Here is a 45,371-nt window from a genome sequence, read left to right as displayed (position 1 = left end):
AGATTCCGCCTATTTACTCGAAAAATTCGAAAAGGGAAGATTTTTCTTTGCATAGCCGGAAAACCTCCGCTTATATACCCCGAAACAAGCACCATTTTGCATTTTACCGGAAAATCTCCGCTTATTTTACATTTACTGGTTACTCGACTAAGGACAAGATATCTCAAAACGGAACCCTATATAAAAATAAAAGCCCTCTTTTCAAAAAAGAGAGCCTGAGTTACTTTAGTTTTCCAATCGCTTTGTCAATTAATCCATTTAGTTCACGAAAAGTTTCTTCGTACATTGCTAGGCTTCCACCGTAAGGGTCGACCACATCTGAACCTGAGCCTTCATCGCTGTATTCCTTTAAAGTAAATACTTTTTGCCCCATCTGCGGGTATTGCTGCAGAATGGCCATCTTATGTGAGAATGTCATCGTGAGGATGACGTCGGCCCATTCGACCTCGGCACGGGTTAACAAGCTGGAGCGGTGATTGTGTGCAATCCCATTGTCCTCCAACACCTTTTTCGCATGAGTGGAAGCCTCACTGCCGTTCGCAGCATAGATTCCTGCTGACCGCACCTCGACCCTGTCAATTTGTTTATTTTTCAAAATTGCTTCGGCCATAGGACTCCTACATGTATTTCCTGTACATACAAATAAAATGCGCTGCAATGTGTTTGCCTCCTTACTCAAGATCTTATGTAATTTATTTTATCATATTTAAGTTTGGGATTCGAAAGGGTTAGCCTATCCGCCTGTTACCAGAAGGGGACAAGCAGTTTTAAGCCGAAGGCTAGTAAAATTGCACCGCCAATAGCCTCGCTGTAAGACCCGACCCAGCCCTGCATCTTGCGGCCAAGCAGCAGTCCAGCCCAGGTTTGCACGGTTGCCATGATTCCAAAGCACAAAATAACCATAATTGTCTTGGCCCCGTATATCCCTAAGGTAAGTCCCACGGAAAAACTATCAAGACTTACGCTCAAGGCAAACAGCAGCAAGCCGAAACCAATCGGAGAAATGACTTTCTCCTCACCCTTTTTCAGGGTCGACCACACCATTTGCACCCCCAGCAGAACCAGCAGAAAGCCACCAATAAAGGTCGCAAAGGTACCAAACTTCTCAGATAAAAATTTTCCCGCAACTAAGCCAAGCAGCGGCATCCATACGTGGAATAAGCCAATCGTGATGCCAATATTAAAAATTTTCCGAAGCCGAAGTTTGTACATTCCCATGCCAAGTCCGACTGAAAATGCATCCATCCCTAGTGCAAACGCCATTAATATTAGAGTAACTATTTCGCCAACCATTTCAGACATGCTGCCCCCGCCTCCTTGGACTAACTACCCTAGCATATGCAAGTCCTAATAAAATTAGAAGTCTGGTTGGGGAACTGAAAATTTGATTACTTACGTCTATTATAGCGCGCAAATCGTCTAGGAGTTTCCAAAATTTGTTACATAATAGTGCCTGACACCACAATAATTCGGGTTTAACCACAACTTCAAATTTGGTGCCTGACACCAATAATTTCGCCCCCGCCAAGTTGATGCCAAACACCGATATTTTCGTCCCTACCAAGTTGGTGCCTGACACCAAAAAAACACCAGGTCCCCTTGGCGGAGAACCTGGTGTTATTCAGCAATCAACTTATTTCCAGCCGCCTTTTGCAGGCGGTTCATAATTGCATTTCCGACACCTTCGTTCGGAAATACCTCACTGAAAATGATATCAACCTGTTCCAAATTAAATTTTCGCAGCGTATCATAAAGCGCCGTGGCGACCGTTTCCAGTTCCGCCCGCTTCCCGCAGGCAAGCACCACATCTGCCTCCAATACATCAACCTGCTCTTCCGTTGTCAGCACCCCGACCCGCAAACCCTCCATTCGCTTTTCTTCTACTAAACTCTGGAGAAATTGCGTGGTGCCTGACACCATAAATAACGGTGCATTCGGGGCATAGTGTTGGTATTTCATGCCCGGGGCTTTTGGCCGGGCCGCCTCATCGGTTAATGCGGCATCGACACGAACTTCTCCGATTACGCCCTCGAGCTGCTCCTTTGTTACCCCGCCTGGTCGGAGGATCACTGGAATGGCTTCCGTGCAATCGATGACTGTTGATTCAACGCCAATCCCTGTCGCGCCTCCGTCAATCACGCCGGCAATTCTTCCATTTAAATCGTCCAAGACATGCTGGGCATTGGTTGGACTCGGCTTGCCTGAGCTGTTGGCACTCGGGGCGGCAATCGGCAGTCCACAGCTTTTCAACAATGCCAGTGCGACCGGGTGGTCCGGCATCCTCACTGCGACCGTCTCCAGCCCAGCCGTGGCCGACTCCGCTAGCACGCCTTCTTTCTTTTTAAAAATAATCGTCAGCGGGCCCGGCCAAAACGCCTCCATTAAAACTTCAGCCTTGTCGGGAACCTCTGCCACAAATGTGCTCAACTGTTTTTTTTCCGCAATGTGGATAATTAGTGGATTATCACTCGGCCTGCCTTTGGCTACAAAAATCTTTGCTACCGCCACATCGCTTGTAGCGTTGCCTCCAAGACCATAAACCGTCTCAGTGGGGAGGGCAACCACTTCATTATCCCGTAAAAAATTAGCTGCATCCACAACTTGTGGATTATTTTCAAGATTATCCACATACTTATCCACTTTCCAAACTTTTGTGTTCATAGTTATCCACCTTTATCACAAATGAGTCTTTTAGCGAAATTTGGCGAATTTAGTCACTTAGACTCATATTTTTAACTCAATACGTTTGAAAGTATAAAAGAAGGTGGGTATAAAAACAAGTGTTATCCACAAATTGTGTACAACTTTCCTTAAAAAGTGGATAACTTTGTGGATATATCCACAATTATAGTGAAAATTTTAAAAATAAAGAGTTATCCACATTTAAAACGTGTCGAATGTGTTCAGATTGATAAAATTCACCGGGTATTTCCGCCCGATCAATTCTCTGGAAGCCCATTATTTCAAAAAACGGCAAGGCTACGCTCTTATTCGTTGCCAAAAACAAACCTTTTATCCCTTTTTCTTTTGCTAATTGCATCATTTGATCAAAAAGAATGAAGATTTCCTTTTCCGCTTGTCCAGGTGAAACCACGAGCGAACGCAAGAGGCCAAATTCAGTGAAGGCCTCCATCCCAAGCGAACCCTTTATTGTGCCATGCTCATTTTCAAGCAACAAAAAATAATCAATCGTTTCTTCTGTCAGTCCATCCGTCCCAAGTTTGGCTCTAGATAAAAACTCTCGTAAACCGTCCAAATCTTGTTTAGTTGCTCTACGTATTAATGCCTGCATCCCATCCACCTCTTTTTTAAGATTCTACTCTATGAATATGGATGAGATAGAAAAAATAGAACTGCTAGATTGCAGGAATCTAGTAAAATTTCATAAAGCAAACAATCGCCGTTTATCACGTGAAAAAACCAGCCCCTGGTTGGAACTGGTCTAATTAAACATCTTTTCCCACATCTCTACGACGAAAAACTTCACTTCAACCGGCTTCTCATCTTCTGAGGCATACACAGGCGCTGCCTTTTCAGCTACCTTTACCGTCTCTTCCGCATCTTCAATCACGATTTCATTGAACACGGGCGCATTTTTTTCAATCAGCCGCTCCGGTTTCTTCATCTCTACTTCGGCATCAGTTGCCGCTTTTTTAGCCTTTACCACAACTGCCTTCGGTTCCTCTGTTACCACCTTAACTTCTTTCGATCCACCCGTACTTGTTTCCTCTTTCTCAACCTCTTTTGTTTCACTCGAACTTACTTCCACTTTTTCAGTCGTAATCTTTTTCGGTTTCTCACTAGAGCTTGCTTCCTTTTTTACTTTTTCAACTCGCTTATCAGGACTGCCAGCTTTTGCATGAGCCTTTTTCTCCTCCTCAAAGCCATCACTCACCGCGACGCCATTTGAAAAATCAAGGAAGCATAAGGGCGGATAAAGCACACACCACCAGTTCGCGCCTTCCCCGCTCCCGAGCGTAATCAATATCGCTTGATACTCACCAGCAGGATATAAAAATTGACCATATAATTTCGTCGGAAACTGAACCTTGCCAAACTTGACGTTCACCGATTGATTGGACCCTTGCTCCCGGACCACCTGTTCCGAAATCGCTTGAATCTCAGGAAGCTTCGCCTTGATGACCGTTCTTGCTTTTTCCATCGACGTTAAATCCTGCACCCACAGTGTAATCTGCGCGTTCACCGCATCGCGCACCTTCCGCTTAATGGCCTGGTCCTCTTCAAAATCACTATTTGCAAGAATCCTGAGCCGAATCGCTTCACCCGGAATCACAATCGATTCCTTCGCAGCTGCTTCCGTCTTCGGCATATATAAACTCAACATTGTCCCTAAAGACAACACGATTAGATAACTCCAAACCACTATTTTACTTCTCATTCTAGCACCGTCCCTTCGATATCTTCATTTTGGACAAAATGCCAGAATCTTAAACTATTAAATTTTGATATTTTCCATAAAGCAATGAGAATTCCTCCAGAAGTTTCCCTTCCTAAAAAAGCCCCGGGACTTTAAGCCCCGAAGCCGATTTCTGCAAACACCATGCGATCCTTGCCATTCAAATCATTTACTACCTCTACCTTTGCATCCTCAAAAGCTTTTTGCAAAAGCTCCGCTACCGCTTCGCCCTGGCCCGCTCCAATTTCGAAACCAACCAACGCTTGCTGCTCCAGCACCTGCGGCAGCTCAATCATAAAGCGGCGGTAAAAATCCAAGCCATCCGTCCCTGCAAACAAGGCCCGGTGCGGCTCATGCTCCGTCACAACCTCCGACATCGTTATCATGTCACCAAGCGGAATATACGGCGGATTTGAGAGGATCACATCAAACCTGGCCCCGCTCTCAATAAACGGACCCAGTAAATCGCCCTGAACAAACTCCACATCCGCCCCAAGCCGCAACGCATTCTCCCGCGCCACAGAGAGTGACGTCTCCGCAATATCAGTGCCTGACACCATTAACACTAGCCCGGCAGTGCTTTCGGTGCCTGACACCATTTCTACTTGCCCTGAGTTACTTTCGGTGCCTGACACCACCCGCAGTTCGGTTTCTTCGAGCTTCATGGTAATGGCGATGGCGCCGCTTCCTGTCCCGATATCTGCCAACCGGATAACCTGCTTACCGCCAAAAAGCTGCTTGATCCGTTGGAGTGCGCCGTAGACGAGTTCTTCCGTTTCCGGTCTCGGGATTAGCACCTCTTCATTGACGATAAACGGCCGTCCATAAAACTCCTCGGACCCGATAATATACTGCACCGGCGTACCCTTCACATGTTCAAACACTGCTTTTTCAAACTCGGCCCACACACCCGGCGCCAACTCATCCCGCACATTCGCAAACAACTGCGCCCGCGACATCCCTGTGAAATGGCGGAGCAACAGCTCGCCCGCATTCTCATCACGACTGGCAGAAACTAAAAAAGAAGAAGCCCATTGAAGAGCTTCATAGACTTTTTTACTCATTAGAGGCACTTTCCAGCCTGCGCGCTTGGTCATCCATAATCAGCGCATCGATGACATCATCGAGCTTACCTTCTAAAATTTGATCGAGCTTTTGAATCGTTAAACCGATGCGGTGATCCGTCACCCGGTTTTGCGGGAAGTTGTAGGTCCGAATCCGCTCCGAACGGTCACCCGTACCAACCGCTGATTTCCGAACAGAGTCATACTCCGCCTGTGCTTCCTGCTGATACTTATCATAAATCCGCGCTCGTAATACCTTCATCGCTTTATCTTTATTCTTATGCTGCGATTTCTCATCCTGAATCGAAACGACAATCCCAGTTGGAATATGCGTTAACCGAACCGCAGACATCGTTGTGTTAACTGACTGTCCACCGGCGCCACTCGATGCAAACGCATCAAAACGGATATCTTTATCGTTGATGTCCACTTCTAATTCTTCCGCTTCTGGCAAACAAACAACCGTCGCTGTCGACGTATGAATCCGGCCACTTGATTCCGTTTCTGGAACACGCTGCACACGGTGTGCCCCGTTCTCATACTTCAATTTCGAATAGGCACCCTGGCCGTTGATCATAAAGCTAATTTCCTTATAACCACCAAGACCCGTTGGATTCGCATCAATAAGGTCCGTCTTCCAGCCCTGCGCTTCCGCATAACGGCTGTACATGCGATACAAATTCCCAGCAAACAAGGCTGCTTCATCCCCGCCTGCAGCCCCGCGGATTTCAAAGATAACGTTCTTGTCATCATTCGGATCCTTCGGAATCAGGAGAAGCTTCATCTTCGCTTCTAACTCCACGATTTGTGCTTCCAGCTCATTAACTTCTTCCTTCACCATTTCACGCATATCCGCATCCAGCTTCTCATCAAGCATCGCCTTAGCATCCTGAAGCTGCGCGCGTACCTCTTTATATTCACGATAAGTTTGCACAGTTTCCTGTATATCAGATTGTTCTTTTGAATATTCACGAAGTTTTTTTGAATCATTAATAATTTGTGGGTCGCTTAAAAGTTCATTCAACTTATCATAACGATCTTCCACCGATTGAAGACGATCAAACACGGCCTATTCACCTCAATTTTTTGTCCATAACATTCTAATTATAGTATAGGTGAAAACAACCGTCAAAACCAAATTCTAGTGGGATATTTTTTCGCAAGAGATTTTTCGATCAAAATAGAAAAGAGCTGGCTCACCGTCGTCACGATAAGCCAGCTTGAAAGAACATTTCACTCAAAATTTATTTATTGAATGGCTGCAGGCTTCATTTGTTTGTTCCCTTGCTGTTCCAACTGTCTAACCACTTCTTCACTTGTATCCACACGTTTAACGAATACGGCTAATACGAGTGCGACAATATTAATGGCAAGTGCGACATAAAATGAATATTGAATACCTGCTAATAAAGCTTGCTTGGTTAATAGTGCAGTAGAAGCTTCTGTCAGAGTTGTCGGATCGACACCGGCCATTAGGCTTGTAGCTTCTGTTTTTGTTACTGAATTCATGATCGTAATAAGAATAGCGGTACCAATCGAACCAGATACTTGCTGCGCTGTATTATTGATTGCTGTACCATGTGGATTTAGGCGTGTTGGTAATTGATTTAGCCCGTTTGTCATGATTGGCATCATCACCATTGACATACCAAACATCCTTAGTGTGTAAACAAGAACAATATAGGTATAACTGGAATCGATTTGTAAGTTCGCTAGCATGTAAGTTGAAATCGCTGTAACCACAAGTCCGACTACCGCTAGAATACGAGGACCAAACTTATCAAATAATTTACCCGTAATTGGCATCATAATCCCCATCACAATCGCACCAGGCAGCATCATTAAACCAGAGTCAAGTGGTGAAATCCCCCGGACATTTTGTACATAAGCCGGTGTTAAAATCATACCGGAGAACATAGCAACTGCGTTCACGATCGCAATAATCGATCCAAGCGCAAACATTGGGTACTTGTAAACACGTAAATCCAATAATGGTTCTTTCATTTTTAATTGACGAACAATGAAGGCAATGAGCGCAATACCACCCACGATTAACGTTGTTAAGACGATTCCATCTGTCCAACCATCTGAACTCGCTGAACTAAAGCCGTATAGCAATCCCCCAAATCCAAGACTAGATAATACAACAGAAAAATAATCAAGTTTTGCACTTTTGTTTTGTTCCATTACATTTTCAAGTTTCCAAACAGCTAATAATAAACTAATTGCAGCTAACGGTAAAATCATTTCGAAAAGTACGCGCCAGTCATAGTACTCTACAATGTAACCTGATAAGGTAGGGCCAATTGCTGGGGCTGTGATCATAACTAATCCAAAAATACCCATCGCCGTCCCACGCTGTTCACGTGGAAAACTTACTAACATGATATTCATTAATAAAGGTCCCATGACCGAAGAACCGGCTGCCTGAATCATTCGCCCGGTGAGTAACAGTCCAAAGCTTGGAGCAAAGGCCGCAACTGCAGTCCCTAAGGTGAAAATCGCCATCGATGTAATAAATAAATGGCGATTTGAAAAGCGTGTTAATAAAAAGGCTGATGCAGGAATTAATATCCCGCTGACCAGCATATAGCCTGTCGATAACCACTGAACCGTTGAATAATCTTTTATATTTAAATCAACCATGATCGATGGCAGTGCTACATTTAATAGCGAGTTATTGAGAAAAGAAACCATTGCTCCTATAAATAAGATTGCAATCATTAAATATGGCGGTTTTCTTTGTTGTAATGCTGAATCCATCTTACCTATCCCCTTATCCTTTATTTAAACTCTTCTTTATAAAATCCTCTTTTTAGCAGGTCGATTTGCACACTATAATTCCTAAGCGCTTCTTCATCCGTCCATTCCTTTACAATCATTTGGATCAAATTTTGAAAGGTTACAGCACCCATAATTTTTAAAATATGGTATAGCTCTTGATCACTTTCGATATTTAAATGTTCTCTATTGATGAGGCTGATCGTATTTACAAACTGAGTTTTTTGATTTTGCTCATAAACATGATCGGCGAATGTTTTCTCCACTTTATAATTCATATTTAAAAAAGCATGTTTAAAAAAGTTTTGGTGTTCTTGATTTCTATTGAACGTTATCAAAAATTGAAATGACTCAATAAACGTCTCAAATAAATCCCCATTCTTTTCTTTAAGAAGACCAATAAATCGTTCATTATTTTTTTGAGCAAGTTGATTTAACAAGAAATAATATATATCCTCTTTATCCTCAAAATATTGATAAAAGCTCCCCCTTGGGATTCCCGCACTTTTGATGATATTTGCTATGGATGCTTCATGTAAAGGGACTCTGGAAAATTCCCCTTTAGCAGCATCAATTAATTTGTCCTGCTTATCTTTCGGCAAGTGAAAATAGGTTTGTTTTGGCATTATTTCTCTCCTATACGTATGTGACATCATGTCATAAACATATTATATATGACACCCTGTCATACGTCAATAAAAAAGTGACATCCCGTCATATAACTAAAAAAACATGCCCTGAAATTCAGAGCATGCTACCTACGATCTTCTTTTACACGCACCTCAACTTTATAGCGAGGCAACGCCTGAATCAGCTTGCGATGAAGCCTAGCTTCCGCATTAATTTTCCCCTGCTCAGATTGCATTCCCTTTTTATAAACAGAGACCCACATCCGGTCGCCATTAATCCAAATGGAATCTGCCGTAAACTCATCCGAATCTGCGATGACTTGTTTGGCCTTTTGAATATCATTGCCCTGATTGGTGGCACCAGCCTCCGACCCGCTTCCCGTCCGCTTTAGGTCAAGGAAGTTCGGATTTTGGTTGGTGATATCATCTTCAACCATATGCTGTTTGTTTTTGCCCCGGTTGGACATATTCGCAGGCGTATTGCCGTCGTTATCACGGTTGCGGTTGGAAATATAATTCGGTTTGGACTTGTCACTCTGTAAGTCATACGCCTCTTCTTTTCCATGATTCCCACCCTGATTCCCATTACAGCCGCCGACTAAAAATAACATCGTTAATGAGAGAAACAGCACAAATTTTTGCATCTTACACCTCCCATTACTATCATGCCCGGACTCCACTTAACAGAACGAGTGAAATCTTTCCAAGTTCCTGGGCATGATTCCGCCGAATCTGAAAAGAATTCCGCCAACTTCGTTATTTATTCCGCCAAACCTCACTGGAATTCCGCCATATCCATAAATGATTCCGCCAAACTATCCAACGATTCCGCCAACCGCTCAAATATCTCCTAAACAAACAAAAAAACTGCCCGAGAATCTTCTTCTCAGACAGTTTTCATATTGGTGTCAGGCACTAGTTATGTAAACTAAACCCACCCTGACGTTAGTTCGTTGCTTCTTGTTCGATTTTGGAGCGGTAGACGGCCGTTTTTGGTACTTCGTGGTGGTGACGGCAGCGAGGCTCGTACGCTTCTGAGGCACCAACTAAGATAACGGGATCATGATAGGATGCTGGATGTCCATCAATCAGACGCTGCGTCCGGCTCGAAGGCGAACCACACACTGAACAAACTGCCTGCAGCTTCGTCACTGATTCAGCAATCGCCATTAACGCCGGCATCTGCCCAAACGGCTCGCCGCGGAAATCCATATCCAGACCCGCACAAACGACGCGATGGCCGCTGTCAGCCAGTTGCTGAACCACCCGGAGAATCCCCTCATCAAAAAACTGAACCTCATCAATCGCAATAATATCGATATCCGCTTCAACGTGATGAAGAATCTCAATCGAATGAACAATTGGCTTCGCATCAAAAGAAGATCCATTATGGGAAACAACCGATTGATCGTGATAACGATTATCAATTTTCGGCTTAAATACAGCTATCTTTTGTTTGGCGAACTGAGCACGTCTCACGCGGCGAATCAATTCCTCCGATTTTCCAGAAAACATACTGCCACAGATAACCTCAACCCATCCGCTTTGCTTCATTAAATACATAAAAACGGCGTCTCCTTCCTAGCAAATCCATAAAATCTATTTCAAAAAGTAATTTATTTAAATAAAAAACAGGCAAGTAAATTGCTTCTTGCCTGTACTTTTTACAATTATTGTTGTGGTTGCTCAGTTTTGATGCCGTATTTTTTGTTGAAACGGTCAACACGTCCACCAGCTTCAGCGAATTTTTGACGACCAGTATAGAATGGATGACATTCTGAACAAGTTTCAACGCGAATTTCTTTCTTCACTGAACCAGTTTCAAAAGAGTTTCCGCATGCACAAGTCACCTGTACCATTTTATAATTTGGATGAATTCCTGCTTTCATTCTTTTCATCTCCTTCCGCCCTGAATCATTCGAAACAGAGTTATATTGAAGCGCTTGTCTAAACAGCACTTAATTACTAAAAACACACTGTTGTCATTATATCAAGTGCATCCCCATTTGGCAAGTTGGGATTTGTTGGTTTTTATTTTAAAATAATGAACCTATAAGTCCCTTAACTAGGGTTGTCTGATACCAAATTTACTAGGAACGTCTTGATTTCAACTCTTCTCCCAATTGGGCAAAGAACTCTTCATTCGACTTCGTTTGTCTTAACTTTTTCAAGAAGCGCTCAGCAAAATCTGGTGAATCTGACATTGATTTTCTGATTGCCCATAATTTATCCAAATGGTCTTTCGGAATCAGCAATTCTTCTTTACGCGTTCCCGAACGACGGATATCAAGCGCAGGGAAAATACGGCGCTCTGCCAGCTGACGATCCAGATGCAGCTCCATATTACCTGTCCCTTTAAATTCCTCATAAATGACGTCATCCATCCGCGAACCGGTATCGACTAAAGCCGTCGCAAGAATCGTCAAACTGCCGCCCTCTTCGATATTACGAGCTGCCCCGAAGAAACGCTTCGGACGGTGGAAGGCTGCAGGGTCAATACCACCGGAAAGTGTCCGGCCGCTTGGCGGAATGACAAGGTTGTAGGCACGAGCCAGACGGGTAATACTATCCATCAGGATGACCACATCGCGTTTGTGCTCGACTAAACGCATCGCACGGTCAAGAACCAATTCTGCGACTTTAATATGGTTTTCAGGTACTTCATCAAATGTCGAACTAACGACGTCACCGGCAACTGAACGCTCGATGTCGGTCACTTCTTCCGGACGTTCGTCGATTAACAGCATGATTAATTCTACATCCGGATGGTTCGTGGTGATGCTGTTGGCAATTTCTTTTAACAGCATCGTTTTACCAGCCTTTGGCGGTGCGACTATAAGTCCGCGCTGCCCAAAACCAACCGGTGCGACAACATCCATAATCCTCGTTGAAAGATGTTTTTGCTCGGTCTCGAGATTCATCATTCTGTTTGGATATAATGGTGTGAGGCCAGGAAAATAAACCCGTTCTTTCGCGGATTCCGGATCTTCACCGTTGACTGCTTCGACGTGCAATAGTCCATAATAACGCTCATTCTCTTTTGGAGGTCGTACCTTACCGGAAACTTTATCCCCATTACGAAGGTCGAAGCGGCGGATTTGCGAAGCAGAAATGTAAATATCCTCTGAGCTTGGCGAGTAATTAATTGGCCGTAAGAATCCAAATCCTTCTGATTGGATGATTTCTAGGACGCCTTCCATGAAAAAATAGCCCTGCTGTTCCGCACGGGATTTCAGGATGGCAAAAATTAATTCTTTTTTTGTTAATTTGCTGTAATAGGTCACTTTATATTCGCGAGCAAGCTCATAAAGTTCCTTCAGCTTCATACCTTCTAAACTTGATATTGTTAAGTCCATTTGTGCACCACACTTTTATTTTTTTCAATCAGATATTAATTAAGAGAGTTGAGGATTTGTGATAGAAGTAGACAAGAAATGAATAGAATTGCAGAAATAATGCATAAAACAATTACTATTTTACCCTCTATGCAAAAAATTAATCAACTTATTTTTCTATTTTCATTCATTGGGAATTTTTTCTGAGAAGGAGTTCGTTCAAAATTCCTAACCTGAGTTATAGGAGTTTTTTAATTTAAGAGACTAGACTGTGCGAATCTGCACACCCTAGTCTTATATCGGTGCCTGACACCAGCACCCGTTTGTTGCTGTATCTATTTAATCACTAAATGAGGTTTTTTCTTTAAGCTGTGACGACCTTCGACAAAGCGAACAGTGCCTGATTTGGCACGCATAACGATTGAGTGGGTCGAACCGTAGGATCCTTTAAATTGGACACCGCGCAGCAATTCTCCGTCGGTAATCCCTGTTGCAGCAAAAATGGCGTCATCCCCTTTGACAAGGTCCTCCATCCGTAGAACACGATTGACATCGAGTCCCATTTTGATGCAGCGCTCAAGCTCGGCATCATTTTGCGGCAATAGTTTACCGATGATTTCGCCGCCAAGACATTTTAAGGCAACGGCAGACAGAACACCTTCAGGAGCTCCGCCGGAACCAAAGAGAATATCAACACCGGTGTTATCAAATGCGGTATTAATCGCACCTGCCACGTCCCCGTCATTAATCAACTTGATTCTTGCTCCGGCTTCACGAAGCTGGGCAATGATATGCGCATGGCGCTCACGATTTAAGACCGTCGCCACGACATCCTCGATATCCTTATTCTTCGCTTTAGCGACAGCCTTTAGGTTGTCTAAAACAGAGGCATTGATATCAATATGTCCAACAGCTTCAGGACCCACCGCAATTTTTTCCATGTACATATCAGGAGCATGAAGAAGGTTGCCATGGTCGGCAATCGCAAGCACAGCCAAAGCGTTCCAGCCGCCTGATGCTAAAATATTGGTGCCTTCAAGCGGGTCAACGGCCACGTCTACACGCGGACCATAGCCTGTCCCCAATTTTTCGCCAATATAAAGCATCGGTGCCTCATCCATTTCCCCTTCACCAATGACAACAGTTCCCTTCATTGGCACGGTGTCAAACACATCGCGCATAGCCGAAGTAGCTGCACCGTCGGCTTCATCCTTTTTCCCGCGTCCCATCCAACGGGCTGAAGCTAGTGCTGCAGCTTCTGTGACACGGACAAGTTCCATCGTTAAACTTCTTTCCATCGGTCTCCCTCTCCCCTATGTCTATTGTTTATCTCCCGAACCTTGCTTTCTATCTAGCTCAACGCCGCAAAACCAAGGCGCTTCCGCTTTTCTATGTGTCTAGCTCCAGCGCCCCAGCGGCTAGTGTCCTTCGCTCTTTTCCCTTCGATAAGTCAAGCACGAATGCGCTACGCTCTTCGTGTTTCCTTTATCTTAGTCAAAGCGCTCCAGGCCATACGCCGCTGACCGGGGCGCTTTCGCTTTTCTATGTGTTTTTCATTTGCTCGACTTCTTCTTGTGTTAATGCTTCGCGCCAAATGGTCGCGCCGAGTCCGTTTAATTTTCCGACGAGGTCACTGTAGCCGCGGTCAATGTGCTCGAGGCCGGTTACTTCGGTAATTCCTTCGGCAATTAAACCAGCAATCACCAGCGCTGCGCCAGCCCGGAGGTCGCTTGCTTTTACTTTGGCACCTTGAAGTTGAATAGGGCCGTTAATAATCGCTGAGCGCCCTTCCACTTTAATATTGGCATTCATTCTTCTTAGTTCATCGATATGTTTAAAACGGGCACCATAAATGGTATCGGTCACGACACTTGAGCCCGCTGCTTTTGTTAGAAGGGATGTAAACGGTTGCTGCAGGTCGGTTGGAAAACCCGGATAAACGAGCGTTTTGATGTCGACAGCCTTTAGTTTCGTTGACCCATCGACAAACACTTGATCATCGCCCGACTCGACACGGACACCCATTTCGCGCAGTTTAGCAATTAATGATTCTAAATGCTGCGGGATGACATTGTCGATTAACACGCCTTCACCAACGGCAGCTCCTAAAATCATATAGGTACCAGCCTCGATTCGGTCTGGAATAATCGTGTGGCGGCAGCCATGGAGTGAATCGACCCCATCAATACGGATGACGTCGGTCCCTGCCCCTTTAATTTTTGCACCCATACTCGTTAACAGCGTTGCGACGTCAATGATTTCAGGTTCTTTCGCCGCATTTTCAATCACCGTCCGGCCTTTGGCCCGAACCGCTGCCAGCATAATATTAATCGTTGCTCCTACGCTGACCACGTCGAGATAAATACGGGCGCCGCGGAGCTCGTCCGCCCGCAGGTAAATCGCACCTTGTTCATTAGTGATTTGGGCCCCCAGCGCTTCGAAGCCTTTGATATGCTGATCAATCGGTCTTGGACCTAAATGACAGCCGCCAGGTAAGCCAATAACTGCCTTTTTGAACCGGCCGAGCATCGCACCCATTAAGTAATAAGAAGCACGGAGCTTTTTTACTTTCCCGTTTGGCAGGGGCATGGAAATCATCGTTGATGGGTCGACCGTCATATCGTTATCAGAGAGCTGGACTTTTCCGCCGATTTCTTCAAGGAGATCCTTCAAGATCGCAACGTCTGAAATGTCCGGCAATCCCTCAATTGTCACTGGTGATTCCGCTAAAATTGTTGCAGGAATTAACGCGACTGCACTATTTTTCGCACCGCTAATCCGAACGGTTCCCTTTAACGGATAGCCACCCGCAATTTTAAGTTTTTCCATTTCCGACTCCCTTCTAAGCCCTTCCTTATTACTAAATGAGGCTCTAGGTATATTTTTCCAACATGAATGGTCAAAATCCGACAGTTTGTCTATCCTTTAGTTTACACCAAAATTCTATTTTCAAGTATGGCAATTCAAATTTTTTTACACAAAATTGGAAAATTATTCCCATTTACAGGAATTCTACTCCTTCAAGAAGCCTTCAATCCCTTTTTGAAATTTGTTTTTCTCCTGTATTTTCGACAAAATTTTCAATTTTCTTTTTACAGACGGAAACCGCCCTTTTACCTAAGGACGGTTTCATTTTATCATAATTGGGACAAAGATGGAATGTAGTTAGACATTCGACATCTTTCCCGTATTTTAAGCTTTGCCTGCAGAACCGAATTCGCGGATTTTACCAATAACGGTCTCTTTGATTGCTTCGCGAGCAGGTCCTAAATATTTACGTGGATCATATTCTTCTGGCTTTGCAGCTAAAGCTTCACGAACAGCTTTTGCAGATGTGATTTGGTTTTCTGTGTTAACATTGATTTTCGCTGTTCCAAGTGAAACAGATTTTTGGATATCCTTTGTTGGGATTCCAGTTCCACCGTGAAGGACTAATGGAAGACCAGTAATGTTGCCGATTTCCTCCATTTCCTTGAAACCAAGGTTTGGTTCGCCTTTGTAAGGACCGTGAACAGAACCTAACGCAGGTGCAAGGCAGTCAATACCTGTGCGTTTTACAAGTTCTTCACATTCTTTTGGATCTGCGTAAATGACGCCTTCAGCGACAACATCGTCTTCTTGGCCGCCAACAGTTCCTAATTCTGCTTCAACAGAAACACCTTTTGAATGAGCATACTCAACTACTTTAGAAGTAATTTCGATATTTTCTTCAAATGAGTGGTGTGAAGCATCGATCATAACAGATGTGAAACCTGCATCAATCGCTTCTTTACACTTTTCAAAGCTTGAACCATGGTCAAGGTGAATTGCTACTGGAACAGTAACTTTCAAGTCTTCCATTAAGCCTTCAACCATTTTTACAACGGTTTTGAAGCCGGACATATAACGGGCAGCACCTTCAGATACTCCAAGGATCACTGGTGAGTTTTCAGCTTGGGCAGCTTGAAGAATTGCTTGTGTAAACTCCAGGTTATTTAAGTTGAATTGCCCAACCGCATAGCCCTCTGCTTTTGCTTTGATGAGCATCTCTTTCATTGAAACTAATGGCATTTCTCTTCCTCCTTAGTTTAGGTCGCTATCTTTTCAAAAAAAGGCCTTCCATATTAAGGTTTTCCCTCAATTTTACGGATTATGTATCACTTGAAAAAGATAAGCCGCCAGTAAAAAGTTCATATGTATCATATCAAACCGAGATTCGAAATGCCATTAATAAACCACAGTTTTATAAACTGTCATAATGAAAGCGCGCCCAATTATCTATTTTCACAGTTCTTATGTTTTTTATAAAAAAATAACGTTAATTCATCTTTTGAGGGATGTGTTTTCGAACGGCTGCCCGAATATCATCAATGTCAAACGGCTTGGCAAAATGAGTAATCGCGCCTAGGTCTTTTGCTTCTTGGATCATATCTAACTCGCCGTACGCTGTCATAATAATGACACGGATGTCCGGATCAATTACCTTCATTCGTTTTAAAATTTCAATTCCGTCCATTCCGGGTATTTTCATATCCAATAGGACAAGGTCAGGGTCATGTTTGGTGACAATTTCAAGTGCCTGAATGCCATTGGCAGCCTGGAAAGTCTGATACCCCTCTTTTTGAAATACCTCATTTAATAAAATTCGAATGCCGAACTGATCGTCAACGATTAAAATCTTTTCTTTCATAACTCCACCTCTTCCTTGTTTATTATTGCTAAATTTTTATCCAACTATCTATCACTTGTTATATTTCCCGATGGAAGCGACATTCTCCTGCAGATATTTTGATATTTTTCTTTTATTTTTGCAATATCGAAAAAATGCTTATAATAAGAAGTTGTAGAGGAGGGTTTTTATGTTAAAAATGTTTACGACTCAGGTAACCGGCCTGTTGAAGCGGATTGAGGAAAAAGAAGAATATGCCTTTGAGGATGGGGCTCGCTTGCTTGCTCAAGGGCCGATATATATTTTTGCCACAAAGGAAATGAAGGCGGTCGAGTATGAAGCCTTGGAAGGTGCAGAACCATTTAAGGATGTAAAGATTTTCAACGGGACTAAGGAATTAACGGAGGCTGACCGCGTGCTGATATTCACCCGTTATTCCACGGATGAGACTGCGCTTGAGGTGGCGAGGCAACTTCAGGAAAAGGCGATTCCGTTTGTGGCGGTGACTACCTCGGTTCCAGAGGGTGAGGAGTTGCTTGAATTAGCAGAGGTTGTGATTGATTTGCGGTTGACGAAAGGCTTGCTTCCGGATGATGAAGGAAATCGCTATGGATACCCGTCGTCGATGGCGGCGTTATTTGTTTATTACGGCTTGAAATTTACCATTGAGGAGATTTTAGCTGAATATGAAGAGTAAAACAGGGTGACGTGCCCTGTTTTTTTATTGCCCTGGATTATTTTTTAGGATAAAAAAACAGGACCAGCCAATTAAACTGGTCCTGCACACGAACTTATTTTTGTAAAGATGCTTTAATAAAGTCACGGAACAATGGCTGCGGGCGCGTTGGTCTTGAGACAAATTCCGGGTGGAACTGTGATGCCACGAACCACGGGTGATCGGCTAGCTCGACAATCTCCACTAAACGGCCGTCTGGACTTGTTCCGGAGAAAATAAACCCGGCTTCTTCCATTTCTTGGCGGAAGTGATTGTTAAACTCATAGCGATGACGATGACGCTCATAAACCACTTCATCCTGATACGCTTCAAACGCCTTCGTACCCTCTACCAGACGGGCTGGATAAAGACCTAAACGCAGCGTACCGCCCAAATCCTCCACATCCTTCTGCTCAGGCAGCAAATCAATAATTGGATAAGTGGTGTCCGCGTCAAACTCAGCGGAATGCGCCCCTTTTAATCCAAGCACATTGCGGGCAAATTCAATCGTTGCCAGCTGCATTCCTAAACAAATACCAAAGAACGGCTTCTTTTGCTCACGAGCATAGCGGGTTGCTTCAATTTTCCCTTCAATTCCGCGGTCACCGAAGCCACCTGGGACAAGGATTCCGTCAACATCATTCAGAAGCTCCGCTACATTTTCACGAGTAACCTCTTCCGAATTGATCCATTTGATTTCAACATCCGCATCAAATGCATAGCCGGCATGTTTCAGCGCCTCAACCACAGAAATATAGGCATCTTGAAGTTCTACGTATTTTCCGACTAGACCAATGCGTGTCTTGCTAGAAAGGTTAATCACGCGGTCAACCAGTGCTTTCCACTCGGTCATATCCGCTTTCTTCGTCACCAATTTCAAATGATCACAGACAATTTGATCCATATTTTGCTCTTGAAGCGCAAGTGGAATTGAATAAAGCGTATCCGCATCCATACATTCAATAACCGCTTTTGCATCAATGTCACAGAACAAGGCAATTTTATCCTTCATGTCCTGGGATACCGGCATTTCGGTACGAACCACAATAATATTTGGCTGAATCCCAAGGCTGCGCAGCTCTTTTACACTGTGCTGGGTCGGCTTGGTCTTCATTTCACCCGCTGCTTTAATATATGGAATCAGCGTACAGTGAATGTACATCACGTTTTCAGAACCGATATCACTCTTGATTTGGCGAATCGCTTCAAGGAATGGCAGGGATTCAATATCGCCAACCGTTCCGCCGATTTCCGTAATCACGACATCGGCATTCGTTTCTTTCCCGGCGCGGAAGCAGCGCTCTTTAATTTCATTGGTGATATGTGGAATAACCTGTACAGTTGCACCTAAATAATCGCCGCGGCGCTCTTTACGTAACACCGTCGAATAAATTTTTCCAGTGGTTACGTTGGAGTACTTGTTTAAGTTGATGTCGATGAAACGCTCATAGTGGCCTAAGTCCAAATCTGTTTCAGCGCCATCACCTGTAACGTATACTTCACCGTGCTGGTAAGGACTCATTGTTCCCGGGTCGACGTTAATGTATGGGTCAAATTTTTGAATGGTCACACTCACGCCCCGATTTTTCAATAAGCGTCCTAACGATGCTGCGGTAATTCCTTTTCCCAGTGATGAAACGACACCACCAGTTACAAAAATATATTTTGTCATAAATATTTCCCCCTCTTATACAGTTTGTACATTATTCAGTTGGTTTAAGGGTTTTTGTAAAAAAATATTTTCCTTACGCTCGAATAAAATTTTGAACAATAAAAAACGCCCGCCTACTTTTGGTAGGGAGCGTATTGTAAGTAAATAACGTATCGTCCTTTTTAAGGAGCCCAAAAAAGATTCTACAAGGGCACAATAAAAAAGTCAAGTCGATTAGTCTTTTTCTACTTCTTTCTCATCATCAAACACTTCTTCTTCTTCAAGGTCCTCATCGAGATCCTCATCTTCTTCATCTAACTCAATTTCAAGCTCATCCTCAATGACGTCATCATCATCGTCATCGTCAAACTCATCCACTTCGTCGATGTCGAGATCCTCTTCATCGTCCAGCAGATCATCCTCATCGTCAAAGTCATCAAAGTCATCCTCAATCTCATCCACTTCATCGAAGTCTTCAAGATCTTCTTCATCGACAACCTTCTTCGCCTTTTTCTTCTTAGGCTTCACAACTGTGACAACTTCTTCCTCAGCTGTATCGACTGGATACCAAACACGTAGTCCCCAGCGATTGCTTCCTAATGAAAGGAAACGGCCATCTACATTGATGTCGGTATAAAACTGTGCAAGTCTCGATTTAATCTCTTGCTCAGAAATCCCAGCTGCCTTCTTAATTTCCTTTATTAAATCACCAAAGGCAATCGGTTGTTTACTATTTTTCAAAAATTCAAAAGCCATTTCCATGAGGGAAAACTCTTGTAATTCCTCTTTTGAGTATTGTGCTAAACTCAATTTGGGCACTTCCTTTCTCTATTTAACACTCTTAAATGAGTGATTAACGGACAGATCAAAACCGTTGAATTAATATAAACGTGAGAATTGTCCAGCTCCAGCGCCAGTGTATGCGGCTGCTTGCTTTACCTGTAAAAATACATATTCTTCATTATAAACAAATTCTTCCGGTTTATGCTAGTGCTATCCGTTGTTTCACTTGAATTTTTGCGGATGAGTCTTTTTACTATCATTTTTCTCGGCCTGCTTCAGCTTTTTCATCTCCTTAATAGATATCACTAGAAAAAAGATTGCTAGCAGCAGGAACGAGATTGCACCTAACTGACGTTGATAGAGATAATTTAATGGCCAGGCACAAACAATTAAAACCAACAAAATATGAGTTAACTTCATTTGCTCACCTGCCCAAATCCCTCGTAATATGTACGCTAAATCATTATATAAGATTCACGCAAAATTTAATATCTCATAAAAAAAGATTTATTACAAAAATTGGTGTCAGGCACCATGTGAAATATTCACATGGTGCCTGACACCGTATTTTACATATTCCGTCTGTATTGTCCGCCCACTTCATAGAGTGCCCTCGTTATTTGTCCGAGGCTGGCGACCTTTACAGTTTCCATTAATTCTCCAAAAACATTGCCATTGTTAACAGCTGCCGCTTTCAAGCGATTCAATGCTTCTCCGGAAGCTGCTGCATGACTTTCTTGGAAGGCCTGTAAATTATGAATTTGCAATTCCTTCTCTTCGTAGGATGCACGAGCAATCTCCATATTATTGACATCTTCCGCGGACGGAGGATTCGGGTTCAAATACGTATTCACGCCAATAATCGGTAATTCACCGGTATGCTTTTTCATTTCATAATACATCGATTCATCTTGAATTTTACCGCGCTGGTACTGCGTTTCCATCGAACCAAGCACACCGCCGCGATCATTCAGACGCTCAAACTCTTGTAAAACTGCTTCCTCAACCAAGTCTGTTAACTCCTCGACAATAAACGAACCTTGGAGCGGATTTTCATTTTTTGATAAGCCATGCTCTTTGGTAATAATCATCTGAATCGCCATCGCCCGACGGACTGATTCTTCGGTTGGCGTCGTAATTGCTTCATCATAGGCATTTGTATGGAGTGAATTACAGTTATCTTGCAGGGCCATCAACGCCTGCAGTGTCGTCCGGATATCATTAAAATCAATTTCCTGAGCATGGAGCGAACGGCCCGACGTCTGAACATGATACTTCAATTTTTGGCTGCGCTCATTGGCACCATATTTATTGCGCATCACCGTTGCCCAAATCCTTCGTGCAACACGACCGATGACCGTATATTCAGGATCCAAGCCATTCGAGAAGAAGAACGACAGGTTCGGCGCAAAATCATCAATGTTCATCCCGCGGCTTAAATAATACTCTACAAACGTAAAGCCATTCGACAATGTAAACGCCAGCTGCGAAATTGGATTCGCGCCTGCTTCGGCAATATGATAACCGCTGATCGATACGGAATAGTAATTGCGCACTTGATGGTCAATGAAATATTGCTGAATATCGCCCATCATCCTTAAAGCAAATTCGGTTGAAAAAATACATGTATTTTGACCTTGATCTTCTTTTAAAATATCGGCTTGGACCGTACCGCGCACCGTCCGTAACGTATAAGCGCGAACTTCAGCAAATTCCTCAACCGTTAACATACGGCCAAGCTCCGCTTCCTTCTGTTGCACCTGCTGGTCAATCGCCGTATTCATAAACATCGCTAAAATAATTGGAGCCGGTCCATTAATCGTCATTGAAACGGATGTTGACGGATGGCAGAGGTCAAAGCCGTCATATAGCTTTTTCATATCATCCAACGTACAAACGTTAACGCCGCTTTCGCCGACTTTCCCGAAAATATCGGGGCGGTAATCGGGATCTGCCCCGTACAATGTTACCGAGTCAAACGCCGTACTTAACCGTTTCGCGGAATCATCCTTCGATAAATAATGGAAGCGGCGGTTCGTCCTCTCAGGTGTCCCCTCCCCGGCAAACTGCCGTTTCGGATCTTCACCCTCACGCTTAAACGGGAATACCCCTGCCGTATACGGGAACGAACCTGGCACATTTTCCTGGTAGACCCAGCGGAGAATTTCCCCGTAATCCTTATACTTTGGCAGCACCACTTTCGGAATATCAAGGCCAGATAAACTTTTCGATCGTAGTACCGTGATAATCTCTTTATCACGGATTCTTGTCACGAACTTGTCACCCGAATACGCTTCTCGTGTTTTAGACCACCCATCGAGAATCTTCCGTGATTCAGGTGTCAGTCGTGCTTCGGCTTCTTGCTTGACCGCTTCTAAAGCAGCAATCACTTCCGGCTGCTCCTTAACTGCTTCAATCGCCCCTTCTAACTGGAATAATTTCCGGGCAATATCCGCCTGTTCTTCCGCCTTCTTATGATAACTGCGCACCGTGTCGGATATCTCCCGTAAATAATAACGGCGGTCCGTTGGAATAATCACGTTCTGCTTTTCAACCAGGGTATTTTTACTAAAAGAAGTCACCAAGCTCGTGCCCATTTTATCATTTACTTTTTCAACAAGTGCCGCAAATAACGCATTCGTGCCCGGGTCATTAAACTGGCTCGCAATTGTCCCATAGACCGGCATCTCTTCAATCTCTTTTTCAAACAGCATATGACTGCGTTGGTACTGCTTTTGCACCTGACGCTTCGCATCCTCTGAGCCCTTACGCTCAAACTTATTGATGACAATCAAGTCGGCAAAATCAATCATATCAATCTTTTCAAGCTGTGACGGCGCCCCAAATTCACTCGTCATTACATACAAGGACACATCACAAATCTCAGTGATTTCCGCATCGCCCTGGCCAATCCCGCTTGTCTCAACAATCACGAGGTCAAAACCAGCGGCTTTCGTGACGGCAACTGCATCACTGATTGCCAGCGATAATTCACTTTTCGAATGCCGAGTCGCCAGAGAGCGCATGTACACATTCGGTGAAAAAATTGCATTCATGCGAATCCGGTCCCCGAGCAAGGCACCGCCCGTCTTTTGCTTCGTCGGGTCGACCGACAGAATCGCCACTTTTTTATCGGGCAATTCGTTAATAAAACGGCGGATCAATTCATCCGTTAATGAACTTTTCCCGGCACCGCCTGTTCCTGTAATTCCAATGACCGGAATCCTCTTCTCCAGTGATTTCACTTGGTCGAGTACCTGCTCAACCGTGGCCGCTGCCTCGTTCCGTTTATCGACATGAAGCTCAGCCAAAGTAATCAACTTCGCGACTGCATTGACATCACCCGACGGCAGCTTCTCCATTTGCTCCGCCACATCCGGCGGCACCGTCGCAAAATCGCACTCCTCCATCATCCGGTCAATCATCCCTTGCAGCCCCAGCCTGCGGCCATCCTCAGGTGAGAAAATCCACGAAATCCCGTACTCATGGAGCTCATCAATTTCCCGCGGGATGATGACGCCGCCGCCGCCGCCAAAAATGCGGATGTTCGGCGCACCTTTTTCTTTTAGCAAATCATACATATATTTAAAGTACTCAACATGACCGCCTTGATACGAAGAAATCGCAATCCCTTGGACGTCCTCCTGAATCGCCGCGTTGACAACCTCCTCGACCGAGCGATTATGACCAAGGTGAATAACCTCCGCCCCGCTCGCCTGCAGAATCCGCCTCATAATATTGATCGAAGCATCATGCCCGTCAAACAAACTTGAAGCTGTGACAAAGCGAATATGATGTTTAGGCTGATAATTCCCCATCGTTCTCCCCCTTTTTATAAAATTGAACTCGAACTCCATTCACGGTTCGCACTTTGCGTGGCCCGACGATTGAATGCCGTGAAACAATTGCTCGGTTTGCAGTTCAATATATTCATCCAGTGTATATAATTTTTGCAATGCCCAGCGCCGAAAGGCCCACATTTGTCCCTTAACAATAATGTTATGGGAAATCAATTCAATCTGTTTTTCTGATAGCTGCAGCTCGCCATTTTCCACACAGCGGACAATCAGGCTCTCAAACATCGCCGCCATTTCGAATTCCTTTTTTAAAACATAGGGAAGGGCATCCTTTGTCAGTGATTTAGCCTCCTGATACATGACAAGCACTTCATCCTGCATCTCATCCACGACACGGAAATAATGCCCCACCCCTAGTTTCAGACTTGAAAGGGTGCCGATATTCTGCTCAAGGTCCTCCTCGAGGCGTTCGCGAACATGATCGTAGATACTGTCACAGACGAGGTAAAGGACGTCTTCCTTAGAGCGGATATATTCGTAAAGGGTCCCGATGCTAAAACCGGCCGCTTTAGCGATTTCCCTTGTCGTTGTCCGGTGGAATCCCTTTTCCTTAAAAAGGGTGACCGCCCCTTTGATCATCTGATCACGCCTTTTCTGAACCAGGCGTTCATCCTTTACAGAAGCCAGTACTTCCCGTTTTTTCATCATCCTCTAACCGCCTTATTTCGTGATCATCCGTGAGATAACAAGACGTTGAATTTCTTGCGTGCCCTCGTAGATTTGCGTGATTTTTGCATCGCGCATAAAGCGCTCGACTGGATAATCCTTCGTATAGCCGTAACCGCCAAAGACTTGAACCGCTTCGGTTGTCACCTTCATCGCCGTATCGCCGGCAAACAATTTCGACATCGCCGACTCTTTGCCGTACGGCAGACCTTGTGACTCCAGCCATGCCGCTTGATAGGTTAATAATCTGGCCGCCTCAATCCCTGTTGCCATATCGGCAAGCTTAAAGCCAATACCTTGATTGGCTACAATTGGTTTGCCAAATTGATGGCGTTCCTTCGCATAATCCGCAGCCGCGTCAAGCGCACCTTGGGCAATTCCGACGGCTTGAGCAGCGATGCCGTTACGGCCGCCGTCAAGGGTCATCATCGCAACTTTAAAGCCTTCACCTTCTTCGCCGAGTCGGTTCGCAACGGGAACCTTGCAATCTTCAAAAATAATTTCTGTGGTTGGTGAGGAACGAATGCCGAGTTTCTTTTCTTTTTTTCCAACCGAAAAGCCCGGGAAGTCGCTCTCGACGATAAAAGCGGTCGTTCCTTTTTGTTTACTTGTTGGATCTGTTAACGCAAACACGACATAAATGTCAGCCACACCGCCATTTGTTATGAATATTTTTGAACCATTTAGGACATAGTGATCCCCTTCTAAACGGGCAGTTGTTCTCATCCCGCCTGCATCGGAACCGCTGCCGGGCTCTGTTAAGCCGTAGGCGCCGATTTTCGTTCCTTCTGCTAAAGGGCGCAAGTAGGTTTGCTTTTGCTCTTCATTTCCGAATTTATAAATTGGCCAGCCCGCCAGTGAAGTATGGGCTGACAGCATCACACCTGTCGATGCGTCCACACGGGACAGTTCCTCAACAGCAATACAGTAAGCAAGAAAATCACTGCCAATTCCGCCGTACTCTTCCGGCCACGGAATTCCTGTTAAGCCAAGCTCCGCCATTTTGTCAAAAATCTCGCGGTCAAAACGCTCTTCCTCATCCCGCTCGGCTGCGGTCGGTGCAACTTCATTGCGTGCAAAATCACGTACCATTTTTCGAATCATTTCATGCTCTTCAGATAATTTAAAGTTCATTTCAAGTCCCCCTATTTGAATGAAAGTATATTAAAAAATTAAGTTTTGAACTTAGATGGCTGTCTAGCTCCAGTCCATACGCCACTATGCGAGCGCTTCCACTTTTCTTTATAAATGCTTACTAATCACGATTCGTTGAATTTCACTCGTACCTTCATAAATTTCAGTTATTTTTGCATCGCGGAAATAGCGCTCGACGGGATAATCTTCGGTGTAACCGTAGCCGCCAAAGACTTGAATCGCTTCGGTTGTAACCTCGACTGCTGTTTTGGCCGCGAACAATTTCGCCATTGATGCCTCCAAAGTACATTTCAGGCCATGGGTTCGAAGGTAGGCTGCACGATAGACTAATAGTCTCGCGGCTTCCACACTGGTCGCCATGTCGGCAAGCTTAAAGCCAATTCCTTGCTTTCGGGCGATAGGTTTGCCAAATTGCTGACGGTCCATCGCATACGTGGTTGCGGCGGACAGTGCGGCCTCGGCAATCCCGAGTGCCTGGGTCGCGATTCCAATGCGGCCGACATCAAGGTTTGCCATTGCGATTTTAAAACCTTCGCCTTCCGCACCGAGCAGGTTCTCTGCTGGAACGTGCATATCTTCGAAGGTGAGCTGAACGGTTCTCGAACCATGCAGACCCATTTTCTTCTCGTCCTTACCGACGATAAAGCCCGGGGTATTTTTTTCAACAATAAACGCAGAAATCCCCTTGCTGCCCAGTTCCGGATTTGTTTTCGCAAAAACAATATAAACATCGGCCTCGCCGCCGTTCGTGATGAATACCTTCGAGCCGTTGATGACGTAATGATCGCCCTTCTTAACCGCACGTGACTTTAAGCTGGCTGCATCTGAACCGGAGCTCGGCTCGGTTAAGCAAAATGCCCCGAGGTACTCCCCTGACGCAAGCTTTGGCACATACTTGTTTTTCTGTTCTTCAGTGCCAAAATAGACAATCGGATTCGTGCAGACCGAGGTATGGACAGACAAAATCACTCCAACCGTCGCACTAACTTTGGATAGCTCATTAATGGCAATAATATAGGAGGTGAAATCCATTGCAGACCCGCCGTATTTTTCCGGTACGGGAATCCCCATCAGGCCAAGTTCGCCCATTTTCCGGAGGATTTCGCGCGGGAATTCTCCTCTTTCCATATTTTCAATAAATGGCGCAATTTCGTTGTTGGCAAAATCGCGGACCATTTTTCGCATCATTTCTTGCTCTTCGGTGAATGTCAGATTCATGGTGGTCTCCCCTTTGGAGGAATGTAATATCGTGGTACTCATCATCTTCACGACCCCTTTTTCGAAGAAGCTAGGTTTATTGGTATGTATAAAATCCGCGTCCTGTTTTCTTACCGAGCCAGCCTGCTTTTACATATTTGCGGAGAAGCGGGCACGGACGGTATTTGTCGTCTCCAAATCCTCGGTGAAGCGTTTCCATAATATAAAGACAAGTATCTAAGCCGATAAAATCTGCCAAGGTTAACGGCCCCATTGGGTGGTTCATGCCGAGCTTCATCACTTCGTCAATCGCTTCCTTCGTCGCCACACCCTCATATAGAGTGTATATCGCTTCGTTGATCATTGGCATCAGAATCCGGTTCGAGACAAAACCTGGGAAGTCGTTGACTTCAACGGGTACCTTGCTTAAGGTTTTTGTCATATCTTCAATGACTTGGTACACTTCGTCAGCCGTCGCAAGACCGCGGATAATTTCGACGAGCTTCATGACTGGGACAGGATTCATGAAATGCATGCCGATGACTTTTTCCGGACGCTTGGTTGCCGCCGCAATTTCGGTGATAGGCAGTGATGAGGTATTGCTCGCTAGAATCGTATGGGCTGGGGTAATTTCATCGAGTTGGGCAAAGATGTTTGTTTTAATGTTCATATTTTCAACGGCTGCTTCGATGACGAGGTCGACGTCACTGGCATCCTTTAGGTCGGTGGAAATGGTGATGTTACCGAGAATGTCTTGTTTTTGTTCTTCGGTGAGGCGTCCTTTGTCGACGTTCCGTGTTAGTAGTTTATTGATTCCAGCAAAGCCGCGTTCCACAAATTCGGGCTTTAAATCATTTAAGATGACCTTGTATCCGGCCTGGGCACATACTTGAGCAATCCCGGAGCCCATTTGTCCGGCACCGATGACCATAAGCTTTGAAATCTTCATTTTTTTCCCTCCGTAGCAAGGTCGGAACGAGTCCGACCTAGATTTTTTTATATTTTTTACCTTATCTTTTAAGCTTGAAAACTATTAATTATCCGCGTGGAACCTCTATCATCACAGCATCTCCCTGACCGCCGCCGCTGCAGATCGCTGCAATCCCAATGCCGCCGCCGCGACGCTTTAACTCGTGCATTAATGTAAGGATAATGCGTGCCCCGCTGGCCCCTATCGGATGACCTAAGGCAACCGCACCACCATTAACATTGATCTTTTCTGGGTCCAGTCCGGCAATTTTTCCGCTCACTAATGCCACTGCAGCAAAAGCTTCATTGATTTCAAATAAGTCCACTTCCGCCAAGCTTTTTCCTGTTTTTCGTAACAGCTCATTAATAACGAGTCCAGGTGTTTTCGGGAAATCCTTCGCTTCCACTGCGACTGCCGCATGGCCAACAATCACCGCTTCAGCAACACGACCTTCTTGATGGGCGCGCTCCTCACTCATTAACACGAGGGCTGCTGCACCGTCATTAACCCCTGGAGCATTCCCGGCTGTAATCGTCCCTGTCGAATTAAATACTGGGGCTAATTTAGACAGACGTTCAAGGGACGTATCCTTCCGCGGTGATTCGTCATGCTCGACAACAACAGAAGCACCTCTGATCTGCGGCACCTCAACTGCAACGATTTCTTCAGCAAATTTTCCGCTCTCGATTGCGGCAACAGCAAGCTTGTGGCTTCGCAATGCCCACTCGTCCTGTGCCCCGCGGCTAATTTCCATATCGGCAGCCGATACGTTGCCGTAAGTGCCCATGTGAGCGCCGGTAAAGCTGCAAGTCAAACCGTCATGAATCATTAAATCTTTGACCTGCGCATCGCCCATTCGGAAACCCCAGCGTGCTTTTGGAAGCAGATATGGTGCATTGCTCATCGATTCCATTCCGCCTGCGACAATTACTTCCTCATCGCCAGCGCGAATGATTTGGTCAGCCAAGGTGACACTGCGCATTCCGGACGCACAAACCTTATTAATTGTTTCTGTTTTCACTTCCCATGGCAGACCGGCATGTTGAGACGCTTGACGCGATGGTATCTGTCCCTGTCCCCCTTGTAAAACCGTTCCCAGGATGACTTCCTGAACATCTTCAGGCTTCACTTCTGCACGAACCAACGCTTCTTTGACAGCAATTCCTCCTAGTTGCGAAGCGGTAAGGCTGCTTAATGCCCCTCCTAATTTTCCAAAAGGTGTTCTAACTCCACTTAAAATAACTGTTCTCCCCATTCAAAGCACTCTCCCTTTTCATAATTTTCAGTTAAACTATGGTAAAAAAAATGACGACGACTGAACGCTCGCTCGGGCAGAAACCAAAAAAGAAACGCAGGCACCTGCTTTTTTTGTCCAGCTCCAGGCCATATGCCGCTGAACAGGGCGCTTGCGCTTTTCTTAGTAAATGTAAGCGTTATCCTATATATTCTATTCTACATAAAAATGAGCAGAAGTTGAAATATTTTACACAAAATTTTTAAAATTTTATGAATACGTAAAAAAAATCAACTTCTTCTCCTAATTAAAAACTAAGCCACTTCACCACAAACTGCTTTTTCAAGTAATTCTGCCACATCGTAGGTAGAAACTTTCTCTTCTACCTCTTTTGCCTTCGTGCCATCTGACAGCATCGTTAAGCAGTACGGACAGCCGGAACTGATCACCGATGGATTGACAGCAAGCGCCTGCTCCGTTCTCGCTACGTTAATGCGGTGGCCGGTTTCTTCCTCCATCCACATCAAGCCGCCGCCTGCGCCACAGCACATCGCTTTCTCTCTGTTTCGCTCCATTTCTATCAGCTTCACGCCTGGAATCGACTTAAGAATCTCACGCGGTGCATCATAGACATCATTGTAACGGCCTAAGTAACAGGAATCGTGGAAGGTAATCGTTTCATCGACCTTATTTTTTGGCACAAGCTTGCCATCACGAACCAGTTCATAAAGAACCTCGGTATGATGGAACACCTCGATATCCTTCAAGCCGAAATCAGGGTATTCATTTTTGAAAATATTATAGGCATGCGGGTCAATCGTGACGATTTTCTTGACCTCAGCCTTTTCAAATTCCTCGATATTTTTCACCGCCAAGTCCTGGAACAAGAATTCATTACCGAGACGGCGCGGTGTATCTCCGGAGTTCTTCTCTTTGTTGCCAAGAATCGCAAACTTCACTCCTGCTTCGTTCAGTAGCTTCGCAAATGATAAGGCAATCTTCTGGCTGCGGTTATCGTAGGAGCCCATCGCGCCCACCCAGAAGAGGTATTCAAATTCTTCGCCAGCCTTGTTCATTTCCTTCACGGTTGGAACATGAACATCCTCGCGAGCCTCGCGCCAAGTTTCACGTTCTTTTCGGTTCAAGCCCCATGGATTACCTTGGCGTTCGATATTGGTCATCGCCCGCTGTGCATCGGCGTCCAATTTCCCTTCGGTTAATACTAAATAACGTCGCAGATCGATAATTTTATCGACATGTTCATTCATAACCGGGCATTGATCTTCGCAATTTCGGCACGTAGTACAGGCCCAAATTTCTTCTTCAGTAATGACGTCGCCAATCAAGCTTGGGCTGTATGCTAAAGCAGCAGCGGATTCCTGTGCACCTTGTCCTGCAGACGCTAGCGCCAGTTGATTCCCCTTCGTATTCGCAAACGCAATCGTTGGCACCCACGGCTGTTTCGAGGTTACCACAGCGCCGTGGTTTGTTAAGTGGTCACGAAGTTTCACGATTAAGTCCATTGGCGACAGCATTTTACCTGTTCCCGTTGCCGGACACATATTAGTACAGCGGCCGCATTCCACGCAGGCATAAAAATCAATCATTTGATGCTGTGTGAAGTCTTCTATTTTTCCAACCCCAAACGTTTCTTGGGATTCATCCTCAAAATCGACCTTTGTCAATTTCCCTGCTTTTTCTAAGCGGTTAAAATAAACATTCGCTGGTCCGGCAATCAAGTGAGCATGCTTGGACTGCGGTACGTACACTAAGAACGTTAACAGGAATAAAAGGTGCGCCCACCAAGCGATGTAGAAAATGACAATCGAGGCCGTTTCACCAATTCCTGAAAAAATCAACGAAATGACCGAAGCAATCGGTTCAGTCCAGGCTGTTTCTTCCCCATGCCAGATCAGCGACATTCCGTTGCCAAGCAGGACTGAAAGCATTAACCCGCCGATAAAAATCAGGACAAGACCAGATTTAAAATTCCGCTTCAGACGGACTAATTTTTCTACATAGCGGCGATAAAAAGCCCAGATAACCGCCACTAAGATCATCAGTGTGACAAGCTCTTGGAAAAACGTGAACCCTGCATACAGTGGTCCAAGCGGCAAGTGTGCCCCCGGTTTAATTCCTTTGATGATAAAATCAATTGCGCCAAATTGGACGAGGATAAAGCCGTAGAAGAACATGACATGCATGGCCCCGCTTTTTTTATCCTTGAGCAGTTTCTTTTGGCCAAACACATTGACCCAAATTTTTTGAAGACGCTCTTTGACATTGTTATCAAACTCGACCTTTTTCCCGAGTTTAATAAATTCAATCCGCGTTTTCACCACATAGACAAACATACTGATTGCGTAAGCGGTTACAACGAGAAATGCAATCAAGTTGACCCATAATAACCCATTCATACAAATGCTCCCTTCTATTAACTTCTAGAAAATAATTAATTTTCAGAATCTATACTTAACTCTATTATATGATGAATGAGCATTCAGTCAAATGATTTTTTAAAAGTTTGTCCAACTTATAGAAATAACCCCTTTCGGAAAAACTAAAAAGACTGAATGGAGGAAAGATTTCTGATGACTTTTGCATTCGTTTCGAGTGTACTTTTATTTCTTATCCTTTTATGGCTAGTCTTAGATTTTCAATTAGGTAAAAAGAAGCATCTTTCCATTGTCAGTAGAAATGAAACAGCCATCATTCATGGTAACTTCGATATTTTCACACATGGAAAAAAGTTGTTTGCCGACTACTTCCATGAACTAAGGAACGCTAAAAAGCATATTCATGTCCTCTTTTATATTGTCAAAGACGATTGCGTAAGTCAGGAGTTTCTCTCTATATTAAAAGAAAAGGCCAGCAACGGAGTGGAAGTTCGACTTCTTATTGACCGGCTTGGCAGCTGGAAGGTGAAAAAGGCAGCCGTTAAGGCGTTGCGGGCGGCGGGTGTTCAATTTGCTTTCAGCAATACCATTAAACTCCCCTACCTTTTTTATTCTTCACAGGTTCGAAATCACCGCAAGATTTCAATTATCGACGGAGAAATTGGTTATCTAGGCGGCTTCAACGTCGGGAAGGAATATATCGACGAGGAACCTTCCTTGGGGATCTGGCGCGATTACCATTTAAAAATCACCGGGCCCAGCGTGAATTTTTTGCAAAGTGAGTTTCTGATCGATTGGGCTGAGTATGCAGGGAAGAATCTTCAAGCGAATCGAGTCTATTTTCCTGCCCTGGAAGGTGGAGCGGTCCGCCATCAATTTATGCCAACGGAAGCCCACCATCTGGAGCAAAACTATCTGCGCCTGATCAGGCAAGCGGACCATTCGATGATCATCGGGTCTCCATATTTTATTCCAAGTAAGCAAATTATGGCGGAGTTACTTGCGGCCCTAAATCGCGGGATACAGCTTACCATCATTGTCCCGTTTACTGCTGACCATCCGCTGGTCCAAGAGGCCTCGTTCCGCTATTTACGAAAACTGCTTCGAGCCGGAGCAATGGTTTATCAATATAACAAAGGCTTTTATCATGCAAAAACGCTCGTCATTGATGACAAAATCTGTGACATCGGCACCGCCAATTTTGATAAACGAAGTATGTTTTTAAACAAGGAAATCAATTGCTATATTTATGATCCGGCCTTTATTCAGCGCTTGGTCGATGTTCTAAAAAAGGACATTGATGACTCAGAACGGCTGACCTTAGCTGAATTGAATAAACTGAACCCAGCCCGCTCCATCAAAGAATTCATCGCTGCTATCGTTTCTTATTTTTTATAAGTTAGGAGTTTGGTTATGAAGATTCGGTTTGGTTATGTTTCGCATGCGATTAGTTTATGGGATGCTTCCCCTGCTAAGACACTGACGTTTACCCGTTATCAACAGTTAAGCCCCGAGGAACGGACGGAAAAGCTGCTTCAGGTGACGAAGCAAAATCTGGATCACACGCTCCGGATGCTGTACTACAATATTGCTCATCAATTGGAATTGTACCGGCTGTCTAGTTCGATTGTCCCACTCGCAACCCATCCGGAAGTGAAATGGGACTTTGTAACCCCGTTTCGCTTAGTGTGGCAGGAACTTGGTGACCTGGTGAAACAAAAAAATCTGCGGGTCAGCTTTCATCCCAATCAATTTACCTTGTTTACCTCACCACAAACGAAAATTACTGACAATGCCGTCATTGACATGAGCTACCATTATCGAATGTTGGAAGCGATGGGACTCGAGCAGGAAGGTTTGATTAATATCCATATTGGTGGTGCCTACGGTGATAAACAGCAAACCTTACCTCGCTTTCATCAAAACTTAACCAAGCTGCCCGCAGCAATTAAACATGTGATGACACTGGAAAATGATGATAAAACCTACAATGCGGAAGAAACCCTAGCTGCCTGTGAAAAGGAATCGATTCCTTTTGTATTCGACTATCATCATCATATGGCCAATCTGTGCGAAACGAGGCTGGAGGAATTGCTGCAGCGGATTTTTCAGACCTGGAAGCATGCCCGCCACATCCCAAAGATTCATATTTCTTCTCCCAAAAACGAGAAGGAGTTTCGCTCGCACGCGGATTTTGTTGACCCAGAGTTTATCCTGCCTTTATTAAAAATGCTGCGCGAAATTGGAGCTGATGTCGACTTTATGATAGAGGCTAAGGCAAAGGATCAGGCCGCATTGAAACTGATTGAAGACCTGAGCAAGCATCGTGGCTTTAAGCGGATTAGCGGAGGAGCAATCGAGGTTAAATAGGAGGAAGATCGACTGAAATCAAATAGAAAAGAGTCTTCGAATGGTTTCGAAGACTCTTTTCTATTCCTCAATTAAATTTAGCACTGGTACCTCACGCTCATTGTCGGGATCTGTTCTTGAGTATATGCGCGCCATTTGTGCCGATTCATCGACATGTTGAATAATCACCGGTGTCCCCTCGTAGGTCACATAAAACATTTCGGCAGAGTCCACGATTTCCTTCGCTCTTCCCACATTCATCCGCTCAATCCACTCCTCTGATTAAAGTCCCTATTAGTATTTTCATTTTTCAGGAGGATATTCATATATATGGGAAAGTCCAGGGATTTAGCCTGCATAAAAAGCCCCCTTAACTACGTAAGGGAGCATACACAAACAACCTATTTACATTTTCTCTGGAGCCGAAACTCCAATCAATGCTAGCGCATTACGAAGTGTAATCTGCACCGACCGCACCAACCCAAGGCGGGCCTTTGTGCGCTCGACATTAGTAAGGTCAAGAACCTTTTCGGCATTATAAAAACTGTGGAACGTTGACGCCAATTCTACGATATAGTTCGTAATCCGGTGCGGGACACGCTTCAATGCGGCCTCCCCTACGGCTCCCGGGAACTCACCAATCTTCTTCAATAAATCCATTTCCTTTTCTGACGACACCAAGGAATAATCTGCGTCTGCATCAACTCGAACACCCTGCTCCTCACCGGAACGCAGGATACTAGAAATCCGCGCATGCGCATAATGAGCATAATAAACCGGATTTTCGTTCGACTCCGATACCGCTAAGTCCAAATCAAAATCCATATGCGTATCCGAGCTGCGCATCGCAAAGAAGTAACGCGTCGCATCGAGGCCGACCTCATCGACCAAATCACGCATCGTGACTGCCTTACCGGTCCGCTTACTCATCTTCATCTTCTCACCGTTTTTATAAAGGTGTACCAGCTGAATAATCTCGACCTCCAGTGCCTCGCGGTCATACCCGAGTGCCTGAATCGCCGCCTTCATCCGCGGGATATACCCATGGTGGTCCGCTCCCCAAATATTGATCAGCTTCTCAAAGCCGCGGGCGAGCTTGTCCTTATGGTAAGCAATATCCGGCGTCAAATACGTATACGAACCGTCCTGCTTAATTAACACCCGGTCCTTGTCATCGCCGAAAGCGGTCGAACGGAGCCAAGTCGCGCCTTCTTCCTCATAGACATAACCGCTCGCACGCAGCGCCTCCAAAGCCTCATCAATTTTTCCATTTTTATAAAGCGAAGTCTCCGAGTACCAGACATCAAAGCCAACGCGGAAATCCTCCAGGTCCTGCTTCAACTTGGCCATTTCATACTTCAAACCGTATTCACGGAAAAATTCTTGGCGCTCGTCTTCAGTTACATGTACATACTTGTCGCCATATTCCTCCGCCAGCGTCTTACCAATCCCGATAATATCCGTTCCATGATAACCGCCCTCCGGCATGTCTTTTTCCAAACCAAGTGCTTGGAAATAGCGTGCCTCGACCGACAGGGCCAGATTATTTATCTGATTACCCGCGTCATTAATATAGTATTCTCTTGATACATCGTAGCCTGCTTTTGCCAAGATATTGCAAAGTGAATCACCGACCGCCGCACCGCGGGCATGTCCAAGGTGCAAGTCCCCTGTTGGATTGGCCGACACAAACTCGACCTGAATCTTTTGGCCGCCGCCTACTTGCGTCTCACCGTACTGATCACCCGCTGTAAGAACCGTCGAAATCAGCTCGGTTAAATAACTATTATTCATATAAAAATTGATAAATCCAGGTCCTGCGAGCTCAATTTTTTCAATCGAGGCCTTCGTCCGGTCGATATTCGCAATCAACGCCTCTGCAATTACCTTTGGCGCCTTCTTCGCCACACGAGCCAGCTGCATCGCCATATTCGTCGAGTAATCACCAAACGCCTTCTCCTTCGGCGTCTCAAGAATCACAACGGGAATCTGCTCCTCCGAGGCCAGCCCCGCCTTCAGCACCGCCGCATGGATCTCTTCTTTTAACTTACTTTGTACTTGTTCAACTATGTTCATTTTTATCCTCCTGAAAGGTAATTTCCAAATGGTATGTACCGGCAGGCTCACCCTGCATCGTAAAATCGTAAAGGATGTCAATCAGGCCTTCGGAATGCTCGATCCGCTTGGCCAGCGTGCTGATTCCAAAGGTTCCAAATGGCATCTCATAGCTGCCTTGCTGCTTCTTATGCAACCGAAACGGCAAACGCATCTTCACCGCACCACCGCGCAAAATCAGCGCCATATCGCCTGACACCTTTACAATCGTCCGAATGCTGCCCTCATCTTGCACTTCTTCATACTTAAGGAACGAAGCCCCATCCTTTTCAAGATAGCGGCCAAACACCGCCAGCTCGTAGACTTCCTTGCCCCCCTGCTGATGAATCGTCGTCTTCACATTAATTTTCATCGGAACTTCAATAATAGACAAACCTTATGACACTTCCCTTTTTCATTTTAAAAACTCTGTTAGTATTGATTGTTGATTTTCGTGTAGGTATGAGAATCCATAAGCGGAGAATTTCCGGCTAATGTATATAAAGGAGGCCTAAGAAGCAGAAATAAGCGGAGATATTCCGATTAACTGCTCTAAATAAGGCATAATCCAATGATTTGGATCATATAAGCGGAAAAACTCCCCTTATTTTTTAGGAAATATGGGTATTTCCCCATTTAAACGGAATTTTTCCGTTTATTTTTCAACACAGTGAGATCAACATTCAAATATCACAGAGACTTTATAAAAAGGAACTCAGTTTCATTCTTTAGAATGGTTCTAGTCCTAGTAATTGACACATCTGCTCTAATGCATACTTTTTCTATTATAAACATTGCTCGGCTGTAAATCAAAAAATGCCTGCCCTCGAAAAGGTGTCAGACATTTTTTACTGGCGAGCGAAATTTCTCTTCGTCAGTTAGAAGTTTATCTTTCTTTGGCCCAATACTACTTCACCCAGCCAAGGAGCATTTCGCGGATTAGCTTGCTCGCGGTGTTGGCGGTCTGTTCGGAAGGGTCATAAATTGGCGCAACCTCAACTAGGTCGCCGCCGACCACGTTTACTTCGGAACGAGCAATCGCATGAATGGAGGCAAGCAGCTCTTTCGAGGTGATGCCGCCGCAATCCACCGTCCCTGTGCCAGGTGCATGCGCTGGGTCGAGGACATCGATATCAATCGTCACATAGACAGGACGCCCAGCAAGCGTCGGGAGGATTTCCTTTAACGGCTCAAGCACCTCAAACTTCGAGATATGCATCCCATTTTGCTTCGCCCACTCAAATTCTTCCTTCATTCCCGAACGAATTCCAAACGAATAGACATTGCTTGGCCCAATATGTTCCGCAATTTTGCGGATTGGAGTCGAGTGCGAAAGCGGCTCCCCTTCATATTCCTCACGCAAATCCGTATGGGCGTCAAAATGAATAATCGCTAAGTCCGGGTACTTTTTATACATAGCCTTCATCACTGGCCACGAGACAAGATGCTCGCCGCCCATACCAAGCGGGAACTTGCCGGCAGCTAATACTTGGTCGACAAAATCTTCAATGATGTCGATGCTCTTCTGCGGATTTCCAAACGGAAGCGGAATATCACCGGCATCGTAATACTTAATATCCTCAAGTTCACGGTCAAGGTAGGCGCTGTACTCTTCTAAACCAACCGACACCTCGCGGATACGGGCCGGACCAAAACGTGACCCCGGCCGGAAACTGACCGTCCAATCCATCGGCATCCCGTACAGGACAACCTGACTCTCTTCAAAATTCGCATGACTCTTAATAAACACATTCCCTGCATACGCCTCATCAAAACGCATCTATGTATCCCCACTTTCTATTTAGTGATTCTTTGAGTATATAAAAATCTTCTATGTGACCGAGCGATCGCCTTTTCCTTGAGTTCGGTCACTTAGAACGGCTTTATGTTACCCGGCGGCCGCTTTTTTCCCGAGTTCGGTCACTTAGAACCCCTCTATGTTACCCGACAGCCGCTTTTTTCCCGAGTTCGGTCACTTAGAACCTCTCTATGTTACCCGACAGCCGCTTTTTTCCCGAGTTCGGTCACTTAGAACCCCTCTATGTGACCGGAAGACTGCTTTTTTCTCCAGTTCGGTCGTTAAGACCGGTTACTTCAATAAATCGCCAACAAACTTCGGCAATACGAAGGCCGCTTTGTGAAGTTCTTTTGTGTAGTATTTGGTTTCGATTTCGTGGAAGCGGTCTTCGCTTACTTCTAATGGATCATATTTCTTTGAACCGATCGTGAATGCCCATAATCCGCTTGGATACGTTGGGATATTCGCTACATACAAACGAGTAATCGGGAAGATTTCACGTACGTCCCGTTGAACGCTACGAATTAAATCCGCTTTGAACCATGGATTATCAGACTGCGCCACAAAGATGCCGTCTTCTTTCAACGCCTTCGAAATCCCTGCATAGAATCCTTTTGTAAAAAGGTTAACAGCTGGTCCCACTGGCTCGGTGGAGTCAACCATGATCACATCATACTCATTTTCACTATTAGCAATATGCATGAACCCATCATCGACCTGGACATCGACACGCGGGTCATCCAGCATGCCTGCAATCTCCGGAAGAAATTTCTTTGAGTACTCAATGACCTTGCCATCAATATCAACAAGCGTCGCCTTTTTCACGCTTGGATGCTTCAGCACCTCACGAATCACACCGCCATCACCGCCGCCGACCACAAGGACATTTTCAGGATTTGGGTGCGTAAATAACGGAACATGTGCGACCATTTCATGGTAAACAAACTCATCACGGACAGACGTCATCACCATGTCGTCCAATAACAGCATGTTGCCCCACTCTTCTGTTTCAATCATATCCAGCTTTTGAAACTCAGTTTGTTCTGTATGTAAGGTTTTATTTACTTTCATGGTAATGCCGAAATTTTCCGTTTGCTTTTCTGTAAACCAAATGGTCATGTACATCTTCCTTTCACTTCATCTCATTTTTAACTTAGAGAATTGTCCAGCTCCAGCTCCCAGCGACTAGTGTACTTCGCACTCCTCCTTCGATAAGTCAACATCGAATCACTAACGCTCTTCGTGTTTCCTTTATCTTGTTCGGAGCGCTCCAGTCCATACGTCGCTAAACGGTCGCTTCCGCTTTTCTTTTTATAGTACCCAAACTATTGAATTACAAACACACCAAAAAGTCTAGCAAAATTTAAATAAATAATGCATTCAATGTTTAAAAAGACTCTATTTTTTCAATACTATTACTATCTATTTTTTCAAAAACTGGAAATGTGGCGGGGTGATAGTAGTGGAAATCATGACGGATCAAGGGTTTCGGAAGACAGTTAAATATTTGCGGGCAGTGATTATCATCAGTTTGATAGGCATGATTTGCATGCTCATCCTCTTCCTGGGTATTCTTGCTTATGCAAAAATTCTCGGCCCACCACCGCTCGCCGTGCCCCAATCTACCCTATTCTTCGCCGATGATGGGGCGTTGATTGGCGAAAGCAATAGTGGACAAAAACGGTATTGGGCCAGGTTAAAGGATATTTCTCCGGATGTGGTTGCGGCTACCATTTCAATTGAGGATAAAAATTTTTACGAACATCATGGCTTTGATTATAAGCGGATTGCCGGTGCCGTCTTAGCCGATATTCAAGCCTTTTCAAAAGTACAAGGCGCCAGCACCATCACCCAGCAATATGCCCGAAATCTATTTCTTGAACACGATAAAACGTGGACACGGAAGCTCCATGAGGCTTTTTATACAATCCGCATTGAGATGAATTATTCTAAAAAGGAAATTCTTGAAGGCTATTTAAATACGATTTATTATGGCAACGGTGCTTATGGGGTACAGGCGGCGAGCCAATATTATTTTGGAAAAGATGCTAAGGACTTAAGCCTCGCAGAAGCGAGCATGCTAGCAGGAATTCCAAAGGGGCCGGGGATTTACTCACCGCTTGCCTCAATGGACAATGCGAAAAAGCGTCAGGCGATTATTTTGAAAAGCATGGTAACAAATCATTATATTAAGAAAAAAGAAGCCATCGATGCAGCGATGCAGCCGCTGACCATCGTCGGCGCCCACAACACTCAAAAAGTGAAGGTCGCCCCTTATTTTCAGGATGCAGTCAGAAATGCGTTAAAAAATCAATTACATTTAGATGACCGTACGATTGCCCTCGGAGGTTTGAAAGTCTATACCACGCTTAACCGCAAACAGCAGGAAGCGGCGGAAAGTCAAGTTCATAAATATGTCGCGAATCTATCAGAGATTCAAGTCGGACTCGTGGCAATGGATCCTAAAAACGGCTATGTCAAAGCCATGGTCGGTGGCAGGGATTATGAGAAGAGTCCGTTTAACCGCGCTGTTCAGGCAATTAGGCAGCCAGGTTCCACCATCAAACCGCTTCTTTATTATGCGGCACTTGAGCAGGGATTTACGCCATCCTCGACAATGCGCAGTGAGTTTACGACCTTCCATTTTGATGATGGCCAGCCTGATTATACGCCGCATAACTTCAATAATAAGTATGCTGACGGCGAAATCACCCTTGCCCAGGCGCTCGCTGTCTCCGATAATATTTTTGCCGTCAAAACGCATTTATTTTTAGGAGAAGAAACGTTAATCGAGACAGCAAAGAAATTCGGCCTCTCTTCAAAAATGGCTCGTGTTCCGTCACTGGCATTGGGAACTTCAGGTGTACGGGTTATTGAAATGGCCAATGCCTATAGTCTATTTGCGAACGGTGGAAAAAAGGTGACGCCAACCTTAATTACGCGCGTGGAAGACTATAATGGTAAAGTGATTTTTGAAAAAGAAAATGAGACGAAAAAGGTTCTCGACCCGGCAAAAGCGTTTGTCATGACGCAAATGCTGACGGGGATTTTTGATCCGAAGTTAAACGGCTATGCCAAGGTAACAGGGAGCACCGTTATTAACGATATTTCAAGGCCCTATGCTGGTAAATCAGGCTCGACGGAGACGGATAGCTGGATGATTGGGTACTCACCGCAGCTGGTTACCGCCGTTTGGGCAGGCTACGATATGGGCAAACCCATTGAGTTGGTCGCAGAAAAAACGTACGCCAAGAATATCTGGGCAAATTTTATGGAGGAAGCCTTAAAAGGCAGGCCCGTAAAGGCGTTTAAAGTGCCTAAAGAAGGTGTCAAAGGGGTTTATGTCAATCCGGAGAATGGCAAGCTTGCTACAAAGGATTGCCCGGTGCGCCGGTTCACTTATTTCGTCGCCGGAACGGAACCAACCGAATATTGCACGGAGCATCTCAAAAATCATGAGGCAGCTCCTGGCGATCATAAGAACATGAACAAGAAGGTACCATGGTATAAAAAAATCATGCCTTGGAGTTAACCAAAACTTATCATAATAGAAAAGCTCCGGAAAATTTTCCGGAGCTTTTCTTGTCCTAGTTTTATAGCGTTTTTACACTGCTAATAATACTATATCTTAAAAAAAAACTACAAGCATTAATTTTTTTCAGCTAATAAACCATTTTTCAGTTCATCCGTTGAGTTGTTCCATAAAACCTCATTATGATTGCGCAGGAAATCAGCTAACACCTTTTTCGATGGAGTATCCATGTCGTCGACAATAATATGGCGCTTCAACGATTTATCCATGCGGTTCACGTGTTCTGGCAAGGATTTGTAGCCGCGGCGAATTTCGCGGTCAACCGTCATGAAGCAGGCGGTAACCCCCGCATAATATGGACCTTCTTCGTTGCGGTCAATCGTTACCCAAACGAGCCAGTATGGTTTCCCGTTCGGAACCTCAGCTTGCGTTTTTAAAAATTTAATCCCTTTTTCAACGACACTGCGGGCATGCATCGCGCCGACATCAATCTCGGCTTCACCAGCAACGACATCAATGATGACCGGTGAAACATTATCAAGGCTCAGCGCCCCTTTGCCGTAGCCCTTGTGACCATCGGTTGGGTCACTTTTTATAATATTAAAACCAAGTTTCTTCTTATTATCTTCCATTAAAACTTATACCCCCTAAAAGAACAACATTCGAAAGAAATTACTTAACCCATCCCACACCCATGGAATAACCACACCAAAAATTGGCGAAATCGTAAATCTATCAAGCGGTGTAAAAACCAATATTAAAAAAATCAATGCCCCGTACTGTTCATATTGGGTCATTTTTGCCCGCACATGGGTCGGAGCTAAATCCTCAATAATTCGGTAGCCATCGAGCGGTGGAAAGGGTAACAGGTTAAAAATAAACAGAACAATGTTGAGCCGGATAAATATTTCGAGAAAATCATAAAAACTGTCCGGTGCGGTTGCGCCGAAACGACTTATTCCGAACGCGACAACAAAGCCTATACAAGCTAAAATTAGATTGCTGAGCGGCCCTGCAATGGAGACAAGAATACCTGCCAAGCGGGGCCTTTTAAAGAAAAAGCGATTCACCGGTACCGGACGAGCCCAGCCAAAGCCGGCGATAAAAATTAAAATCGTTCCAATCGGATCAAGGTGCTTGAGCGGATTCAGCGTCAAACGTCCTTGGTTTTTCGCTGTCATGTCACCGAATTTATAGGCAACAAACGCGTGAGCAAATTCGTGAAACGTAAAGGCAATCATCAACGTAATCGCCAAATAAGGAATCATACTTAACGGATAGGCAAGAAAAGAAGCAAAATTCTCCAACACGTATCTCCTTCCATCAGTAACGGATAGCACACTTCGGATTAGCCGTGACTCCATTTTTTCTATATATATTCCCTTTAGTATACATGAAACGGTTTCAAAAAAGAAAATCAAAAGTATCATCGGTTATTGCACTTTTCATCGAACTGTGGAAAACTAAAAATGAAAAGCCGAAGTATTATTTAGGAGGAAAGAAATATGCCATATGTTACCGTAAAGATGCTTGAGGGACGTACTGATGATCAAAAGCGTGCATTAGTTACAAAAGTAACTGAAGCCGTCAGCGAAACAACAGGTGCACCAAAAGAAGCCATCCACGTAATGATCGAAGAAATGAGCAAAAGCAACCTTGGAATTGCCGGCGTGAGAAAAAGCGATCAATAAAAGCGTAAAAATTTGGTGTCAGGCACCATGTGAATCTTTCACATGATGCCTGACACCTTTTTTCACTAAAACTTTATCTCATCTTTAGGACTTACAATCTTCATTTTCTCCAGTTCTATCTTCATTTTTTCAGTTTCAGCTAGATAATTTATGTGTTTGAGTTTTTCGAGCTCGAGCTCATCCTTCAGCATACCAGCCTTGATTTTAGACTGCTTCTGAAAATGGGTGGTGATAATGGCTGTAATCGGAATTCCAAATACCATAATGACTGCAATCATTCCTGTCATAGCGAGCGCCCTCCTCAAATATCAAAACTTTCCCTCATTATACAAATAATAACAAATACCTGAACAAAAAAGTATTGATTTAATCAAAAACAAAAAACACCGCTTAGACCTCCGCGCACGCAGTGGTCTAAGCGGTGTTTAGCATCACTTATTGAACTTTCCCTTTTAACGACTCGATATATTGATAGGCCTCATCGATTTCCGCCTCGGTATAGCGCTGGCTTGCTTTTAAGGTAAACACCTTGCCCGCGACCTCTTCTTTTGGAAGATTATCAAAATATAAAACCGTTGAAACCAATTCCAAGAATCTAGCATTCTGGTCATTCATATCCACCAGGCAATCCTGCAAAAACGGCATCTCAACCTCATTTAAACTTAAAAACTCTTTACCTGGCTCTGTCAGCGAGTAGCGATATTGGAAATAGCCGCCCTTTTTCTCCTTCACCTCATTGAGAAAGCCCATATTACAAAGCTCTTCGACTCGTAACGTCAATTCCTCTGAGTAAGGGCCATAAAAATGAAACTGGAACCTCTCATGAAAAGGGAAAGCCACCTTTTTGGCAATATATATCATCTTTTGCAGCTTTTTTCGTCCGATAATCTCACCGGAAACCATAACCGCCTGCATCAGCTTCGCGTGATCATTTAACAACGTTCGTCATCTCCTACTCCATCTTGAACAAATCATGATTCGGTGTCAGGCACCAATGTTCTATAACTCTAAAAGGGCACGGATTTGCTTTTTAACCTCTTTATCCCCGGTGTCATCGAAAAGGAAATCAGCCGGGTAATAGAGTTTGTGGTCCGTCCTTCTTTTCCCCGAAATCGCATCGACGATCTCGGACTCTCTCGAGAGCTCCCGGAGATCCCCATTATGCATCAACAAATGAATCGGCAGCCGTTCCTCTTCCTCCCCAGGACGATAGAAATCATACGGTAAATCCGACGAGGAATCGACCACTAAATAGTATTCCGGATCCATTCCGGCCTTTTTGAATAAGGAGCCTAATTCCGCGAGCTTTTTGTATTCTTTCGCAGGATCAAATTCAGCAAACTTAAATAGATTGCGATTGACAAAACGACGGCAGAGGTCACTTAATATTGGATCGGCTTCCTCCTGCCAAATTTGAAAATAATATAAAATCACCGATTCATCTAATTTCAAATAGTCTTCTAAGGTTACTTTTTCATTGAAAATCGATGTAAAGTGGATTGGTTCATATTTAAATGAATAGTTTTCTTCAAACAACTGCTTGGCGCGGTGGAGAATTTTTGTCAAAATAACCTCCGCACTGCGTGAAACCGGATGAAAATAGACCTGCCAATACATCTGATAGCGGCTCATAATATAATCTTCGACCGCATGCATCCCGCTCTTTTTAATAACCACCTGATCTTCACGCGGCCGCATCACACGGAGGATGCGTTCCATATCAAACTGACCATAGCTAACACCGGTAAAATAGGCGTCCCGCTGCAAATAATCCATCCGGTCGGCATCAATTTGACTAGAAATCAGGCTGACAACTAACTTTTTCTCCGATGTTTTCGCGATCACTTCGGCTACTTTTTCAGGGAAAGCTGGGCCAACCTTCAAGAGTACCTTATTCACTTCGGTATTGCCTAAAATAATCTTCCTTGTAAAATCCTCATGGTCAAAATCAAACACTTTTTCAAAGGAATGGGAAAACGGGCCGTGGCCGAGGTCGTGGAGCAGGGCCGCGCACAGGGTTAGCAGGCGTTCGCTGTCATTCCACTCTGGCCTTCCCGCAAACACGTCATCGATAATGCGGCGGACAATTTCATAGACACCTAGTGAATGGTTGAAGCGGCTGTGCTCTGCACCGTGAAAGGTTAAAAACGTCGTTCCGAGCTGTTTGATGCGCCGTAAGCGCTGAAACTCTTTCGTCCCAATTAAATCCCAGATAGCCAGGTCACGGACGTGGACGTAGCGGTGGACGGGGTCTTTAAATACTTTTTCTTCACTCAGTTTTTCCTCCGAATATGCCATAGATTTCCCTCTTCCTCGTAAACTTGCTCCTGAAGCGTGGTGGCTTCAACGCCCTTTGCTTATTTATTTGATTAGAACATTATAATATTACTTGTTGTGTATAACTTGATA

Annotated in this window: 42 protein-coding genes; 5 read left to right on the top strand and 37 right to left on the bottom strand. The window is 44.7% G+C overall.

Going from position 1 to position 45,371, the window contains the following annotated elements; translation table 11 throughout:
- Nucleotides 1-220: 220 nt before the first annotated feature.
- From BDR01S_RS18150 to BDR01S_RS18060, 17 genes are all read right to left on the bottom strand, one after another.
- A complete protein-coding gene (locus BDR01S_RS18150) occupies nt 221-658 on the bottom strand; it encodes a low molecular weight protein arginine phosphatase (protein ID WP_066248658.1) in 438 nt (145 codons plus the stop codon).
- Nucleotides 659-744: 86 nt separating this feature from the next.
- The gene (locus BDR01S_RS18145; protein WP_066248661.1) at nt 745-1,302 is read right to left on the bottom strand and encodes a manganese efflux pump MntP; all 558 of its coding nucleotides are present in this window, start codon (nt 1,300-1,302) and stop codon (nt 745-747) included.
- Nucleotides 1,303-1,617: 315 nt separating this feature from the next.
- A complete protein-coding gene (locus tag BDR01S_RS18135) occupies nt 1,618-2,661 on the bottom strand; it encodes an L-threonylcarbamoyladenylate synthase (RefSeq protein WP_066248667.1) in 1,044 nt (347 codons plus the stop codon).
- Nucleotides 2,662-2,845: 184 nt separating this feature from the next.
- Nucleotides 2,846-3,292 carry a GNAT family N-acetyltransferase gene (locus tag BDR01S_RS18130; RefSeq protein ID WP_066248672.1) on the bottom strand — a complete coding sequence of 149 codons (447 nt, stop codon included), beginning with the start codon at nt 3,290-3,292 and terminating at the stop codon, nt 2,846-2,848.
- Nucleotides 3,293-3,442: 150 nt separating this feature from the next.
- Nucleotides 3,443-4,399, bottom strand: a complete 957-nt coding sequence (spoIIR, locus tag BDR01S_RS18125) for a stage II sporulation protein R (protein ID WP_066248675.1) — start codon at nt 4,397-4,399, stop codon at nt 3,443-3,445.
- Nucleotides 4,400-4,530: 131 nt separating this feature from the next.
- Nucleotides 4,531-5,514 (bottom strand): peptide chain release factor N(5)-glutamine methyltransferase, encoded by a 984-nt coding sequence (prmC, locus tag BDR01S_RS18120; RefSeq protein WP_439951487.1) that lies wholly within the window; start codon nt 5,512-5,514, stop codon nt 4,531-4,533.
- Nucleotides 5,474-6,547 (bottom strand): peptide chain release factor 1, encoded by a 1,074-nt coding sequence (gene prfA, locus BDR01S_RS18115; RefSeq protein ID WP_066248680.1) that lies wholly within the window; start codon nt 6,545-6,547, stop codon nt 5,474-5,476. The genes prmC and prfA overlap by 41 nt, the downstream gene beginning before the upstream one ends.
- Before the next feature lie 182 nt (nt 6,548-6,729).
- Nucleotides 6,730-8,244 carry a DHA2 family efflux MFS transporter permease subunit gene (locus tag BDR01S_RS18110; RefSeq protein ID WP_066248682.1) on the bottom strand — a complete coding sequence of 505 codons (1,515 nt, stop codon included), beginning with the start codon at nt 8,242-8,244 and terminating at the stop codon, nt 6,730-6,732.
- A 20-nt stretch (nt 8,245-8,264) separates the two neighbouring features.
- Nucleotides 8,265-8,888, bottom strand: coding sequence for a TetR/AcrR family transcriptional regulator (locus BDR01S_RS18105; RefSeq protein WP_066248687.1), 624 nt, complete (start codon nt 8,886-8,888; stop codon nt 8,265-8,267).
- A 128-nt stretch (nt 8,889-9,016) separates the two neighbouring features.
- Nucleotides 9,017-9,535, bottom strand: a complete 519-nt coding sequence (locus BDR01S_RS18100) for a hypothetical protein (protein WP_066248689.1) — start codon at nt 9,533-9,535, stop codon at nt 9,017-9,019.
- A gap of 301 nt (nt 9,536-9,836) precedes the next feature.
- Nucleotides 9,837-10,454 (bottom strand): thymidine kinase, encoded by a 618-nt coding sequence (locus BDR01S_RS18095; protein ID WP_066248692.1) that lies wholly within the window; start codon nt 10,452-10,454, stop codon nt 9,837-9,839.
- A gap of 107 nt (nt 10,455-10,561) precedes the next feature.
- A complete protein-coding gene (gene rpmE / locus BDR01S_RS18090) occupies nt 10,562-10,780 on the bottom strand; it encodes a 50S ribosomal protein L31 (protein WP_066248695.1) in 219 nt (72 codons plus the stop codon).
- Nucleotides 10,781-10,981: 201 nt separating this feature from the next.
- The gene (gene rho, locus BDR01S_RS18085) at nt 10,982-12,247 is read right to left on the bottom strand and encodes a transcription termination factor Rho (protein WP_066248698.1); all 1,266 of its coding nucleotides are present in this window, start codon (nt 12,245-12,247) and stop codon (nt 10,982-10,984) included.
- Nucleotides 12,248-12,561: 314 nt separating this feature from the next.
- On the bottom strand, nt 12,562-13,524 hold the full coding sequence (glpX, locus tag BDR01S_RS18080; RefSeq protein ID WP_066248699.1) for a class II fructose-bisphosphatase: 963 nt from the start codon (nt 13,522-13,524) through the stop codon (nt 12,562-12,564).
- Nucleotides 13,525-13,768: 244 nt separating this feature from the next.
- Nucleotides 13,769-15,055 carry a UDP-N-acetylglucosamine 1-carboxyvinyltransferase gene (gene murA / locus BDR01S_RS18075; RefSeq protein ID WP_066248702.1) on the bottom strand — a complete coding sequence of 429 codons (1,287 nt, stop codon included), beginning with the start codon at nt 15,053-15,055 and terminating at the stop codon, nt 13,769-13,771.
- Nucleotides 15,056-15,418: 363 nt separating this feature from the next.
- Nucleotides 15,419-16,276 (bottom strand): class II fructose-bisphosphate aldolase, encoded by an 858-nt coding sequence (locus BDR01S_RS18065; RefSeq protein WP_066248707.1) that lies wholly within the window; start codon nt 16,274-16,276, stop codon nt 15,419-15,421.
- Nucleotides 16,277-16,523: 247 nt separating this feature from the next.
- Nucleotides 16,524-16,895, bottom strand: a complete 372-nt coding sequence (locus BDR01S_RS18060; RefSeq protein WP_066248710.1) for a response regulator — start codon at nt 16,893-16,895, stop codon at nt 16,524-16,526.
- Nucleotides 16,896-17,064: 169 nt separating this feature from the next.
- On the opposite strand from BDR01S_RS18060, the gene BDR01S_RS18055 reads away from it, so the two are divergent.
- Nucleotides 17,065-17,571 carry a DUF2529 family protein gene (locus BDR01S_RS18055; protein ID WP_066248712.1) on the top strand — a complete coding sequence of 169 codons (507 nt, stop codon included), beginning with the start codon at nt 17,065-17,067 and terminating at the stop codon, nt 17,569-17,571.
- Nucleotides 17,572-17,665: 94 nt separating this feature from the next.
- Here BDR01S_RS18055 and pyrG read toward each other — a convergent pair whose 3' ends face one another.
- The 10 genes from pyrG to BDR01S_RS18005 form a co-directional block, all read right to left on the bottom strand.
- The gene (pyrG, locus tag BDR01S_RS18050; RefSeq protein ID WP_066248717.1) at nt 17,666-19,261 is read right to left on the bottom strand and encodes a CTP synthase; all 1,596 of its coding nucleotides are present in this window, start codon (nt 19,259-19,261) and stop codon (nt 17,666-17,668) included.
- 213 nt (nt 19,262-19,474) lie between these two features.
- A complete protein-coding gene (rpoE, locus tag BDR01S_RS18045; RefSeq protein WP_066248719.1) occupies nt 19,475-20,050 on the bottom strand; it encodes a DNA-directed RNA polymerase subunit delta in 576 nt (191 codons plus the stop codon).
- 195 nt (nt 20,051-20,245) lie between these two features.
- Nucleotides 20,246-20,443 (bottom strand): hypothetical protein, encoded by a 198-nt coding sequence (locus tag BDR01S_RS18040; protein WP_066248721.1) that lies wholly within the window; start codon nt 20,441-20,443, stop codon nt 20,246-20,248.
- Nucleotides 20,444-20,592: 149 nt separating this feature from the next.
- A complete protein-coding gene (gene icmF, locus BDR01S_RS18035; RefSeq protein WP_066248725.1) occupies nt 20,593-23,841 on the bottom strand; it encodes a fused isobutyryl-CoA mutase/GTPase IcmF in 3,249 nt (1,082 codons plus the stop codon).
- 39 nt (nt 23,842-23,880) lie between these two features.
- Nucleotides 23,881-24,525, bottom strand: coding sequence for a TetR/AcrR family transcriptional regulator (locus BDR01S_RS18030; protein WP_066259519.1), 645 nt, complete (start codon nt 24,523-24,525; stop codon nt 23,881-23,883).
- A 15-nt stretch (nt 24,526-24,540) separates the two neighbouring features.
- Entirely contained in the window at nt 24,541-25,680 is a 1,140-nt protein-coding gene (locus BDR01S_RS18025; protein ID WP_066248728.1) for an acyl-CoA dehydrogenase, read from the bottom strand.
- A 108-nt stretch (nt 25,681-25,788) separates the two neighbouring features.
- Nucleotides 25,789-26,919, bottom strand: a complete 1,131-nt coding sequence (locus tag BDR01S_RS18020; RefSeq protein ID WP_066248730.1) for an acyl-CoA dehydrogenase — start codon at nt 26,917-26,919, stop codon at nt 25,789-25,791.
- Nucleotides 26,920-26,995: 76 nt separating this feature from the next.
- Nucleotides 26,996-27,847, bottom strand: a complete 852-nt coding sequence (locus BDR01S_RS18015) for a 3-hydroxybutyryl-CoA dehydrogenase (RefSeq protein WP_066248733.1) — start codon at nt 27,845-27,847, stop codon at nt 26,996-26,998.
- An 88-nt stretch (nt 27,848-27,935) separates the two neighbouring features.
- Nucleotides 27,936-29,123 carry an acetyl-CoA C-acetyltransferase gene (locus BDR01S_RS18010; protein ID WP_066248736.1) on the bottom strand — a complete coding sequence of 396 codons (1,188 nt, stop codon included), beginning with the start codon at nt 29,121-29,123 and terminating at the stop codon, nt 27,936-27,938.
- A 293-nt stretch (nt 29,124-29,416) separates the two neighbouring features.
- Nucleotides 29,417-31,519, bottom strand: coding sequence for a 4Fe-4S dicluster domain-containing protein (locus BDR01S_RS18005; RefSeq protein WP_066248738.1), 2,103 nt, complete (start codon nt 31,517-31,519; stop codon nt 29,417-29,419).
- A gap of 174 nt (nt 31,520-31,693) precedes the next feature.
- On the opposite strand from BDR01S_RS18005, the gene cls reads away from it, so the two are divergent.
- Together cls and uvsE are read left to right on the top strand one after the other, a co-directional pair.
- The gene (gene cls / locus BDR01S_RS18000) at nt 31,694-32,896 is read left to right on the top strand and encodes a cardiolipin synthase (RefSeq protein ID WP_066248740.1); all 1,203 of its coding nucleotides are present in this window, start codon (nt 31,694-31,696) and stop codon (nt 32,894-32,896) included.
- 15 nt (nt 32,897-32,911) lie between these two features.
- Nucleotides 32,912-33,868, top strand: a complete 957-nt coding sequence (uvsE, locus tag BDR01S_RS17995) for a UV DNA damage repair endonuclease UvsE (RefSeq protein ID WP_066248743.1) — start codon at nt 32,912-32,914, stop codon at nt 33,866-33,868.
- Nucleotides 33,869-33,928: 60 nt separating this feature from the next.
- Here uvsE and BDR01S_RS17990 read toward each other — a convergent pair whose 3' ends face one another.
- The 5 genes from BDR01S_RS17990 to speE all read right to left on the bottom strand — a co-directional run bounded on the left by BDR01S_RS17990 (nt 33,929) and on the right by speE (nt 38,858).
- Complete coding sequence (locus BDR01S_RS17990; RefSeq protein WP_066248746.1) at nt 33,929-34,108, bottom strand: H-type small acid-soluble spore protein; 180 nt, start codon at nt 34,106-34,108, stop codon at nt 33,929-33,931.
- Nucleotides 34,109-34,252: 144 nt separating this feature from the next.
- Nucleotides 34,253-35,923 carry an arginine--tRNA ligase gene (argS, locus tag BDR01S_RS17985; protein WP_066248750.1) on the bottom strand — a complete coding sequence of 557 codons (1,671 nt, stop codon included), beginning with the start codon at nt 35,921-35,923 and terminating at the stop codon, nt 34,253-34,255.
- Complete coding sequence (locus BDR01S_RS17980) at nt 35,910-36,314, bottom strand: YwiB family protein (protein ID WP_066259521.1); 405 nt, start codon at nt 36,312-36,314, stop codon at nt 35,910-35,912. The genes argS and BDR01S_RS17980 overlap by 14 nt, the downstream gene beginning before the upstream one ends.
- Nucleotides 36,315-36,848: 534 nt before the next feature.
- Complete coding sequence (speB, locus tag BDR01S_RS17975) at nt 36,849-37,721, bottom strand: agmatinase (RefSeq protein ID WP_066248753.1); 873 nt, start codon at nt 37,719-37,721, stop codon at nt 36,849-36,851.
- Between the two features lie 309 nt (nt 37,722-38,030).
- On the bottom strand, nt 38,031-38,858 hold the full coding sequence (gene speE, locus BDR01S_RS17970; protein ID WP_066248756.1) for a spermidine synthase: 828 nt from the start codon (nt 38,856-38,858) through the stop codon (nt 38,031-38,033).
- A 343-nt stretch (nt 38,859-39,201) separates the two neighbouring features.
- Between speE and BDR01S_RS17965 the strand changes: the two genes are divergently transcribed.
- Nucleotides 39,202-41,271: a transglycosylase domain-containing protein gene (locus tag BDR01S_RS17965; RefSeq protein WP_066248759.1), complete on the top strand. Its 2,070-nt coding sequence runs from the start codon at nt 39,202-39,204 to the stop codon at nt 41,269-41,271.
- A 116-nt stretch (nt 41,272-41,387) separates the two neighbouring features.
- On the opposite strand, the gene BDR01S_RS17960 is transcribed toward BDR01S_RS17965, so the two are convergent.
- The gene (locus BDR01S_RS17960; RefSeq protein ID WP_066248761.1) at nt 41,388-41,903 is read right to left on the bottom strand and encodes a YwhD family protein; all 516 of its coding nucleotides are present in this window, start codon (nt 41,901-41,903) and stop codon (nt 41,388-41,390) included.
- 15 nt (nt 41,904-41,918) lie between these two features.
- The gene (locus BDR01S_RS17955; RefSeq protein WP_066259522.1) at nt 41,919-42,539 is read right to left on the bottom strand and encodes a site-2 protease family protein; all 621 of its coding nucleotides are present in this window, start codon (nt 42,537-42,539) and stop codon (nt 41,919-41,921) included.
- Between the two features lie 237 nt (nt 42,540-42,776).
- On the opposite strand from BDR01S_RS17955, the gene thmT reads away from it, so the two are divergent.
- Nucleotides 42,777-42,962 (top strand): 2-hydroxymuconate tautomerase, encoded by a 186-nt coding sequence (gene thmT, locus BDR01S_RS17950; protein WP_066248764.1) that lies wholly within the window; start codon nt 42,777-42,779, stop codon nt 42,960-42,962.
- Nucleotides 42,963-43,027: 65 nt separating this feature from the next.
- On the opposite strand, the gene BDR01S_RS17945 is transcribed toward thmT, so the two are convergent.
- From BDR01S_RS17945 to BDR01S_RS17935, 3 genes are all read right to left on the bottom strand, one after another.
- Nucleotides 43,028-43,249: a hypothetical protein gene (locus BDR01S_RS17945; protein ID WP_066248766.1), complete on the bottom strand. Its 222-nt coding sequence runs from the start codon at nt 43,247-43,249 to the stop codon at nt 43,028-43,030.
- Between the two features lie 148 nt (nt 43,250-43,397).
- Nucleotides 43,398-43,901 (bottom strand): YwgA family protein, encoded by a 504-nt coding sequence (locus tag BDR01S_RS17940; protein ID WP_066248768.1) that lies wholly within the window; start codon nt 43,899-43,901, stop codon nt 43,398-43,400.
- Nucleotides 43,902-43,961: 60 nt separating this feature from the next.
- The gene (locus BDR01S_RS17935) at nt 43,962-45,260 is read right to left on the bottom strand and encodes an HD domain-containing protein (protein WP_066248769.1); all 1,299 of its coding nucleotides are present in this window, start codon (nt 45,258-45,260) and stop codon (nt 43,962-43,964) included.
- Nucleotides 45,261-45,371: the final 111 nt, after the last annotated feature.

Source organism: Neobacillus drentensis NBRC 102427 (genome assembly GCF_001591445.1).
Lineage (GTDB): Bacteria > Bacillota > Bacilli > Bacillales > Cytobacillaceae > Neobacillus > Neobacillus drentensis.
The sequence above is the reverse complement of the archived record's forward strand: the minus strand, read 5'-3'. Positions and strand labels throughout refer to the sequence as shown.

Coding starts and splice junctions, on each gene's coding strand:
- BDR01S_RS18145 (WP_066248661.1), bottom strand. CDS start 1,302: ATGTCTGAAATGGTTGGCGAAATAGTTACTCTAATATTAATGGCGTTT.
- BDR01S_RS18135 (WP_066248667.1), bottom strand. CDS start 2,661: ATGAACACAAAAGTTTGGAAAGTGGATAAGTATGTGGATAATCTTGAA.
- BDR01S_RS18130 (WP_066248672.1), bottom strand. CDS start 3,292: ATGCAGGCATTAATACGTAGAGCAACTAAACAAGATTTGGACGGTTTA.
- spoIIR (WP_066248675.1), bottom strand. CDS start 4,399: ATGAGAAGTAAAATAGTGGTTTGGAGTTATCTAATCGTGTTGTCTTTA.
- prmC (WP_439951487.1), bottom strand. CDS start 5,514: ATGACCAAGCGCGCAGGCTGGAAAGTGCCTCTAATGAGTAAAAAAGTC.
- BDR01S_RS18110 (WP_066248682.1), bottom strand. CDS start 8,244: ATGGATTCAGCATTACAACAAAGAAAACCGCCATATTTAATGATTGCA.
- BDR01S_RS18105 (WP_066248687.1), bottom strand. CDS start 8,888: ATGCCAAAACAAACCTATTTTCACTTGCCGAAAGATAAGCAGGACAAA.
- BDR01S_RS18100 (WP_066248689.1), bottom strand. CDS start 9,535: ATGCAAAAATTTGTGCTGTTTCTCTCATTAACGATGTTATTTTTAGTC.
- BDR01S_RS18095 (WP_066248692.1), bottom strand. CDS start 10,454: ATGTATTTAATGAAGCAAAGCGGATGGGTTGAGGTTATCTGTGGCAGT.
- rpmE (WP_066248695.1), bottom strand. CDS start 10,780: ATGAAAGCAGGAATTCATCCAAATTATAAAATGGTACAGGTGACTTGT.
- rho (WP_066248698.1), bottom strand. CDS start 12,247: ATGGACTTAACAATATCAAGTTTAGAAGGTATGAAGCTGAAGGAACTT.
- glpX (WP_066248699.1), bottom strand. CDS start 13,524: ATGGAAAGAAGTTTAACGATGGAACTTGTCCGTGTCACAGAAGCTGCA.
- murA (WP_066248702.1), bottom strand. CDS start 15,055: ATGGAAAAACTTAAAATTGCGGGTGGCTATCCGTTAAAGGGAACCGTT.
- BDR01S_RS18065 (WP_066248707.1), bottom strand. CDS start 16,276: ATGCCATTAGTTTCAATGAAAGAGATGCTCATCAAAGCAAAAGCAGAG.
- BDR01S_RS18060 (WP_066248710.1), bottom strand. CDS start 16,895: ATGAAAGAAAAGATTTTAATCGTTGACGATCAGTTCGGCATTCGAATT.
- BDR01S_RS18055 (WP_066248712.1), top strand. CDS start 17,065: ATGTTAAAAATGTTTACGACTCAGGTAACCGGCCTGTTGAAGCGGATT.
- pyrG (WP_066248717.1), bottom strand. CDS start 19,261: ATGACAAAATATATTTTTGTAACTGGTGGTGTCGTTTCATCACTGGGA.
- BDR01S_RS18040 (WP_066248721.1), bottom strand. CDS start 20,443: ATGAAGTTAACTCATATTTTGTTGGTTTTAATTGTTTGTGCCTGGCCA.
- icmF (WP_066248725.1), bottom strand. CDS start 23,841: ATGGGGAATTATCAGCCTAAACATCATATTCGCTTTGTCACAGCTTCA.
- BDR01S_RS18030 (WP_066259519.1), bottom strand. CDS start 24,525: ATGAAAAAACGGGAAGTACTGGCTTCTGTAAAGGATGAACGCCTGGTT.
- BDR01S_RS18025 (WP_066248728.1), bottom strand. CDS start 25,680: ATGAACTTTAAATTATCTGAAGAGCATGAAATGATTCGAAAAATGGTA.
- BDR01S_RS18020 (WP_066248730.1), bottom strand. CDS start 26,919: ATGAATCTGACATTCACCGAAGAGCAAGAAATGATGCGAAAAATGGTC.
- BDR01S_RS18015 (WP_066248733.1), bottom strand. CDS start 27,847: ATGAAGATTTCAAAGCTTATGGTCATCGGTGCCGGACAAATGGGCTCC.
- BDR01S_RS18010 (WP_066248736.1), bottom strand. CDS start 29,123: ATGGGGAGAACAGTTATTTTAAGTGGAGTTAGAACACCTTTTGGAAAA.
- BDR01S_RS18005 (WP_066248738.1), bottom strand. CDS start 31,519: ATGAATGGGTTATTATGGGTCAACTTGATTGCATTTCTCGTTGTAACC.
- cls (WP_066248740.1), top strand. CDS start 31,694: ATGACTTTTGCATTCGTTTCGAGTGTACTTTTATTTCTTATCCTTTTA.
- uvsE (WP_066248743.1), top strand. CDS start 32,912: ATGAAGATTCGGTTTGGTTATGTTTCGCATGCGATTAGTTTATGGGAT.
- BDR01S_RS17990 (WP_066248746.1), bottom strand. CDS start 34,108: ATGAATGTGGGAAGAGCGAAGGAAATCGTGGACTCTGCCGAAATGTTT.
- argS (WP_066248750.1), bottom strand. CDS start 35,923: ATGAACATAGTTGAACAAGTACAAAGTAAGTTAAAAGAAGAGATCCAT.
- BDR01S_RS17980 (WP_066259521.1), bottom strand. CDS start 36,314: ATGAAAATTAATGTGAAGACGACGATTCATCAGCAGGGGGGCAAGGAA.
- speB (WP_066248753.1), bottom strand. CDS start 37,721: ATGCGTTTTGATGAGGCGTATGCAGGGAATGTGTTTATTAAGAGTCAT.
- speE (WP_066248756.1), bottom strand. CDS start 38,858: ATGACCATTTGGTTTACAGAAAAGCAAACGGAAAATTTCGGCATTACC.
- BDR01S_RS17960 (WP_066248761.1), bottom strand. CDS start 41,903: ATGGAAGATAATAAGAAGAAACTTGGTTTTAATATTATAAAAAGTGAC.
- BDR01S_RS17955 (WP_066259522.1), bottom strand. CDS start 42,539: ATGATTCCTTATTTGGCGATTACGTTGATGATTGCCTTTACGTTTCAC.
- thmT (WP_066248764.1), top strand. CDS start 42,777: ATGCCATATGTTACCGTAAAGATGCTTGAGGGACGTACTGATGATCAA.
- BDR01S_RS17945 (WP_066248766.1), bottom strand. CDS start 43,249: ATGACAGGAATGATTGCAGTCATTATGGTATTTGGAATTCCGATTACA.
- BDR01S_RS17935 (WP_066248769.1), bottom strand. CDS start 45,260: ATGGCATATTCGGAGGAAAAACTGAGTGAAGAAAAAGTATTTAAAGAC.